Annotated in this window: 47 protein-coding genes, 1 pseudogene and 1 riboswitch (1 of these 49 running past the window's edge); of the genes and pseudogenes, 6 read left to right on the top strand and 42 right to left on the bottom strand. The window is 31.6% G+C overall.

The features are described 5' to 3' along the window. The 4 genes from CPJCM30710_RS09745 to CPJCM30710_RS09730 form a co-directional block, all read left to right on the top strand. A protein-coding gene (locus CPJCM30710_RS09745; RefSeq protein ID WP_212903989.1) for a hybrid sensor histidine kinase/response regulator crosses the window boundary here: on the top strand, positions 1-319 show its 3' portion. The gene continues 944 nt to the left of window position 1, outside the view; the window shows 319 of its 1,263 coding nt (coding positions 945-1,263); its start codon lies beyond the left edge, outside the window; the stop codon is at positions 317-319. A 102-nt stretch (positions 320-421) separates the two neighbouring features. Continuing rightward, a complete protein-coding gene (locus CPJCM30710_RS09740; RefSeq protein ID WP_212903988.1) occupies positions 422-1,393 on the top strand; it encodes a sugar ABC transporter substrate-binding protein in 972 nt (323 codons plus the stop codon). A 159-nt stretch (positions 1,394-1,552) separates the two neighbouring features. After that, entirely contained in the window at positions 1,553-4,756 is a 3,204-nt protein-coding gene (locus tag CPJCM30710_RS09735; protein ID WP_212903987.1) for a response regulator, read from the top strand. A 201-nt stretch (positions 4,757-4,957) separates the two neighbouring features. Next, positions 4,958-5,185 carry a hypothetical protein gene (locus CPJCM30710_RS09730; RefSeq protein ID WP_212903986.1) on the top strand — a complete coding sequence of 76 codons (228 nt, stop codon included), beginning with the start codon at positions 4,958-4,960 and terminating at the stop codon, positions 5,183-5,185. Between the two features lie 151 nt (positions 5,186-5,336). Here CPJCM30710_RS09730 and treP read toward each other — a convergent pair whose 3' ends face one another. From treP to CPJCM30710_RS09695, 7 genes and pseudogenes are all read right to left on the bottom strand, one after another. Beyond that, the gene (gene treP, locus CPJCM30710_RS09725; RefSeq protein ID WP_212903985.1) at positions 5,337-6,749 is read right to left on the bottom strand and encodes a PTS system trehalose-specific EIIBC component; all 1,413 of its coding nucleotides are present in this window, start codon (positions 6,747-6,749) and stop codon (positions 5,337-5,339) included. A 170-nt stretch (positions 6,750-6,919) separates the two neighbouring features. Continuing rightward, positions 6,920-7,630, bottom strand: a complete 711-nt coding sequence (treR, locus tag CPJCM30710_RS09720) for a trehalose operon repressor (RefSeq protein WP_212903984.1) — start codon at positions 7,628-7,630, stop codon at positions 6,920-6,922. A 144-nt stretch (positions 7,631-7,774) separates the two neighbouring features. Continuing rightward, a pseudogene (locus tag CPJCM30710_RS09715) lies at positions 7,775-8,482 on the bottom strand (IS6 family transposase). Between the two features lie 276 nt (positions 8,483-8,758). Beyond that, a complete protein-coding gene (locus CPJCM30710_RS09710; protein ID WP_212903983.1) occupies positions 8,759-9,298 on the bottom strand; it encodes a flavodoxin domain-containing protein in 540 nt (179 codons plus the stop codon). Between the two features lie 160 nt (positions 9,299-9,458). Continuing rightward, positions 9,459-10,235, bottom strand: coding sequence for a hypothetical protein (locus CPJCM30710_RS09705; RefSeq protein WP_212903982.1), 777 nt, complete (start codon positions 10,233-10,235; stop codon positions 9,459-9,461). Between the two features lie 1,099 nt (positions 10,236-11,334). Next, complete coding sequence (locus CPJCM30710_RS09700; RefSeq protein WP_212903981.1) at positions 11,335-12,510, bottom strand: phosphoribosylaminoimidazolecarboxamide formyltransferase; 1,176 nt, start codon at positions 12,508-12,510, stop codon at positions 11,335-11,337. Positions 12,511-12,559: 49 nt separating this feature from the next. Continuing rightward, positions 12,560-12,641: riboswitch (ZMP/ZTP riboswitch) on the bottom strand. Between the two features lie 201 nt (positions 12,642-12,842). After that, on the bottom strand, positions 12,843-13,463 hold the full coding sequence (locus CPJCM30710_RS09695) for a class I SAM-dependent methyltransferase (protein WP_212903980.1): 621 nt from the start codon (positions 13,461-13,463) through the stop codon (positions 12,843-12,845). Positions 13,464-14,279: 816 nt separating this feature from the next. Here CPJCM30710_RS09695 and CPJCM30710_RS09690 point away from each other — a divergent pair. After that, positions 14,280-16,211 carry an alpha-amylase family glycosyl hydrolase gene (locus CPJCM30710_RS09690; protein ID WP_246503509.1) on the top strand — a complete coding sequence of 644 codons (1,932 nt, stop codon included), beginning with the start codon at positions 14,280-14,282 and terminating at the stop codon, positions 16,209-16,211. Positions 16,212-16,570: 359 nt separating this feature from the next. Here the strand turns inward: CPJCM30710_RS09690 and CPJCM30710_RS09685 are convergent, their stop codons facing one another. The 16 genes from CPJCM30710_RS09685 to dpaL form a co-directional block, all read right to left on the bottom strand. After that, a complete protein-coding gene (locus CPJCM30710_RS09685; protein WP_212903978.1) occupies positions 16,571-17,701 on the bottom strand; it encodes a glycosyltransferase in 1,131 nt (376 codons plus the stop codon). Between the two features lie 397 nt (positions 17,702-18,098). After that, positions 18,099-18,647 carry a nitroreductase family protein gene (locus tag CPJCM30710_RS09680; protein WP_212903977.1) on the bottom strand — a complete coding sequence of 183 codons (549 nt, stop codon included), beginning with the start codon at positions 18,645-18,647 and terminating at the stop codon, positions 18,099-18,101. 41 nt (positions 18,648-18,688) lie between these two features. Beyond that, positions 18,689-19,366, bottom strand: a complete 678-nt coding sequence (locus CPJCM30710_RS09675) for a hypothetical protein (RefSeq protein WP_212903976.1) — start codon at positions 19,364-19,366, stop codon at positions 18,689-18,691. Positions 19,367-19,430: 64 nt separating this feature from the next. Further along, positions 19,431-20,273: an FAD binding domain-containing protein gene (locus tag CPJCM30710_RS09670; protein ID WP_212903975.1), complete on the bottom strand. Its 843-nt coding sequence runs from the start codon at positions 20,271-20,273 to the stop codon at positions 19,431-19,433. Further along, positions 20,267-20,737: a (2Fe-2S)-binding protein gene (locus CPJCM30710_RS09665; protein ID WP_212903974.1), complete on the bottom strand. Its 471-nt coding sequence runs from the start codon at positions 20,735-20,737 to the stop codon at positions 20,267-20,269. Before CPJCM30710_RS09665 ends, CPJCM30710_RS09670 begins: the two co-directional genes overlap by 7 nt. Further along, a complete protein-coding gene (locus CPJCM30710_RS09660) occupies positions 20,727-22,874 on the bottom strand; it encodes a xanthine dehydrogenase family protein molybdopterin-binding subunit (protein WP_281413975.1) in 2,148 nt (715 codons plus the stop codon). Before CPJCM30710_RS09660 ends, CPJCM30710_RS09665 begins: the two co-directional genes overlap by 11 nt. A 56-nt stretch (positions 22,875-22,930) precedes the next feature. Next, positions 22,931-23,524, bottom strand: coding sequence for a nucleotidyltransferase family protein (locus tag CPJCM30710_RS09655; protein ID WP_212903973.1), 594 nt, complete (start codon positions 23,522-23,524; stop codon positions 22,931-22,933). A 66-nt stretch (positions 23,525-23,590) separates the two neighbouring features. Beyond that, positions 23,591-25,930 carry a xanthine dehydrogenase family protein molybdopterin-binding subunit gene (locus tag CPJCM30710_RS09650; protein ID WP_212903972.1) on the bottom strand — a complete coding sequence of 780 codons (2,340 nt, stop codon included), beginning with the start codon at positions 25,928-25,930 and terminating at the stop codon, positions 23,591-23,593. Beyond that, positions 25,930-26,379 (bottom strand): (2Fe-2S)-binding protein, encoded by a 450-nt coding sequence (locus CPJCM30710_RS09645; protein WP_212903971.1) that lies wholly within the window; start codon positions 26,377-26,379, stop codon positions 25,930-25,932. The genes CPJCM30710_RS09650 and CPJCM30710_RS09645 overlap by 1 nt, the downstream gene beginning before the upstream one ends. Beyond that, entirely contained in the window at positions 26,370-27,161 is a 792-nt protein-coding gene (locus CPJCM30710_RS09640; RefSeq protein WP_212903970.1) for an FAD binding domain-containing protein, read from the bottom strand. Before CPJCM30710_RS09640 ends, CPJCM30710_RS09645 begins: the two co-directional genes overlap by 10 nt. A gap of 4 nt (positions 27,162-27,165) precedes the next feature. Continuing rightward, positions 27,166-28,254 carry a 4Fe-4S binding protein gene (locus tag CPJCM30710_RS09635; protein ID WP_212903969.1) on the bottom strand — a complete coding sequence of 363 codons (1,089 nt, stop codon included), beginning with the start codon at positions 28,252-28,254 and terminating at the stop codon, positions 27,166-27,168. Position 28,255: 1 nt separating this feature from the next. Beyond that, positions 28,256-29,551: an amidohydrolase family protein gene (locus CPJCM30710_RS09630; protein WP_212903968.1), complete on the bottom strand. Its 1,296-nt coding sequence runs from the start codon at positions 29,549-29,551 to the stop codon at positions 28,256-28,258. Further along, complete coding sequence (locus CPJCM30710_RS09625; protein ID WP_212903967.1) at positions 29,548-30,861, bottom strand: amidohydrolase family protein; 1,314 nt, start codon at positions 30,859-30,861, stop codon at positions 29,548-29,550. The genes CPJCM30710_RS09630 and CPJCM30710_RS09625 overlap by 4 nt, the downstream gene beginning before the upstream one ends. A 13-nt stretch (positions 30,862-30,874) precedes the next feature. Continuing rightward, positions 30,875-31,858, bottom strand: a complete 984-nt coding sequence (locus CPJCM30710_RS09620; RefSeq protein WP_212903966.1) for an ornithine carbamoyltransferase — start codon at positions 31,856-31,858, stop codon at positions 30,875-30,877. Positions 31,859-31,896: 38 nt separating this feature from the next. Further along, positions 31,897-33,105 (bottom strand): YgeY family selenium metabolism-linked hydrolase, encoded by a 1,209-nt coding sequence (locus CPJCM30710_RS09615; protein ID WP_407644986.1) that lies wholly within the window; start codon positions 33,103-33,105, stop codon positions 31,897-31,899. Between the two features lie 24 nt (positions 33,106-33,129). After that, complete coding sequence (gene dpaL / locus CPJCM30710_RS09610; RefSeq protein WP_212903964.1) at positions 33,130-34,362, bottom strand: diaminopropionate ammonia-lyase; 1,233 nt, start codon at positions 34,360-34,362, stop codon at positions 33,130-33,132. Positions 34,363-34,663: 301 nt separating this feature from the next. On the opposite strand from dpaL, the gene CPJCM30710_RS09605 reads away from it, so the two are divergent. Beyond that, on the top strand, positions 34,664-36,058 hold the full coding sequence (locus CPJCM30710_RS09605; protein WP_212903963.1) for a PLP-dependent cysteine synthase family protein: 1,395 nt from the start codon (positions 34,664-34,666) through the stop codon (positions 36,056-36,058). 368 nt (positions 36,059-36,426) lie between these two features. Here the strand turns inward: CPJCM30710_RS09605 and CPJCM30710_RS09600 are convergent, their stop codons facing one another. The 19 genes from CPJCM30710_RS09600 to CPJCM30710_RS09510 all read right to left on the bottom strand — a co-directional run bounded on the left by CPJCM30710_RS09600 (position 36,427) and on the right by CPJCM30710_RS09510 (position 57,421). Further along, positions 36,427-38,019, bottom strand: a complete 1,593-nt coding sequence (locus tag CPJCM30710_RS09600) for an FMN-binding glutamate synthase family protein (protein ID WP_212903962.1) — start codon at positions 38,017-38,019, stop codon at positions 36,427-36,429. A gap of 406 nt (positions 38,020-38,425) precedes the next feature. Next, positions 38,426-40,858: a heavy metal translocating P-type ATPase gene (locus CPJCM30710_RS09595; RefSeq protein WP_212903961.1), complete on the bottom strand. Its 2,433-nt coding sequence runs from the start codon at positions 40,856-40,858 to the stop codon at positions 38,426-38,428. A 30-nt stretch (positions 40,859-40,888) separates the two neighbouring features. Further along, positions 40,889-41,257 carry an ArsR/SmtB family transcription factor gene (locus CPJCM30710_RS09590; protein ID WP_212903960.1) on the bottom strand — a complete coding sequence of 123 codons (369 nt, stop codon included), beginning with the start codon at positions 41,255-41,257 and terminating at the stop codon, positions 40,889-40,891. Between the two features lie 258 nt (positions 41,258-41,515). Beyond that, positions 41,516-43,453, bottom strand: coding sequence for a Cache 3/Cache 2 fusion domain-containing protein (locus tag CPJCM30710_RS09585; protein ID WP_212903959.1), 1,938 nt, complete (start codon positions 43,451-43,453; stop codon positions 41,516-41,518). Positions 43,454-43,726: 273 nt separating this feature from the next. After that, a complete protein-coding gene (locus tag CPJCM30710_RS09580) occupies positions 43,727-45,976 on the bottom strand; it encodes a glycosyltransferase family 39 protein (RefSeq protein WP_212903958.1) in 2,250 nt (749 codons plus the stop codon). A 171-nt stretch (positions 45,977-46,147) separates the two neighbouring features. Next, entirely contained in the window at positions 46,148-46,567 is a 420-nt protein-coding gene (locus CPJCM30710_RS09575) for a GtrA family protein (protein ID WP_212903957.1), read from the bottom strand. Further along, entirely contained in the window at positions 46,551-47,519 is a 969-nt protein-coding gene (locus CPJCM30710_RS09570) for a glycosyltransferase family 2 protein (protein ID WP_212903956.1), read from the bottom strand. Before CPJCM30710_RS09570 ends, CPJCM30710_RS09575 begins: the two co-directional genes overlap by 17 nt. 260 nt (positions 47,520-47,779) lie before the next feature. Next, positions 47,780-48,148, bottom strand: a complete 369-nt coding sequence (locus CPJCM30710_RS09565) for a DUF1667 domain-containing protein (protein ID WP_212903955.1) — start codon at positions 48,146-48,148, stop codon at positions 47,780-47,782. A 50-nt stretch (positions 48,149-48,198) separates the two neighbouring features. Further along, entirely contained in the window at positions 48,199-49,182 is a 984-nt protein-coding gene (locus CPJCM30710_RS09560) for an NAD(P)/FAD-dependent oxidoreductase (protein WP_212903954.1), read from the bottom strand. A gap of 8 nt (positions 49,183-49,190) precedes the next feature. Further along, positions 49,191-50,633, bottom strand: coding sequence for an NAD(P)/FAD-dependent oxidoreductase (locus CPJCM30710_RS09555; RefSeq protein WP_212903953.1), 1,443 nt, complete (start codon positions 50,631-50,633; stop codon positions 49,191-49,193). A 159-nt stretch (positions 50,634-50,792) separates the two neighbouring features. After that, positions 50,793-51,005, bottom strand: coding sequence for a hypothetical protein (locus CPJCM30710_RS09550; protein ID WP_212903952.1), 213 nt, complete (start codon positions 51,003-51,005; stop codon positions 50,793-50,795). Next, positions 50,989-51,762, bottom strand: coding sequence for a hypothetical protein (locus tag CPJCM30710_RS09545; RefSeq protein WP_212903951.1), 774 nt, complete (start codon positions 51,760-51,762; stop codon positions 50,989-50,991). Before CPJCM30710_RS09545 ends, CPJCM30710_RS09550 begins: the two co-directional genes overlap by 17 nt. A gap of 193 nt (positions 51,763-51,955) precedes the next feature. Continuing rightward, positions 51,956-52,741: an energy-coupling factor transporter transmembrane component T family protein gene (locus CPJCM30710_RS09540; protein ID WP_212903950.1), complete on the bottom strand. Its 786-nt coding sequence runs from the start codon at positions 52,739-52,741 to the stop codon at positions 51,956-51,958. After that, positions 52,728-53,600, bottom strand: a complete 873-nt coding sequence (locus tag CPJCM30710_RS09535) for an ATP-binding cassette domain-containing protein (protein ID WP_212903949.1) — start codon at positions 53,598-53,600, stop codon at positions 52,728-52,730. The genes CPJCM30710_RS09540 and CPJCM30710_RS09535 overlap by 14 nt, the downstream gene beginning before the upstream one ends. Then, the gene (locus CPJCM30710_RS09530) at positions 53,582-54,427 is read right to left on the bottom strand and encodes an energy-coupling factor transporter ATPase (protein ID WP_212903948.1); all 846 of its coding nucleotides are present in this window, start codon (positions 54,425-54,427) and stop codon (positions 53,582-53,584) included. Before CPJCM30710_RS09530 ends, CPJCM30710_RS09535 begins: the two co-directional genes overlap by 19 nt. Positions 54,428-54,579: 152 nt before the next feature. After that, positions 54,580-55,149, bottom strand: a complete 570-nt coding sequence (locus tag CPJCM30710_RS09525; protein ID WP_246503512.1) for an ECF transporter S component — start codon at positions 55,147-55,149, stop codon at positions 54,580-54,582. Positions 55,150-55,176: 27 nt separating this feature from the next. Further along, complete coding sequence (locus tag CPJCM30710_RS09520) at positions 55,177-55,614, bottom strand: hypothetical protein (RefSeq protein ID WP_212903946.1); 438 nt, start codon at positions 55,612-55,614, stop codon at positions 55,177-55,179. Between the two features lie 18 nt (positions 55,615-55,632). Then, entirely contained in the window at positions 55,633-56,454 is an 822-nt protein-coding gene (locus CPJCM30710_RS09515) for an Ig-like domain-containing protein (RefSeq protein ID WP_212903945.1), read from the bottom strand. Between the two features lie 532 nt (positions 56,455-56,986). Then, entirely contained in the window at positions 56,987-57,421 is a 435-nt protein-coding gene (locus CPJCM30710_RS09510; RefSeq protein WP_212903944.1) for a hypothetical protein, read from the bottom strand. Positions 57,422-57,671 lie beyond the last annotated feature (250 nt).

Genomic DNA, 57,671 nt, shown 5'->3' with positions numbered 1-57,671 from the left:
AATCCTAGTGAAAGATACAGGTATTGGCATTTCTGAAGATAAACAACAGCTGATTTTTGAAAGATTTAAACAAGTAGACAACCTTCTTACAAGAAGTAGCGAAGGCAGTGGTATTGGACTCAGCCTTGTGCAGTCTTTAGTGGAAATGCATGGTGGAAGCGTTCAGGTTGAAAGTGAATATCTAAAAGGAAGCGAGTTTACTGTTCGACTTCCTATTAATGAAGCAAATGAAGAATACAATACAGAAAAATGTTCCATGAATAACAGCAGCAGCGTAATTCAAAAAATTGACATAGAATTTTCAGATATCTACTTTTAACTTAAGAGGATTTTATCATCAAGTAGTAACTAGATAAAACCAAAGATAAATCCATAAACACTGGCATTATTACTACTAAATTATACGAGGGGGATAAACCTAATGAAAAAATTTTTATCAATGACACTTATTACTGTTATGACAATGTGTTTATTTACTGGATGTGTACAGAAAACAAACAACACACTAAAAATTTCGAAAAAGATTAGGATTGGTGTTTGTATTGCTAATATAAATGATAAATTTCTGTCTTATATGCTTAATGAAATGAAGAATTACTCCAAATCTTTAAATGATGTTGAAGTGGTATTTGTTGACTCAAAAGGTGATTCTAATATACAGTTAGCACAGGTTGAAAACTTCATATCTGAGGGAGCAGATGCAATAATTGTTAATCCAGTTGATACAAATTCATCAAAGCCAATAACCGACAAAGCTAAGGCAGCTAAGGTTCCAATCATCAGCCTTAATGAGCCATTTCAAATCCAAAATGATGCAGCATCTTATATAGATTCAGACTCAAAACAGTCTGGTATATTGGAAATGGAATACCTTGCAAAGAAAATGAATTTTAAAGGTAACGTTGTAATTATTATGGGAAGGATGGATAACGAAGCACAGAGATTGAGAACTGAAGCTTACCATGAAGTAATAGCAAAATATCCTGACATGAAAATTGTTGCGATGCAACCAGCTGATTGGAATAGAGCTAGAGGTATGGCTCTAATGCAAAACTGGCTTGAATCTGGTAAACAGATTGATGTTGTAGTTGCCAACAACGATGAAATGGCAATAGGAGCATTAAAAGCTATAGAGGCAGCTGGAAAACTTGGCAAGATAACTGTAGGTGGTATAGATACTACTCCTGACGCTCTTGATTATTTAAAAAGTGGTAGATTAGCTGTTACAGTATTCCAAGATGGAGCAGGCCAGGCTAAATGTGCTATAGAAACTGCAGTTAAAGTAGCTAAGGGTGAAAGTGTAGAGAAAAGAGTAATTTGGCAAAATGAATTAGTTACTCCAGAAGATGCGGACAAATATATAGATAAATGGGGTAAATGGAAAGCTAATTAATATTAACCCCAATTAACTTTACAGAGAGGAAATATATTTGTAAGCATAATTACTTTAAGTCAAAGACTCAGGTGTAGGATTTTTCAAGACAAACAACAGTAACGTAATTGTGAAAATTGATATAGAAATTTTCTCATATCTACTTTTAAGGAGGATTTCATGAATATTTTTAAAAATTTTAGCATAAAGCAAAGATTTCTTATATTGTTTTTTGTTTGTATTACAACATTTATCGGCTTTGGTACCTTTGCTTTATTTAAGCTTAATAACTTGGCACAAGTAACTCACAATTTATATAATCAATCATCAAAGGTTTCCGCTGCTACAGTGAATGCAAAAGTAAATTTGGTTAAAATCAACAGTTCTATGAAGGATATAATTTTATCATCAAATAATGATGAGATTCAAAAAGAGATAAACAAAGTTACCCAATATGAAAGCGAGTTGCAAAAAAACTTAGATACTATAGGAGAAAATTCCTCTGATTCTAATATTAAAAGAAACTTGCAAGACGCTAATAATCTTCATTCAAAATGGTGGAAGCCAGAAAGGGATAAGATTATTAAATATATACTAGCAGGCAAAAAAGATGAAGCAATAGCTATTTCTAAAGGGATAAGTGCAGATTTTGTTGAGCAATTTGAACTTGATCTTAATAATATATATTTAAGTTCTTCAGATAATGAAATCAATTTAATAGAAGAATCAAATGCACTTCAAATTTCAGCAAGAACAACCTTAATTTTTACTTTATTAATTTTATTAGGTGTACTTTTAGTATTATTTATATTGATAATAATGAGCATTTTAACTCCTGTTAACAATTTAAAAAATCATATGATTAAAATTACAAGTTCAGGCGAGTTAGAAGAGTATAAAATCACTCAAAAAGGCGAACTTGCTGATATGGCAAGAAACTATAATATACTAATAAAAAAATTAAAAACTGAGTTGTGGATAAACACTAACAGAAATTACCTAAATAATGAGATGACTGGTAACATGTCTGTAAAAGAATTAACACAAAATACAATAAATACTTTATCTAAATTATTAGATGCTGAAAATGGAGCTTTTTATACATTTGATCATAAGGAAAATAAGCTTATTTTAAACTCCACCTTTGCCCGTACACAAGCACAGAGAGAATCTAATATATGCGAACTTGGCGATGGAATAAGTGGGCAAGCAGCTTTGGAAAGAAGGCCTATTCTTCTAGAAAATGTAAGAAAATCAGAAACTCCAAGTATGTATGTAACTCCACTTAATGTTTATGCTTTTCCATTAGTTTATCAGGAGAAGCTCTATGGAGTTATTGAGTTATCTTCCTCTGAATTTTTTAATGACTTAAAACAGCAATTTACAAAAGTGATATCCAGTACTATTTCTATAAACCTTTATTCTGCAATTCAAAATGAACAAATTAAGGAATTATTAGACACAAGTGAAAAAGCAACAAATAAGGCGCAGGAAATATCAAACCAATTAAAAAGTGCAAATGAAGTATTAGAAGAACAGCAAAGGCAACTTCAAGTTCAAACTGAAGAACTTCAACAGACTAATGCACAGCTTGAAGAGCAGCAGCAAATACTTGAGCAGCAAAGTGAAGAGATGCAGCAAACTAACTCTCAACTTGAGGAACACCAATTACAGTTGGAAGAACAAGCACGGTTATTGAGTGTTCAAAATGATGAATTAGAAGCATCTAGACAAGAGATCTTGAAACGAGCAGAAGCTTATGAGATGGCAAATAAATATAAGTCTCAGTTTTTAGCAAATATTTCTCATGAGCTTAGAACTCCACTTAATTCTATTATATTATTGTCTAATCTTTTAATTAGAAATAGTAAAGATAAAATTACGAAAAGTGTACAAGAAAAAATTAAAGTTATATACAACTCTGGAAATCATCTCCATCAATTGATAAATGACATTTTAGATTTATCAAAAATTGAGGCTGGAAAAATAGATTTAAACTATAGATATTTTAATTCAAGTAATCTTATAGAAGAACTTAGTGAAATGTTTAATGGAACTGCAAATGAAAAGAATATTCAGTTTGTATTGGAAGACCAGTTTAAAGATACTCTCTATGGTGATAAAGATAAAATTTCACAAATTCTTAGAAACTTTTTATCTAATGCATTTAAATTTACAGACGATGGTTCTGTAGAACTTAAGATAGCAAGGGATGAAGAATGTGAAAATAACATAGTGTTCTCAGTAAAAGATACAGGTATAGGTATATCTAAAGATAAATTAGATATAATTTTTGAAGAGTTTCACCAAGCAGATGGTTCTATCTCAAGAAAATACGGAGGAACAGGACTAGGATTATCTATAAGTAATAGGCTCTGTGATCTTATGAAGGGAAAAATCAAAGTAGAAAGTGAGCCTGACATAGGAAGTACCTTCTCTTTATCTTTACCTTTGACGGTTTTAGAACAAGATTTCTCTAATGAAGAAATAGCAGCTACTGCCAACAATAAACTGCAGAATATAGAAGCTGGACAGACTGAAGAGATAAAAAGTAAAAAACATAAAAACTTGCTAATAATTGAAGATGATAAAAACTTATCTGAATCTATAAAAGCTATCTCTGAGGGTATAGGTTTTGCTGTATTAACATCAAATAGTGGTGCAGAAGGACTTAAGCTTATAAATGAACATGAAATTGATGGAATTTTATTGGATTTAGGATTGCCAGACATTAAGGGAATAGATTTATTAAAAGAAATTAAGAGATCGTTAAAACTAAAGAATTTAAGTACTCCTGTTATTATTTATACAGGTATGGAAATAAGTGCAGAACAAGAGAAAGAATTAAAATTATATGCAGACAGCATAATTATTAAAACTACAAACTCTGATGAAAGGCTGTTAGATGAACTGACTTTAGTACTTCACAAAGTTAAAAATGCAGTTAAAAATGAGAAGGATTATAAAAGTATTATGACTTCTAGAATTAATAAGGACAGAGCACTAAATCTAGATGATAAAAAGATACTTATTGTAGATGATGATCCAAGAAACATATTTGTACTTGCTGCAGCCTTAGAAGACTATGGTGCAGAAATTATAGAAGCTGAAAATGGAAAAGAAGCATTAGAAAAACTTGAGAAGGAACCTGTAGACTTAGTTTTGATGGACATAATGATGCCTGTTATGAATGGGTATGAAGCAATCATAGAGATAAGAAATATAGATAAAATAAAGCATATTCCAATTATAGCTACTACAGCAAAATCCCTAAAAGATGATAAAGAAAAATGCATGGCTGCTGGTGCAAATGATTATATATCCAAGCCAATCGACTACGATATACTTATAACATTAATAAAAGCTTGGATAAATAAACCTTAATAAAAATGGAGGACAACTTTGGCTTTTAAAATTAATTACAACCATGAAGAAATTTATATAAATGTTATTGGAGAATTAGAAGATTCTAAGCAGGAAGTGTAACTAATAAATCTTTTAAGTATTTCCAAAAATAAGCATATTAAAATAACTTTTTTAGGAGCTAATGTACTTCCTAAAAACATCGTAGAGAAGCTTTCTATCTTGCAACACGAAGAAAAATGTACAATTTTTGTTTTGAAGAGATATTTATTTTCATATCTTCAATCTTTAGGTATAAAATGTAGATATGTAACAGAAAACTCTACCTTAGGAAATTCAAAAGAAAGTTTATCTGCTGAAAAAAGAACCTTAAACAAGGAAGATACTCAGCATAGCCTACTAAGTAGTGGAACGCTAAATGAATTTAATCTCATACTTTGTAGAATCTAATCAGTCATAAAGTCTATTAACTTTAATCAGATTTCATATTAGAGAATAACAATAAATTAAACATAAAGCAAATAGGATATTGATTAAACCTATTTGCTTTATGTTTTTTTCTTTCGCTAAAAAATAATACTATAAATATTGTGCTATATACTTAATTAAACTTTTTAGTTTTTGAAAGTATTATTGTTAATATGAATGGAATAACTATAGTTATTACCATGCTAATAAAGAACACTCCCCAATTTTTAGGGAAAATTGATAAGAAACCTAGTAATCCCCCAATACCTATAGATGTAGCTTTAACTTTATTTATTGCTATAAACATTGCAGCTATAGCTGAACCAGTAATTGCTGCAATGAATGGGAATTTAAATCTTATATTTACTCCAAATAAAGCTGGTTCTGTTATTCCTAAATAAGCTGAAATTGCTGATGTAACTGATAAACCTTTAACTTTTTCATCTTTAGATACAAACATCATTGCCAAGGATGCTGAACCCTGAGCAATATTTGATAGTGCTACCATTGGCCATATAAAGGTTCCACCTATATTTGTTATAAGTTGTAAGTCTACTGCTAAGAAAGTATGGTGCATACCTGTTATAACTAATGGTGCATATAATGCTCCAAATATTAATCCACCTAATAATGAAAACTTATTAAAAATAGTTACGAAACCTGAAGTAATTACATTTGCTATAGTAAAAGTAACTGGTCCTATGGCTATAAATGATAAGAAACCTGTAATTAGTAATGTTACTGGTGCAACAATTAATAATTTAAATGCATCTGGTACACGCTTATTTAAAGCTGCCTCAATATTAGATAATACATACGCTGAAGCTAGTACTGGTAAAACTTGTCCTTGATATCCAACTTTAGCAACTTTAAGTCCAAATAGATTCCAATAAGGAACTGTTCCCTTTGCAATGGCTTCACCATATCCCCAAGCATTTAATAAAGCTGGATGTACAAGCATTAAACCTAAAATAATTCCTAATAGTGGGCTTCCACCAAACTTCTTAACTGCTGACCATCCAATTAAGCCCGGTAAAAATGTAAATGAAGTATTAGCTATAAGATTTATAATATCTGCTACATCTTTCCACTGTTTATGAACTTCAACTACGGACAAATCTCCATAAAAAATACCTTTTCCAGTTAAAACATTATTAATACCCATTAGCAAACCTGCTGTAACAATCGCTGGTAATATTGGAATAAAAATATCTCCTAAGGTTTTAATAGCACGTTGAAGTGGATTAAGATTTTTTTCAGCAGCATTCTTTATATCCTCTTTTGATGCACTCTCAATTCCTGTAATTTTTACTAATTCATCATAAACTTTGTTTACTAACCCTTGACCAATAACAACTTGAAATTGACCATTTGTTGAGAAACAACCCTTTACTACGTCAACGTTTTCAAGCATCGTTTTGTTAACTTTATCTTCACTCTTCAATGCAAATCTTAATCGTGTAACACAATGAGTTGCTGCTGCTATATTGTCTTTACCACCAATAGCTTCAATGATTTGTTCTACAGTTTGTTCTTTTACTCCCATTCTTATCTCCCCTTTGTAATCGTTTGATAATAAAATCATAACTTGTTTAAACAAGTTTGTCAACACTTGTTTAAACAAGTTATGATAAATAAAACTGAATATATTCGAATACTGTATAATTTAAACTAAATTTTACTTTATGAAATAACTGAAAATAAAAAAAAATCGCCTTATCGGCGACGAACAAAATCTACAAATTCAAAACGATCTGGACGATGACGAGATTCAGTATATTCAAACTGAATTCCATCATTTAAATAACCATAATTTTTTACAACCACAACAGAATCGTAAGATTTCATGTCTAAACTTTTTTTATCTTTTGTTGTAGCTGATTCAACACGAATGACTCTCTTAGCAAAACCAACTTTTATATTTAATGTTTTTTCTATATACTCATAAATAGATTTCTCTGCAATTTCTTTTGTTAAATTTGTGACTATATCTTTTAGAAAATAGTTAATATCTAAAATAATTTTTTCATCCTCTGAGGTACGTACACGATATAATTTATAAACTAATTTTCCTATAGGTAATTTAGTTTTCTTATGCAAGGATTCATCAATAATAACTTCTTCAAATAAAGGAACTGAAGTAGCAAACCTTTCCCCACTACTTTCATTAGCTTCTTTAAAGCTAACTAGACCACTAAAAGAAAAAGTAATCGTATGGTTTTCTAAAACAAAAACTCCTTTCCCATGTAAGCTATTTACTAAACCTTCTTCAGCCAGCAAATCTATAGCTCTTCTAATAGTACCTCTACTTGTACCATAAATTTTACAAAAATCATTTTCAGAAGGTAATTTTTCTCCAGGTTTATATTTTCCTTGGACTATATCATTTTTTATACTTTCATATATATCTATATATTTCTTTACCATTGTATTCCTCCAATATTATCTATTTATTGATATATTCTCATATTTAATTTTGTATTGTTTAATATAATAATATATTTTTTTAGGTTCTGGTGCAAATATGACTTGTTAGAAACATAGAACCTCAATATCCTTTTCACCTGTGAATTATGATGCTACTCCAAATAAATTATGTATAAATTCAATCTCGCTTTGGACAGACTTCACCCCTTGTTGAAGTTGTCCTTTTTTCAGCATATGCATCACCTCTACTCCACATATAATCTGTTTGGCTGTTCGAAACGTTTTTAATCCTAGCATAGAACGGACTCGTTTCTTTATAAAGCGATGATCTTACTCCACTATGTTATTCAAGTACTTCTGTTGTCTAAGTTGCATACCATCAGGCATGCTTTTCTCTTTTTTCAACTGTTCAATTGCTATAGGGTACGCCGGATTCTTATCGACCGTCATGACACGAGGCTTAGAAACATGAAAAGACCGTAAAGCTTTCTTGAAGAAGCGCTTTGCAGCCTTATGGTCTCTTGTTTTACTGAGGTAAAAATCAATCGTATTTCCTTCGGAATCGACTGCACGATACAGATACATCCATTGCCCTTTTACTTTGATATACGTTTCATCGACTCTCCAAGAGTCGTTAGCTGACTTAAGATGACGTCGTACTCTTGCATCTAATTCAGGTCCATATTGATGAACCCAACGCATAATGGTTGTGTGAGCAATGGACAATCCTCTTTCCTCCATCATCTCCACTAAATTACGAAAGCTCAAGTTGTACCGTAGATACCACCTTACAGTTAGCAAAATAATTTCATGCTGATAACGTTTCCATTTGAATAAATTTTGGTTTTCCATACTGATCACGTCCCTTTTTTAGAGTAATAGTATCAGTATGTCCAATATTCAAAGATTAATTGCAATTATCTTGAAGTTTTTGCACCAGAACCTTTTTTTACTAGCAAAAACAAATATCAATTCTGCCCCTACATTTAAAACCTTTCCAAACTGTATCTGTAAAATATATATTAAATTAAATAAAGGGAAGGATTTCTACTCCTTCCACAAACCTTTCTTGATATAGTTTACATTATATAAAAATTAAATATGAATCAATATATCGTTGTATATTATCTATATTATACATTCTATAATAGGAATAATAGTTTTTTTATCCGTCCAATCTACTGGGTTATCATAGCATTCTAATAGACCCCTACTATCCTCATCAAGTTCCTCTTTCTTCATTCTTTTTAACTTTGACTTAAGTGCACTCATCATTATCTTATCAATAAAACCTAACTTTTTATAATTAAAAGCACCCCTTAAATAAAAGAAATTTACTCTTTCTTTCATATCATTTGTAAAATTATTATATAATACGTGATTTATTGCATCTTTTCTTCCAGGTGAACATCCTACAGCAAATACGATAATTTTTTTATTCATCAATTGTTTAAAGTTATCGGTAATTATCTTTACGCCCTTAATACCAGCAGCATGTAAAGATCCTCCAAAAATTATAGTATCATACTTTTGTAAATCATTAAGACTTATCGTTGAGATTTCAAATAAATCTGCATTAACATTACTAGCTATCCATTCTGCATAACGTTTTGTACTTCCATATTTAGATTTATAAATAACAACGATATTCTTAGTATGTTCTACCATTATCTAAATTCCTCCGCTCTTTTATTGTATAATATCTAATATATATTTTACCATATATATCCAAAACATACAAAGCGAGTCTTACTGAATCAGTTCTCACAACAAAAACTGCATAAAAAAACGCTAACTACGGTCAATCTAAAAGAAGGTGTGCCCCAAATTATACTTTGGGCACACCCCATTTTACCTTTAAAAACTCAAGCCACTCGTTGTAGATATCATGTTCAGATTTAGAAAAAATCTCAGTATATGTTTTCTTTCCATTAATCAACTCCAAGACCTTATTCCATCCATATGCGTTATTAAGGAATTCAATATAAGTGTATGAGTATTGATAACCTCCTATATCGCCAAATCTCTTTTGATTTTCACTTTTCATATCATCTATTGTAGGAATGGAATTATATTTTGTAAAACCTTGTGGTGGAGACTGTTTTGCGAGAAAATTTGCTACACCATTATCATTCCAATATGAAAGTTTTGGATTAATCTGATAGTTTATTGTATGAACAAGTTCATGAGTTGCAGCACTTAAAATACTGTCGTGGTTATGTCCTTTTATATTTACATATGGTGAAACTATCAAAACTTTATCACCCTTATTATCATCAACATACCATTCTGGAGCACCTAAAGTTGTAATAAGTCCATACTTTCTAATCCATAAGGATTTCTGATTTCCATACAAATAAACTTTAGTTGGTTTTATACTGTTAAACTCAAGTTTTTCTCGTATCTCTCCTACTGTGTTTTCTAAAACCTGATAAACCTCTTTAGCCCCTTTTTCATCTTTTGTTTGATAATAAATAATAACATTTTTCCCTTTTAACTCTTTTGCACCAATTGGTTTAAGTATAAAAGCGGGTATGGTTTGAATAACAGACAAAATCAAAATACAAGATATAGTCATAAGTAGAGCTTTAAACTTTTTATTCATTTTTCCTCCTCTCCTAAAAAACATTTTATGTTCAATGAAAACTAACTATGTAGTTCATGTTAATAAACGCTTGTTAAACTTTATAAAAATAGTATAACTATAAATATTTATCTCTTGTATTTTTAAGGTAAATTTAAATCCACTCCTCATTTACGATAAACTTATTTAAGATTACAACCTGCAGAACTGTACATACTAAACATCCTACTACTCTACTCCTTTATTTCAGATTTCCCAAAAAGCTCTTACAGTTGTGAATATGAATATTACTGAAATTAAGTTATAAAATCTCCCTTTTCTGTTGATTTACTATTTAGCATCATATATAATAACATTAATATAACATTACATCATGTTACTTGGTATAAATCTATGAAATATAACATGATATTACGTTTCACTACGGAAAACAATATAAATTATCTACCTTTCTCTCAATGACGAGGTTACAATCTCTTTCAAAATGAGTTGTAATCAAGTCATTTTTTTATTCTCAAAAAATTGTATATTCTCATTTAAAGATAAATTTATGATATATAAGAAGTTATTCACTTACCTTCTATATTTCTTTTTTATTATAATTTTACCGTCTTAATTATAATAAGATAAATATGTAGTAGATGACTAATTCACCTTATATAGATTTAGAAACCTTATTAAGAAAACAAATTGACTGCTTTAATAGAGCATTTATATAAGATTATAAAGAATGAAAGAAGGTATTTAAAATGATAAGAAAATTAGGAATTCTATTTACATGTTTTATCATGGGGTTACTAATCACAGTGGCGTGTACAAAAAAAAGCAGCACTAAATCTAGTGTTAAAAAATTAGAATATAACTATCCAAACAATGTTATGATTTTTAGGTAGATTAAAATACAGTTTAATAGTAATTAAATTAAACTATTCTATAAAAATGCCTAATATAAAGATCACCTCCAATTTGGGGTCATCAAATTGTTTGCAGCAAAAAAAGATAGATGATTTGGAATAAAAGGATTTAACTTTTAAATTCAGAGATAAAACGCTTCCCTCTCAAATTGATATAATTAGAAGAAAGCATCTTAGGAATTTATTAAGTGATTTATTATTTTACTTTAATGATGAAATAACCTTAAACTAGAGCAAGCCATAACCATATCATATTCATTACATGCTTCTAGTACAATATCATCTCTTAACGAACCACCTGGTTGAACAATATATTTCACTCCGCTTTGAGCTGCCCTGTCAATATTGTCTCTAAATGGGAAAAATGCATCTGAACCTAATGAAACTTCAGCTAAATTAGATAGCCAGGATACTTTTTCTTCTTTTGTTAATCTATTAGGAATTTTTTTTAATACCTTAGTCCATTCTTTCATTTCCATTGAAGTAATGTCATCCCTAAGATATTGATCAATTACATTATCTCTTTCAGCTCTTGGAATACCATCTTTGAATGGTAATTCAAGTACAGCTGGGTGTTGCCTTAAATACCATATATCCGCTTTTGAAGCTGCCAATCTTGTGCAGTGTACTCGAGACTGTTGACCTGCACCAACACCTATTACTTGACCATCCAAAACAAAACAAACAGAATTAGACTGAGTATATTTTAGTGTAACCATCGAAATAAGTAAGTCACGTCTTGCGTCATTTGTGATATTTTTATTATTTGTCACTATATTATTAAGCAATTCATCTTTTAATATTATGTCATTTCTTTTTTGTTCAAAGGTTATGCCGTATATCTCTCTTGTTTCAATTTCTTTAGGATTATAGTTCCAGTCCATTTCCATAATACAATAGTTTCCTTTTTTCTTTTTCCTTAAAAGCTGTAATGCTTCATCAGTATATCCAGGAGCAATTATTCCATCTGAAACGGACCTACTCAAAATTGTTGCTGTAGATAAATCGACAATATCACTTATAGCAGCCCAATCCCCGAAGGATGACATTCTATCCGCACCTCTGGCTCTTGCATAGGCAGTAGCCACAGGAGATAACTGTATATCCTCAACAAAATATGATTTTTTTAATGCATCGCTTAAATGAACTCCTACTGCAGCACCTGCCGGACTTACATGTTTAAAAGAAGCTGCTGCTGGCAATCCTGTTATTTGTTTTAATTCCTTTACCAACTGCCATGAGTTTAATGCATCCATAAAATTAATGTAGCCCGGAGTACCATTTAGAATTTTAAAGGGCATTGTATTATCTTTGATATAAATTCTCGCTGACTTTTGATGAGGATTACATCCATACTTAAGTATAATTTCTGAATTTTTCATATATATAACCTCCAAAAATAAATTAAACGAAAAAAACCTGGGTAAGTATTGAATTTACCCAGGCGGTCGATATTCTTATTTAATCATGCTCCCTATGGTAAACTCCATTTCCGCCAGTTGCATGATTATTTTTATTTGTTTTATATAATATTATAACATATATATAATATTATATAAAACAAAATTCTAAAGGTTTTAGAATAACATAAAAAAGGTTACAATTCACCATAATTGTAACCTTTTTACCGTAAGCAATTCAGTTATCAAGCTGTTATACATAACGGTTTTACCCTTTTTTGATAGATCTTTACACAATTAGTTTATTGGTCTTATTAATGCTTAGTGTTTAACCTTCTTATAGTCACCCATACGCCTGACTCATCCATATTAATTGCAAAACTCTTTATTTCAGCTTGATATAAAGCCTTTTCAATTATTGCTATTGGGTTATCATTAAGTTTCTTAATAATTCCGCCCTTTCCTTCTTTGTTTCTTTTTTTCATTTTTGACGGTACTTGATCTTTCAATTCTGATATACCCAAACGACCACCAATATATGCTGTACCTCCTGGAGTAAGAACTCTATAAATTTCCTTAAAAATCTTTTCGATATCCGCCCAAAAGGATTCTAAAGCTCTACTAATTACAAGATTAATTGATTCATCTTTTATAGGTATTTCATTAACATTTCCAAGTAAAGTTTTTACTTTATGTCCTAAACCATTACTTCTAATGTTTTCATAAGTATTTTTTAGCATTTTATCAGATAAACAAACAGATAAATCAGTAATTTTTGATAATTCCATTCCGAGATAACCACCTACAGCACCTATATCTAAACATAATCCTTTATTTATACCAGTTTTATCTTTTATTTGTTCTGCAATAACAGGATACACTGGTGAAAATACTTTATAAGCAATTCCATCAACTTCTTTTATATTTAATTCCATTTTAATTCCTCCCTTTTGTAAACTTGCTATACCCTTTTAGCTTTTAACTTTATCAATTTGGCTGGCCAAATTATATATGTAAAAAATAAGTATCTTTCAATAATTTATATTTTATAAAGTAAAATTAAAAAGCGCTATGATATTAATCACAGCGCCTTTGCATACTTAATAAGATATTATATATATATATATATTTATATTATGTTCTTACAAAGTTATTATTATTCAATAACCCACTGCCTATAGAGGCAAGAGCTTGTAACTCTACTACACATGATTGATGATACTAAATATCTTCCATTTCAAATGTAGGTCATAATAGGCTAATTGATATTAGCTAAAAATATAAAACTACTTTAACTATATTATATATAATTTAAGCTTAAAAATCAAGGTTTTTATCCTGTTCTCTGTAGCTTTACATTTTTCCAAAAACTTTACACCTCACTAATAACACCTATTTAAAAATTAAAAATATTAAATTCCATCTTATATATTTTATGAGTAAAAGCTAATTTTGTGACCCTTTTAAGAGAATTCACCCTAAAAAATCATTAATTTTATCAAAATTTATCAAATTTTCATTTACAACAACTGGTAATTGTAATAAAATTGAAATTGTAGTACAAAAAATATGGAAATTTGAGAAAAAATGTAACTTCATTGTAAAGCCAAAGAGTGAATGTAAAGATTCTAATTAAAAACTCTTTTGATGAATGAGAAAGGAGATTTCTAATGAAAAGTACTAATAATACGCTTAAAATACTTGAAATCGATCCATGGCTTAAGCCATTTGAAGGGGATCTAAATCTACGTATGGACAAGTATAACCACACTAAGGAGGCCCTAGTTGGTAAAAATGGTGATTTTAAATCATTTGCCAATGGACATTTATTTTATGGTTTTCATTTAGTAGAAGACGGATGGTATTATAGAGAATGGGCTCCTGAGGCGGACGCACTTTATCTAATTGGTGATTTTAATGATTGGAATCCTGAAACACATCCTCTAGAGAAAAAAGAAGGCTATTGGGAGATTTTCTTACCGGGTGTAGAAGCACTTAAGCATTTGTCACGTGTTAAAGTACGCGTAGAAGCCAACGGAATATCACGCGATAGAATACCTCTTTATATTCGCCGTACTGCACAAGACCCTGTAACACACGATTTTGCTGGTCAAATTTGGATGCCAGAGGCTTCTTTTAAATGGACTGACCAAACTTTTTCTGCCGATAACGCAAAACCACTACTTATTTATGAAGCACATATAGGTATGGCTCAAGAAAAAGAAGGAATAGGTAGTTTTAAGGAATTTACTGAAAACGTACTTCCAAGAATAAAAGCTAATGGGTACACTGCAGTACAATTAATGGCAGTAATGAACCACCCTTATTATGCTTCTTTTGGCTACCATGTATCTAACTTCTTCGCTGTTTCTTCCTGGTTTGGAACACCAGATGATTTAAAAGAATTAATTGATACTGCTCATTCTATGGGTATAGTTGTATTGATGGATATAGTACACTCCCACGCTGTAAAGAATATTGCAGAGGGCATTAATGAATTTGATGGTACTGATTACCAATTCTTCCACGGTGGTGGCAGAGGTAACCATTCTGCTTGGGATTCTAAACTCTTTAACTATGGAAAATACGAAGTTATTCATTTTCTATTATCAAATATAAAATTCTGGATGGATGAGTACCACTTTGATGGATTCCGCTTTGATGGTATAACCTCTATGATATACCATGACAATGGCCTAGGTACAGCCTTCGATAATTATGAAAAATATTTTAGTATGAATACTGATATAGATGCACTTAATTATTTACAGCTTGCAAATGAATTAATAAGAGAAATACGCCCAGATGCTATAACTATAGCTGAAGACATGAGTGGTATGCCGGGAATGTGCCTTCCAGTTAGAGATGGTGGTATAGGATTCGACTATAGATTGGCTATGGGAATACCGGACTTCTGGATAAATACACTGAGCAAGTGCTCTGATGAAAACTGGAGTATGTGGAAATTATGGCATGAATTAACTACCGGCCGTCCACAGGAAAAGAAAATCGGATATGCTGAATCACATGACCAAGCACTAGTTGGTGATAAAACTATCATTTTCTGGCTGGCAGATAAGGAAATGTACTGGAATATGTCTAAACATCAACAAAATTTACAGGTCAGCAGAGCAATTGATCTTCATAAGATGATTAGATTCAGTACTATTACCCTTTCTGGTGACGGTTATCTGAATTTCATGGGTAATGAATTCGGTCATCCAGAGTGGATTGACTTCCCGAGAGAAGGTAATAACTGGAGCTACAAATATGCACGTAGACAATGGAGCTTGGCAGAAAACAAAGATTTACGCTACGATTATCTATATCAATTTGATAAAGAGATGTTGGCTTTTGTAAAAGAGCATAATTTAGTTGGATCTAATAATTTACAAAGCCTTTGGATAGATGAACAAGATAAATTATTAGCATATAAGAAAAATGACCTAATATTTTTATTTAACTTTAATCCAACAAACTCTTTCCCAGAATTTGCTCTTCCTACAGGTGAATCTGGCGAATACAAAGTAATATTTAGTAGTGACGATGAAATATTTGGTGGACAATCTCGTATATCTCAAGATGTGGTTTACTCAACGAGAACACTACCTGAGCGTGGAAATAATACAGGTATACTAATTTATTCACCTAGTCGTACAGCACTAGTATTACAAAAAATATAGTGTAAAAAGCAACTTTAAGACAAATGTATTTATCAAATAGAAACTTCTAATTTATCCAGGTTCCTCTGAGAACATGGTGATTAACTTAAGAATTATTAATATGCTATAGAAGATATTATATTAATGTGCTATAAAGAATAAAATGGAAGCTCATTAGCGAAAAACAAATGAAGAAATATTTAATAAAATTTAATTTTCTATAACTTCTCTAATTTTAGGAAATATAACTTTATTACTCTATATTACAAATAAAAATTTAATACTACCATCCCCCTCTTCCATTATCATTTCTTCGAGTAAACTGTTTTAGAAAAATATATTAATTCTTTTCACAACTCATGAAATTGTTTACTGAGAGATCATTGACGAAAGTTTTCCCATGTCAAACTATTAGAACTAGTTTTAGATTTAAAAACCCAATCTCTTTGAATTCTAAAGCTAGTTAAAAATAATAATGAGTCTACAACCATTTTAATAACTACCTCATATTGATGAATTTGATTATAGATAAATGAAACTCCCAAAGCTGATACAAACATTTGAATTATGCATAACAAATAATACTTCATCATTGTATTCTTCTTATTATCTTTAAAGTAAAACACAGCTTTACGATTGACAGTATAGTTAAATGCAGATGAAAGAACTCTAGAACCTATTGTTGATAATAAGATAAAATAGTCAGGCACTAATATTACAAATACCTTTATAAATATAATAAATGAAAGTATATCAACAAAAAAGGATGCAAAAGAGGAAAATATAAACTTTAAAAATACTACATAAATTCTCACTGAATCTGTGATCGGATTAAAATGAGAAGATTTATTTTCATCTATATATATTGTTTCAATTCCAATTTCCTTAATATCAGTTCTTTTCTGAATACACTCCATCAGCATATTCATCTCAAATTCATATTTTTCACCGCTTATTTTTATCATTGACAACACATTATGATATGGAATTCCCCTAAGACCAGTTTGTGTGTCAGAAATATTCATACCAGCAAAATAATTAAATAATTTAGCAGTCATTAAATTGCCAAATCGACTTCTAAATGGTATGTTTTTATCTTTAAAATTACGGGTTCCTAAAATCAAGCTGTTCTGATTGTCACCTAATGCCTGTGCAACTTTAACAATATCTCCACATTTATGTTGACCATCAGCATCCACTGTAATTACTCCTGTAAATCCTTTATAATGATTTAAAAAATGGTTAAATCCTGTTTTAAGTGCTCTTCCTTTTCCTAAATTTACAGCATGTTGTAGAACATCACATTGATTAAAGCTTCTGATGATCTCAAAAATATTTTTACATTCATTCTTTGAACCATCATCAACAACAATAATATTTTCTACTCCAAGCTCGGTAAGTTCATTGATAAGTATAACTAACTTATTATCTGGATTAAAAGCTGGAATTAATACTACAATATCTTTTAATGGATGTGTTTTGGAATGAAAATAATTCTTTTCATTTTCCATATAAGTCCCCCCAAATTAGTTATATAAAAAAAGAATTTAAGTTTTATAAAAGGTTGAAACAACCTTGCTAGCGTAGATAAACTTACGCTGTTAGAAGTATTTACTATGAATACATCATTCATAGTCTATTTCTACAAGTTTCCATGCTTAAAAGCATTATTAATATATATATATTTAAATAATGTACCTTTAATGTTTATATAAAACTTTCTAGTTTCTTTATCCAAACACTAATTTTCATTTCTAATTTGTTGCACGTAAAAATTGAAATTAGGTTTCTTAAAAGGATAATCTTATGCATCTGATGATTTACAGTTAAGATAATAGAACCAAGTGATTCTAGTCTTTTCCTTAAAAAAAGAGCACCCTTATTTCTAAGATGCTCTTAAAGAACCTATTATTTTAATTCTTTTAAATTATATTGATTCTTGTAACTATTTAAGAATACTTTATCATATTTCAAGTCCTCTTCTTCATATGGAGTCTTCATTTCATCTGAATATCCTACAGCAACAATAGATTCTACTCTAATATTTTCTGGAATATTCAAAATCTGACGAACATAATCCTCCGATTTGATATTGTTGTTATGGTTTCTTTCCCTAATCTGAATCCAACAAGAACCTAATCCTATAGATTCTGCCAACAATTGAATAAGTGTCGTAGCTATTGATGTATCTTCTATCCACACATCACTAACATCTGGATTCCCAAGTATAACAATTCCTAAAGGCGCATTCTTTAAAAAAGTTGATCCAGCCTGTTTAGAAAAAGATAATTTATCTAGAATGTTCTTATCTGTTATAACAATAAATTCCCAAGGCTTTTTCCCTCTAGAAGACGGTGATAAGAGAGCACCTTGTATCAACTGCGTAATTTTTTCTTTTTCAATTTCTTTATCCTTAAATTTTCTAATACTTCTTCTTTTTTTAAGTAACTCTAACAATTTAATTCCTCCGTTTTATAAGCTTTAAATTATTTTTAAAATTAATGTGATTCGTTAATTCCTGGAGTTTTGAAACTTTCATTTAATCTTTTTACAGCTTCATCATATTTACTAGCATCTACTTTTGAATATGTGAAGATAAATGTATTTGCTGATCCTTTTCCTACTACAGTTTTCTGATAAACTATATTATCGCCTTCTATCCAAGAAATAATAAACCAATTATCTTTGATAACTTTGTATTTTATTTTTTCTTTGATTTGGCTAGTATCAAAATCATAATATGATTTCACACCATAATTAAGCACATTATTGTTTCCAAAAACAATAAGTTTTGCTTTGTCAGATGATATAATTGCTCCATCTCTATTTTGTGAAGTTTCTTCAATCTTATAATTATTAGGATAATCTATAGAAAATCCATATCTTGAATTTGTATACTTATTATAAACTATTTCTTCATTTTCTCTTTTATCCACCTGATTATCTTCTACCTTTTGTACTTGAGTTGATGAATTAGCAGCTTCACTAGTTGTCTTCTTTGTTTCTACGCTTGAATTACTTTCTGTTGAACACCCTTCTGTAAAACTAAGTAATGCTAAAGAAATTGCTATTAAAACTAACCTCCGAATAAATTCTTCAGATAACGTTTTAATCCCCCCTTCATTTAACACATTTTGTAATCCATGTATCTCCTTTATAAAGATAAACAACTTCAATATGAACTTGTATGCCCTGGATTATAAATTCAGTTATGAAGCTATCTAGCTATAACCTAACATTCTATATTATATTTAATAGGAAGTCCTCCAATAAATTCAATGCAATATTTCTTCTATACTCCGCTGTTGACCTTTGGTCATCAATAGGATTTAGAAGCTTTGAGTATTCTTCTTTTATACTTTTAACTATATTTTGTATTTCATCTATAGGAATACCCTTTAATGAGTTCTCTATATCTTTTGATATTACTACTGTAGGTCCTACCGCTCCAAATGCCAGTTTAATATCTTCTATTTTTTTACTTTCAACATTTGCAAATCCAAAAAAAGACAGTTTAGAAAGAGCAATACTTTTTCTTGTGCCTATTTTTTTATAGTAGAACTTTGAACATTTTATTGTGGGTATGATTATTTCCTTTAATAGTTCCCCTTTTTTTATATTTATCTTTCTAGGTCCTAATATAAAATCCTCAATTGGAACATTTCTTTTTCCATCTGTACTTTCTAAAACAACCTCTGCTCTTACAGCATATAAAGGTGGTAAAATATCTGCTGCTGGTGAAGCATTGCATATATTTCCACCGATAGTTGCAATATTTCTTATTGCTGGAGATGCTATATTTAAAGAAACCTCTTTAAGATATTGTGATGTTTTATCACTATCAACAATATCCTTAAAGGTACATCCAGCACCTATCTTTAATATATTTTTCTCTAATTTAATTTCCTTTAATTCATTAAGGTATTTAATAAAAATAATAGGTTTATCAAAATACGGAGCTACACCTGACCATCCTTTCTTTTTAACCATAAGATCAGTACCTCCAGCTACTACATAAACCTCTGTTTTTTCCATAAATTGTAATGCCTCGTCTATATCTTTAGGAATAATTGCTTTCACCATAGGCCATCACCTTTTTTAGCCGCAATCCCTATAGCCTCGACAATCATACTGTAGCCCGTACATCTGCATAGATTTCCCGATATTCCTTCTCTTATATCCCTCTCAGTTGGGTTCTTATTTTTACTTAAAAGAGCCTCCGCTGCCATTATCATACCTGGTATGCAAAAACCACATTGAACTGCGCCTGCTTCTTCAAAGGCTTCCTTTAATATTAAATATCTTTTAGTTTCCCTATATCCCTCAATTGTAGTTATTTCTGCACCCTCTAGGGTTCCTGCTGGAACAAGACATGAATTAACTATATTACCATTAATGATAACTGAACATGCTCCACATTCCCCTTCCCCACAGCCTTCTTTAACTCCAGTAAGCTTAAAGACCTCTCTTAAAATATCCAACAGTCTTATCATTGGATCACATTCAACAGAAGTACTTCTATTATTAAGAATAAAGTTAATTCTCATTTTTTATTACCTCCATCAAGTATTCTGGAGTAATAGGAATCTTATTAAGTGGCCTTCCTATAGCATCCTGCACTGCCATAGCATATGCTGCTGGTGCTCCAATAAGAGTGAGTTCTCCTGCACTTTTTGCACCAAAGGGTCCTTCTTTATATGGATTTTCTACTAATGCACTCTCTATTCTTGGAAAATCCATTGATGTAGGTATAATATAATCCGTATTAGTTCTTTGTTGAATCCTTCCATTATTGCTAAGCATAACTTCCATACCAGCATATCCAAGTCCCTGCAGCATTCCACCTTCTATTTGGCCTTGAATAATTTTTTCATCAATTGCTGTTCCTATATCAAAAACTGCCCATACACCCTTAACCTCAACCTCATAGGTTAATTTATTCACCTCAACTTCAACTATATTTGCACCCCATGAATAAACATTATATGCATCTCCAACAAACCTTCCATCATCCCATTTAAAGCCATCAGGATGTTTATATTGATTTATTACATCAAATTCTTCTTCGCTCCATCTTTTCTTCATATCCTTTGCTGCCATTTCAAGAAGTCTTCCAATAATCATTGTTGTTCTTGAGGCTACTGTTGGTCCTGAATCAGGAACTCTGTCTGTATCAGGGTTTTGATAAATAACATTCTCAATTGAAATGCCCAAGGTTGCTGCCACAATCTTTCTTAATGAAGTCTGCGTTCCTTGTCCCATTTCAACATTTGATATTAAAATTTCAACAACTCCATATTTGTTCTTTTTTAATTTTACCTTAGCCTTTATAATATCCCGCTCTCCACTTCCAGTAAATCCTCCACCATGGAAGAATACTGCGTAGCCTATTCCACGAAGCTTACTTTCATCACTTTTATCACTTTCATTACTTTTATTTCTTATTCTATTTTTATAATCAGACATCTGTTCTATTTTTTCCATTATCTCAGGGAGAGGAATATAATCTCTAAAAATTCCACTAGTTGAAGATAAATCTCCCTTCTTCAATATATTTTTCCTTCTAAACTCTACATTATCTATTCCTAACTGATTAGCGATGTAATCCATATGCATTTCAAGTGCAAAAAATGATTGAGGAGCCCCAAAGCCTCTAAAGGCACCAGAGATTACATTATTAGTTGCAACAACCTTTCCTTTAACCACTACATTTTCTACATTATAGACTCCAATTGCTGCAAACATACTTCTTTGAAGGACTATACTTGACATTCCTGAGTATGCTCCTCCATCAAGTTTTATATCAACGTCCATCCCTAAAATTTTATTATTCTTATCAATATAGGTTTTATATTTTATCACTGATGGATGTCTTTTTGTGGAACATTCTATATCCTCACTTCTATCAAAAATTAGTTTTATTGTTTTTTGGCTCTTTAGTGCTGCAGCAGCCACCTGCCCTGCAATTAATGAAGGATACTCCTCTTTTCCACCAAATCCCCCTCCTGTTGTGGTTTGTATAACCTGTACCTTATCCGTATCACATCCTAAGGCTTCTACAACTGCATTTTTAACAAAATATGGACACTGCATTGAACCCCATATTTTTATTTTTCCATTTTCATATGATGCTGTCATACCTTGAGTTTCAAGATATATATGCTCCTGATAACCTGTTTTGTATTCTCTTATAAAAGTCTTTATACTATCCTTTTTTGCCTTTTCCAAGTTTCCCTTAGAGTATTCATACTTGGCAAAACAATTGTCCAATTCAAAGATAGGTTTTTTACTGTTTTTTTCTGCTTCATCTATACTTAAAATTGGCTCCATATCCTCATAATCTATTTTTATTTTTGATATGATGTCTAAAATTACATTCTTTTCTCGCCCGACAACCAGTAGTATAGGTTCTCCAATATAATTTACTATGTCCTCTGCAAAAAAAGGTTGGTCATAAAAAATTATCTTTACTCTGTTTCTTCCTGGAATGTCTGTCTTATCTACAATGAAATACCCTTTTGGTAGTTTAGGAATTTCAATGTTTATAATTTTTGCCCTTGCTTTAGTTGAACGAAGTGTTTTAGCATAAAACATATCATCAAATTCCATATCAGCAATATATTTAGCACTACCTGATATTTTTTCTTCAGCATCAAATCTTTTTATTGGTTTACTTATATCCACTTTAACCCCCCTTTAGGAAGTTTTAAGAAATATGCTTCAAAAACACGGATGAAGTATTATCCGTGTTTTTGAATTCTATAATTTTGCCTAAATATATTTTTAGCTTTCAAATAATCTTCCATTGTATCAATATCGATTAAAATCCCCTCTTCATCTACATCAACCTTCACAAAACCCTTTGAATTTATAAAATCCTTAAGGGTAGAAAATCTTGTACTTTGGAGAAGTTCTTGCACAATGCATTTTTTCATTAGTACAGGGTGACCCTTTTTTCCATTGTAAGAAGGGATAATTATATCTCCACTTGCCTTAAGCAATGTATCGTAAACATCTTTACTGATAAGTGGATAATCTCCTGGGGTGAAAAATATCTTTTCTTCTTTAATATATTTAAAACCCTCTATAGCAGACGTAAACATTCCCTGTTCATAGGCATTATTGTACACAACTTCTACCTTTGAGTATTTATCTAAAATTTCTTTAATAACCTCTTTTCTATATCCTCCAACAACTATAATCCTTGAGCAGACATCGTACATACTTTTAACACATCTTTCAATAACTGTTTCTCCATTTATCTCTAAAGTCATTTTATAAGTACCTGCTCTTGAAGAAAATCCAGCTGCTAGGATAACTCCTTCTACTTCCATGATTTAAATAGTAACACTGAAGATAATATTATTGGATTTAATGCCACCTTAAATTCACTCTTTTCCTTATTGCGGGTTTTCATTTTCCTTTTCCACCTTCTCTTTACTTTTTAAAGCTATCAATACCTTTTCAGGTGTTATTGGCAGGCTTGTAAGTCTTACTCCTACTGCATTATATATAGCATTTGCAATAGCCGCTGGTGGTGTATCTATTCCTATTTCTCCAACAGATTTTGCTCCATATGGTCCTGATGGTTCAAAGCTGTCAGCAAACTCAACTCTTATATTGTTAATCTCCTTTCTTGTAGGAATCTTATAATTTATAAAATTATTAGTTATTAACTTACCATTAGAATGATACTTAACATCTTCATATAAAGTCATCCCTATGCCCTGTACAATTGCTCCTTCCACTTGAATCCTTGCAAGGTTTGGATTAATAGTTGTGCCACAATCTACAACTGCAGAATAATCTAATACTTCAACCTTCCCAGTTTCCCTATCAACCTCAACCTCTACTGCTCCTGCCATAAATGGTGGTGGTGATTTTTTACCCACATAAGAGCTTGAAGCTATAAGTTGCTTCTGGTCATGATTGTAATATAACTGATTTGATAAGTCCTTAAGAGATACTCTTTGAGTTCCATCCTTTGTAACAACATCCGTTCCATTAAATTGAACCATTTCATTAGAAACTTTAAATCGTCTTGCTCCCTCTTCTTCAATTAGCTTTTTCATTTTTTCTGCAGTTTTTCTTACTGCATGACCTGATATATATGTTGTGCTTGAAGCATATGCGCCAGTATCGAAAGGTGTAGTATCTGTGTCTGATGAATACACAATGATTTTATCTACTGTAACGCCTAACGCTTCTGCTGCAATTTGAGCAAGTATAGTATCACTTCCAGTTCCAAGATCCGTAGCACCTATAAGCAGATTAAAGAAACCTCCATCATTTAACTTTAAAACTGCAGCTGCCATATCTATATACGGTATTCCTGAACCCTGCATTGCTATAGCCATTCCAACTCCTCTTACTTTTCCATCTGCCATATTCTTATTTGGATATTTTTTATCCCATTTAATAAGATCAAGAACTCTATCTAAACAATAATCAAGCTTGCAGCTATCAACATTCATTTCTATTCCTTCAGTTCCCTCTCCCATTATCTTAAAGATTGGAGATGTTTGCCCTTCTCTTATCATATTTTGTCTTCTTATTTCAACTCCACTCATATTTAACTTTTCCGCAAGCATATCTATTGTAGATTCAAGAGCAAAATTTCCCTGTATTGCTCCATACCCTCTAAATGCTCCTGCTGGAGTATGATTAGTATATACAGTCTTTCCTCCAAACCTTACTGCTTCTACCTTGTTATACATTGGCAAAGTTTTAGATCCTGCAACCATAAATACAGTTAATGCATGTTCTCCATATGCACCTGTATCTGAAAGAAGTTCTACATCAATAGCTTTTATATTTCCCTTTTTATCTGCTCCAATGATTATATCAAACCTCATCAGATGCCTTGAGTACGTAGACTCAAACACTTCATTTCTTGTATATATAAGTTTTGAGGGTTTATTTGTTTTTAATGTTACTGCAGCTGCTATAAGTTCTCCATGAATAGCCTGTTTACCTCCATATCCTCCACCTATCCTTGGTTTTATGACGTGAACTTTGCTTATAGGTATGGATAATGCCTCTGATATGATTCTTCTCACATGAAATGGTGTTTGAGTTGATGATATAATATTTAGTCTCCCTTGATAATCAATGAAAGCCGTAGATGAATGTGCTTCCAAAGCACAATGTGCCTGAGCCTGAGTATAATATCTTTGCTTAACGACTACATCACTATTATTAAGAATATCTTCTACCTTTCCAACCTCCATATTATACTGGGCTGCTAAGTTTTTTGAAGGATTATAACCTATTTCAAACATCTGATGTGCTTCACTTTCTGGATGTATTATTGAAGAGTGGTTCTCTGCCTTTTCAAAGTCCAATACAGGTTCTAAAACATTATATTCTACTTCAATAAGTTCTATAGCCTCCTGTGCAATTTTTTCATTCACTGCTGCTACAACAGCTACCTCATCACCTATATAGCGAACATATTTATCTAAAACAAACTTATCATGGGGTGATGGCTCAGGATACCCTTGACCTGCTCTTGTTACTGCATTCCTTGGAACATCCTTATACGTTAAGACACATTCTACTCCTGAAATATTTTTAGCTTTATCTGTATTAATACTTTTAATTTCTGCAAAGGAATAAGGACTTCTAAGAACCTTTATTATAAGAGCATTATAGGGGGCAACATCATCTGTATACGCTGGTTTTCCAAGTATTAATCCCATTCCATCTATCTTTGGAATACACTTGTTAACCTCACTCATTACTCCACCCCCAGATATTTTTTAATTGCACGCAGATGTCCAACATACCCTGAACATCTGCATAAGTTTCCTACTAAATAATCCTTTATTTCTTCCTCTGAAGGTTTTGTTAATTCTCTTTTCATAGCAATTATAGTTAAAACAAATCCCGGACTGCAATATCCACATTGTTCAGCACCCTCAGATGTTAAGAACCTTCCTATTTCCTCTGCCTCCTCTATAACTCCCTCAACTGTTGTTATATTATGGCCTTCTGCCTTTGCTGCAAATAGAGAACATGATGAAACTGGCTTCCCATCAATCAGCACTGTACATATTCCGCATGCACCTTCATTACATCCCATTTTAACGCTTATAAAACCATTTTTTCTTAAAACATCCGTAAGCATAGCATCTGGCTCTATTTCAAAGCTTCTTTGTACGTTGTTAATGTTAAGCTTTATCTGCATCCAACCACCTCCATAACGCCCCGTTTCACAAGCACCTTACATATTTCTCTTCTATATTCAGATGTTGCTCTTATATCACTTCCAAATTGGAGGTCTTTAACCATAACTAGTGAAGTTTCTTCTGCTATATCAACCGTATCTTTAAATGAATTTATAAAACCTTGGTCAAATACCTTTAATACTGCTGCTCCCGGTCTTGCACCAACTGATATTCTTAATGTATTTTCATTCATAACAACTGCAGTGTTCAATATAGCAAAATCTGTACTTGTATTTCTAAAGTCCTTAAAAGCAGCTTTAATCTTAAACTTTTTTAGTACAATTTTTTCAATTATGTCCTTATCCTTATTCTTTAAAAAGTCCGTAAGAGACAATAACCCACCTTTATATAAAACAACATTACAATCAAGCGGAAGAAGAGCTGTAATAAAGTCAGAGAAGCCGTATTTACCATAAACTGACCCTCCAACTGTAGCAATATTTCTCACTTGTACTCCCATAATTTTTTTAACTGCAGTATGAACTAAGCCATCAAAATTATTCTTAATTATTTCACTTTGCTCAACCTCTCTAAGGGTTACCATTGCACCTATTTCTATTTCCTTATCATTTTCCTTTATATAATTTAATCCTATATTTGAAAGGTCTATTCCAAGTCTAATGTGTCTATTGGAAAGTCTTAAAAAAGCTCCTCCACCAATAACTGCTGATTTCTTGCATGAATTTAAAAGATTATATGCTTCTTCAAGGGTTTTAGGTTTTAAATATTCATCTATCTTCAAATTTTCACCCCTTTAAGATTCCAGAAATAGCTTTTACAGGACATCTTGATTCACATAAACCACATCCAAAACATTTTTCTTCATTGGTTTTTGCAGTATCCTTTACTTTCATTGCAAAATAGGGACATATTTTTTCACATAGACTGCATCCTGTACATTTATTACTATCAACTATTGGGTATTTAATATCATATTTTTCACTACCCTTTTTAAGCCTTGTTTTTATTACCTCATCAATACTTGTAAATCCGTATCGTTCAAGGGCTTGCGGTAATTCCTTTATCAATTTTTCATATAAATCCTTTCCCCAAATCATGGCTGAAGATAGCATTTGTACTGCATCAGCACCAGCAAGTAAAAATTCTATAATATCGTCTGCCGTAGCTATACCACCTGTTCCTATAATTGTAAAGTCCTCTACTGCTTCTCTAATAGTATTTACAATTGCAAGGGCAGTTGGTTTTATTACAGGGCCTGATGACCAAAGCTGACCATTTTTATTACCCATCAAAACTTCTCTTTTACTTATATCTATCATCATAGTTGGTCCTAAGGAATTAATTGCAACTATCCCATTTCCTCCATTTTCCTTTACAACCTTTGCAAAGCCGACAGGATCTGGAATGTGTGGGCTAATTTTCATAAAAATAGGCTTATCTGTATTTTTTCTGATTGTCTTTACTATTTTCCCTATTACCTTAACATCCCTTCCAACATAATGGGTCGAAATCTCAAAAGCATCAGCATATCTATCGAGCTTTGGAATAAGCAGTTTCATATCTTCCATTGTATAGCCAGCACTTATGATTATGGGAATGTTAAGCTGTCCTTTCAGTTTAGGTAGTATATCATCTATCCACTTTTCTGGAGGAAATTCTGACCATAACTCCGCATTCATTATTCTATTTTTATCTCCATATATACATGGCCTTGGTACATTTGCAGCTGAAGTTGAGATTGTCTTTGTTACCACTGCTCCAACTCTAAAACTTGTTATAGCCATTATTTTTTCATAATCCCCAACAAGAGGACCTGCGGCGGGCATTAACGGGTTTTCTAGATTTATTCCTGCTATCTTTGTACTTAAATCCATTCTACTCCCCCTTACCAATTCTTTCCCACACTTTAATGGATTCCTTTTTTATTTCATTGTATATGTCTCCAATATTCTTAGTCATCTCATAGTTTTTAAGAAGTATCTCTCCGTCACACCACACGTCCTTCGGATGAAAGTTATCAAAAATTCCAAATATCAAGTGAGACATTTTATTATCATTACTGATAGCTGTTGGGCTTTTATATAAGACACTTATCATATCTGCCCTATACCCTGTTTTTATCCTTCCAATCTTTATATTAAGTAGCTTACCAGCATATTTATAGCCATTATCAATAACTTCCTTTAAATCATCAAAGGAAAATGCTATAGGACTTTTAAACCTGTACTTCATTCCAAAAAACAAATTTAAATAATCCCTTGAAATGTTTGTTCCTAATCCATCATTTCCGAGGATACACCTAACATTATGCTCCTTCAAAAGCCTATAATCAAAAAGCCCCACTGCATTGTTCATATTTGATGTTGGGTTTATAGCTGCATATGCATTTCTTTTGCCTATTATTTCAGCTTCTTCTTTATCCAGGTATATACAGTGGGCAAGTATTGAGTTTTCTTTTATTAAGTTAAAATCATCAAGCCTTTTAACCACTGATTTTCCATATTTTATCTTAGAATCTTCTTCATCTTCAAAACTTTCAGCAGCATGTATATGAATTGGTAAATCATCTATACTATCTGATATTTTTTTTAATGTATTATCAGAAAGACTCATAGAAGCATGCATTCCAAAAATCCCTGAATAGTTATTACTCTTTGAGCCTTTAGCAAAATCTAAATTTTCTTTGATACATTCATCAACATTAAATCTATCACTTGTTTCAAAACAAAATATCCCTCTAAGACTCATATAATCACATATACTTTTTTTAAGTTCATTTAACGTTCCACTTATTTCAAGTCCACTTGCATGATGATCTATTATTGTTGTTACGCCGCTTTTGATACAGTCATGAGCATATGCAATACCACTGTAGTAAACAGCCCTTCTATCAAGCTTAGAATCCATCTTCCACCAAAGCTGTTCTAGAATATCCTTAAAGTTCTTGGGATTAAAAGGGATATTTAATCCCCTTGCAAAGGTAGAATAGACATGTGTATGTCCATTTAAAAGACTAGGCATTATAATAGAACCACTGCAGTCATAAACTTCATCTGCTCCCTTAAATTCGCTCATATTACCTACTTCTTTTATTTCTTCTTCAAATAGTACATACTGTCCCTCTTTGTAAATCTCAAAATCAAATATATTTGCATTAATCAATGCCTTCAAAGTACTTTCACCTCTCTACGGACAAACTCACCCTTTCCACCTATTAACACTCCCTCCTTAACTACAAACTTACCCTTTGAAATTGTTGAACATATCTTACCTTTGATTTTTATTCCTTCATAAATTGAATAATCGGCATTTGAATGATGACCCGAGACTATATACTCATACTTTGGATTAAATATTGCTATATCTGCATCCGCTCCAGGATATAAACTTCCCTTCTTAGGATATAACCCATGTATAACTGCAGGATTTTTAGTGTATTTGTCAATTATTTTGTTGCCAAACAAGGAATACATAATAGAAAAAGAATACTCTATCCCCCCAACCCCCATTGGTATATCACATAAAAACTCTTTGTTTTTCTCTACTTTATAAAATGGACAATGATCTGTTCCAATTACAAATACATTGTCTATATTTACAATAAGTCTTTCTACCTCATCACTACTTCTAAGTGCTGGAGTCATAGTATATAAATAACCATCTTCTTTGTAATATTGATCCTTAGATAAAATAAAATAATGTGGGCAGCTTTCTATAATAAAATCTTTATTTAGAATGGTACTATACCCTTTTTTAAGACTTTCTACAGTTGTTCCACAGCTATTATGAACAATATACATTCTTCCATCTCTATACCTTGTCATTTCTGCAAGCTTTAAAATCTCACTTATTTCTGCTATGGCAGGTCTTAAATCCTCATGTGCAGATACGGGCAGCTTTTGCCCTTCAAGTACAATACCATCATTTTCTGCATGTACAAGTACAAGTATTTCTTTTTCCTTTGACAAGTTCAACAAATTATCTATCGTTCTATCTGTTGTACGTCTATTTGAAGTCGAGTATGTTGTAAATAGTTTAATAGTTGGAATCCCAAGACTCTTCATTTTTTCTATAAATTTTAATGAGTTGTCCTTTAGATTAGCTATTGTTGCATGAAATGAGTAATCTATTATACTTTTTTCCGCTTTCTTCATTCTATTTGAAATTGCATTATCTAATTCATCACTTTTTGAAACAGGATCTATAAAATCTATAAATGTTGTTATTCCTCCAAAGGCTGCAGACACTGAACCGTTGTAAAAGTCATCAGCTGATGTATGTTTTCCAACGGTTAGTGCAAAGTGCACATGAGGATCAACAAACCCCGGTAGAACATAATTTCCATCAGCATTATATTCCTCCTTTGTTTCAAGAAAGCACCTAGATATAGCTGCAATTTTTTTATCTTTTATATATATATTTCCTTCAAACCAGCTTCCCTCTAAATATATTTTTCCATTTATAATCCCGAGATCAAACAATATATCACCCCAGTTACTTTCCTCCCATTGTAAGTGCCATTACTGCTTTAGCAGTATGAAGCCTATTTTCAGCTTCATCATAAACAATGGAATGAGAACCATCTATAACTGAATCCTCTACTTCATTTCCTCTGTCTGCTGGAAGAGCATGCATATATAAAACATCTTTATTGGCTATACTCATCATTTTTTCAGTACACTTCCAATCCTTATATGACTCAAGTAGACTATCAACAACCTCTGTGCTCTGATTATTAACCCAACTTCCCCAATTTTTAGGTATAACAATGTCCGCGTCTCTATAGGCTTCTTCCATGTTATGAGTGATCTTCAATGTTCCGCCATACTTTAACGCATTTTTCTTAGCATCATTTATAACCCATTCCGGTAAATCATATCCTTTAGGATATGCTAAGGTTACATCCATGCCGTATCTTGGGAATAGTAAAACTTGAGTTACAGGAACTGATATTGGTTTTTTATGACTCTTTGCATATGCCCAAATAATTGATATTTTCGTCCTTTTTAAATCTCCAACCTTTTCTTTAATTGTCATTAAATCCGCAAGGCCCTGCATTGGATGGTATAAATCACACTGCAAGCTCATAATAGGTACTGTTGACCACTTTGCCATCTCTCTTAAATATTTATTTCCAACTTCCCAGAAGCAGTTTCTACATGCTATTCCATGTCCAAATCTTGAAAGAATAATTGCTGTATCCTTCGGTGTTTCTCCATGAGATATCTGCATTGTACTTGTATCAAGGTAATTTGCGTGTCCCCCTAACTGTGCAATTCCTGCCTCCATTGAATTTCTTGTTCTTGTTGATTGTTCAAAAAACATAAGAAAAATTGTTTGATATGAAAGATAAGGAGTTGCAACTCCCAGCTTAAATTTTTTCTTAAAATAATTGGAAACATCAAGAAGTATATCTATCTCTTCCTTTGTCCATTCCTCCAAGTCAATAAAATGCCTACCCCTAAATATACCTTGCATAAACCTTCTCCTTTCTTTGTTGGTAAAGATAAATAACTTCAATCCTTACAATATTCTTTTACATATATTATCGGAATCAATGCATACATAGCTGCTGCATCTACAAGTTCTCTTTTCCATGTCATTTCATTTGGTGCATGGGCTTGGTCTTCATGTCCAGGTCCGAAGCCTATGCATGGTATTTTAAACCTTCCCATAATGGAAACAGCATTTGTTGAAAATGTCCACTTATCCACTAATGGTTCCTTTACAAATAAAGCTTTGTAAGCTTTTATTAGTGTTTGACAGGCTGGATGGTTTTCTTCTAAAACCCATGTTGGAAAATACGCTTGTGTTTTGTATACAAGATCCGTATATGAGGGTGATGAATATTCATACATGGAAACATCTGCTCCCACATTCCTTACAGATGGTAAGTTTCTTATTTGTTCAAGGGCATATTCCCATGTTTCTCCTTGTGTAAGTCTTCTATCTACAGAAATAGTACACCCATCTGCAACTGCACATCTTGAAGGTGATGAAAAGAATACTTCTGAAACAGTTAGTGTACCCTTTCCTAAAAAACTATCATCTTTTAGCCTTTCATTTAGCTCCTTCAGCTCCATTAAAATAGGTGCCATTTTATAAATTGCATTATCACCTCTTTCAGGTGCTGAACCATGACAGCTTATTCCTTTCGTTTGTATCTTAATTTCCATTCTCCCTCTTTGACCTCTGTATATATTGCAGGAAGTCGGCTCTGTTATTACTACAAACTCAGGAGTTATATTATCTTCATTAATAATGTATTGCCAACATAATCCATCACAGTCCTCCTCTTGAACAGTACCTGTAACTATTAATGTGTAGTCATCTTCAAGTTTTAAATCCTTTATTATTTTTCCGGCGTAAACCATTGAAGCCATTCCGCCTTTTTGGTCACTTGCTCCCCTTCCAATGATGATTTCTTCATCCTCATATCCAATGTATGGATCATATTTCCACTGACTTTTATCGCCTGTACCAACGGTATCAATATGGGCATCCATTGCAATTATATGTTTTCCATGTCCTATAAAACCCAATATATTTCCCATCCCATCTATTTCAACTCTATCAAAGCCTGCCTTTTCCATTTCAGACTTTATTCTTTTTACCACAAGCTCTTCTTTACAACTTTCACTAGGAATAGCTATAATGTCTTTTAAGAAATCTGATATATCCTTTTTATACTCTTCTGCTTTAGCAAGTACTTGATTAAAATCTATATTCACTTTAAACCTCCTAAAAAATTAATATGGTATGTTGTATTTTCCATCCCATACAACACTCCTGTAATTTACAGGGTCTGTTGCACCTTCCGTACTAAATAAAATAACAGTTGAATTTTGGTTTAAAGCTAATTTTTCCTTAATCTCTGTAAGCTCCTTTCTCTGCATTATGAGAGAAATAAATCCTGTACCTACTGCCCCTGATTCTCCTGAGATAACTTTTTCATCGTTTTCTAAAGGATTTGCTAAAATTCTCATTCCCCTCGCTGTTACATAATCAGGACACATAGAAAATGCATCTGAAAAGTCCCTTAGTATTTCCCAACCATATAATATTGGTTCTCCACAGGCAAGTCCTGCCATAATCGTTTCAAGTCCCCCTATTACTCCATGTGGTTTTCCATCATTGATTTCTGCTGACCTGAACATGCATGCAGCATTAACAGGTTCTATTACTGTAGTTATAGGATGTTTTCCATTAAAATAATTAACACAAAATCCAAGCACAGCTCCTGCCATGGCTCCAACCCCAGCTTGTATAAACATATGTGTAGGCTTTTTAATACCCATTTCTTCAATTTGCTCTAATGCCTCATAGGCCATTGCTGCATATCCCTGCATTATCCATATTGGAATTTCTGTATAGCCCTCCCATGCAGTATCCTGGACTATTTCCCAATTATTTTCTTGCGCTATTTTTACTGCATATCTAACTGTGTCATCATAGTTTAAATCTGTTACAATTGCCTTTGCACCAAGTTCTATAATTGCTTCAACCCTTCTTCTTGCAGTTCCCTTTGGAAGATAGACCACTGCCTTTTGTCCTATCTCCCTTGCAGTCCATGCAACTCCCCTTCCATGATTACCATCAGAACAGGTAACAAAAGTTATCTCTCCTGTTTTATTTTTTACTTCCTCTGATTTTAAGTAATTAAAGTTTACATCTTTTAATCTTAAATTTAATCTCTTACATATCAGTTTTGCTATAGCATAAGAGCTTCCAAGCACCTTAAAAGAATTAAGGCCTCCCCTTTTTGATTCATCTTTAACCAAAATAGACCTTAATCCTAATTCTTTTGCAAGGCTATTAAGATTCACAAGTGGAGTTTTCTTATAGTTATTCATAGTTTTATGAAAGCTTTTTACCTCTTCAAGCTTATCTATAGTTAAAAATGATGGAAATTTACTCCTTTTCACTTCTTCTCTATTACTTCTATAAATCATTTTTATACCAGATAATTTATTTTTACACATACACTGCCACCATACCTAAAAACTTATGATTCAATACATTTATAATCAAAGTCGCCTTTCATTATGCATATAATAATTTATATGTATAATTTACTGTAACCAATTAACCTCTTCCACGTTTTTTGGTATATAGATACACAACTCTATAATTAAATTTATTAAGAACCAAAATTATTTATCTTTAATTGTAAGCTAATAACAGTTAAGTAATGTATATAAAAATTTATAATGAAGGAGAGGTGAAGTCCGTTACAGAAATCTAATGTAAGGTTTTTTATAGATTTTAGGTAACGGGTTATAAATGAGAAAGAAAAAACTTGTTTGGGGACCTACCTTTGAAGAAATGCTTCATCCTGAAAGGATAAAAGAAGATATAAGAAAAAAAGCCCTTAAAGCTGCAAAGGACTCACCTTTAAATCCAATTAATCTTTATAATATCAACTGGACTGACAATAAAGATAACTTATGTTATGTAGTTATACCAAAAGAATTAACTGGAGTAGATGCAAACATAATCGTGTTATACAGCAAAAACTTTCCTACAGGCAGCCATAAGGTAGGTGCTACCTATTCAGTAGTACTTGAGAATCAATTAAGTGGCGAAATTATTCCTGGTCAAGATACGCTTATCTTCCCTTCAACAGGAAATTATGGTATTGGCGGTTCATGGACAGGAACTCGTATGGGATATTCTACAAAGGTAATTCTTCCTGAAATGATGAGCAAGGAGCGTTTTGAAAAGATAACTTTTTATGGTGGTGAATATATTAAAACTCCCGGATGTGAAAGTAGTGTAAGAGACATATACGATAAGTGCTGGGAATTAAAAAGAGAAAGTCCTAGAAATAAAATATTAAATCAATTTGAAAGCTTTGGTAACTACATGTTCCATTACTATGTTACTGGAAATACCATTTCAGAAATAACTAAAGTATTATATGAGCAGGGTATTGGAAATGGTAGAGTATCTGCTCTTGTTTCATCCATGGGTTCAGCAGGAACAATTGCTTCTGGTGATCGCTTAAAACAGCTATATTCAGAAACAAAAATAATAGGCTTAGAACCTATTCAGTGCCCAACTATATATAATAACGGCTATGGAACTCATGATATTCAAGGTATTGGTGATAACCATGTAACCTGGATTCATAATATTATGAATATGGATTCTATTATGTGTATTGATGATATAGAATGTAAAAAAGGCTTGCAGCTTTTAACAGATGAAATAGGTAAAGAATATCTTTCAAGTGAGCTTAAAATATCAAATGAAACAATAAATACACTTTCTGAGATATTCGGTATATCTGGAGTATGTAATTTAATCGGAGCAATAAAAACTGCAAAATACTATGAAATGACTTATAAGGATAATATTTTCACTATATGTACTGATACTATTGATCGCTATTATTCTATTATGGAAGATCTTAATCAAAACTTTGGTACAATGACAAAAACAGAAGCGGCTGTAAGATATCATTCTATATTCCATAACATAAAACTTGATTATATAGAAGAAGGAACCTTTAAGGCACGTAAAAGATGGCACGATCTTAAATATTACACCTGGGTTGAGCAGCAGAAAAAAAGTGTTCATGAATTAGATGCTCAAAAAACACAGGATTATTGGATTGAAAAGCAAAATGAAATACAAGGTATAGATAAAAAATTAAAAGAAGTAAGAGGATTTTAAGAATGGCTAAATAAAGCTGAGCAGGCATCGAGCCTATTAAAGATACACAACTTCAATCCTTAAACAATTGATGAAAATAGCCTCTACATGCAATGCTTTTTCTAGGATATATAAGTTCAATCATTAACGAATTTTAGGAAATAGTCTCGGCATTCAGTACTTTTCCTAAAATTCTTAATTCAATATGAACTTGTATATCATGAACTATAAATTCAGTTATGAAGTTGTGTATCTATGGATTTAATCAGATTTCACTTTGGAAATGGTACCAAACAAATAAAAATTTATCCCCCAACCTTTGTAGCTGGGGGACTTTTTATTATAGAAAAAATATTAATTTAAAACTACTTTTTACATGCAATGTTAAACTACTTGTTTAATATCTCTAAAGCTTCTTCACGATAAGCATCCATAAGATAAGGAATCTTGGTTACCTTTACACATTCCTCTGTTAAGGACATTAGCTCAGATCTTGATATAGACGAGATATTAAAACAACGTGCACCAGCCATTAATTGTTGCAATCCAGTTTTAAGCTTATCAGCATAGCTATATATACCAATTGCTCCTAGAGGTATTTCCTTAATTTCAGATGAACCAACCATATCTCTAACCTTTTCATAACAAACAAATATTTCCTCTGGTGTTGAACCAAATTCACTAACAGTCTTAGGAAGATCATTACTCTTCATCCACTGCTCTATATTCTTTCCAACCATTCCTGGTATCATAAGTGCACGGCCCATACAAACTGCCTTTACGTATGGAGCACCCAGTGCAAGAGCTTTGAATATACCATCTTCTGAACTAAAACCTCCTGCAAATGCAAGATCTGGAACCCTTTCACCTTTACTTTCAAGTATTTTTGCAAATTCATATGCTGCTGAATGAAGGTAAAGAGAAGGCATTCCCCATTCTTCCATCATTCTCCATGGGCTCATTCCTGTTCCACCAGAAGCACCATCAATCGTAAGAAGGTCAATTTTTGCCTTAGAAGACCATTTAATAGCCATTGCAAGTTCTCTTAATCCATATGCACCAGTTTTTAATGTAATTCTTTTAAAGCCAAGTTTTCTTAGTCTTTCAACTTCAGCTAAAAATCCATCTTCACTAATAAATCCAAGACGACTATGGCGCTCAAATTCTTTTATTGAACCTTGTTTAAATGCTGCTTGAATAACTGGATCAGATGGGTCTGGTGTTACTATATATCCTCTCTTTTGGAGCTCCAATGCTCTTTCCAAGGAGTTAACCTTGATTTCTCCACCAATACACTTTGCCCCCTGTCCCCATTTTAACTCAATGGTTTCAATTCCGTGTTTATTAATTATATATTCAGCAACTCCAAGACGAGTATCTTCAACATTCATTTGAATAAGTAATTCACCCAGGCCTTTGTGATAGCGTCTATACGCCTCTATCCTTCTATCCATATCAGGAGCTTCTTTTACCTTATTGTTACTATCTAATACTAACTCTGGATCAATTCCACAAACGTTTTCACCACATACAATAGTAACTCCAGAAATTGCAGCACCAACAGCAAAATGTTCCCAGTTTTTCCTAGCAATTTCTGTTGATCCAAGTGCTCCTGTAAAAATAGGCACACTCATTTTTACCTTTTTGCTCCAACCATACTCTGTTTCTGTATTTACTGCTGGAAAACGTGCTGTATCAGAATTTGCCTGTACACCATCTGGAAGTCCCTTCCCTCCAAATGCATACCCACAAATGTTTAAGTGTGAATAATCTACTGGATAATCCTTGTCTCCACCAGCAGTAATATCACCAAAAGGACCTGGATATAGTAGTTCTCTCCCTCTAAATGTAGCCTTAAAAACCTCACAATTTCCTTTGCAACCATCAACACACCTTGAACATAAGCCACTTGAAGGCACTACATTCTTAGAACGATTAACAGTTCTTGTTGAATCATTTCCATTTGGTCTTTGTAAATTCATAAATTTTCCCCCTTTAGTGCTAAAGTTGTAAACATATTACAAAGCTATTATACTAAACTGTAAAATATGAACTATATGGAAAATTATTTTAAAAACAATTTTCCACATATTTCCATTATAATATCATTTTAATATAATTGTAAATATTAATTGCCATTATAAAACCTCCTTGTGTTAGCTTCTAGATAAAACCATAAAAACACAAGGAGGTTATTATTATATTCATTTTGTGGAATTTAAACAGATTATTTACAACTGTTAGTCGATACTTAGGAGTTTCGTACGCATCTACTCAAAGCCTCAAAACTTCTGTATTTTTCGATAAATATTCTACTTGTTTTATTTTTTTTTCTTTTATCAATTCCGTTAAGTTCTTTCCAGTAAGCTTTTTAATTAAACTGCTATTTTAATCTATTCTCATAGCCCTCATTGCATTAAGCACTGCTATTATTGCTACTCCGACATCCCCGAAGACAGCTTCCCACATCGTTGCTACTCCAAAGGCTCCAAGGATCATTATGATAAGCTTCACACCAAATGCAAATACAATATTCTGAATCACTATGCTCTTTGTCTTTTTAGCTACTTTTATAGCAGTTACAATCTTTGATGGCTCGTCTGTCATAATTACTACATCTGCCGCTTCAATAGCAGCATCTGAACCAACGCCCCCCATAGCTATACCAACATCGGCTCTCGCCAAGACCGGTGCATCATTTATTCCATCTCCTACAAACACTAGCTTACCTCTTGAAGATTTTTGAGCATTAATCTCTTCTATCTTTTCTACCTTTTCATGAGGCAATAATTCAGCAAATATCTTATCGATCCCTAACTCTTTACCAACCTTTTCTCCAACAAAGGCACTATCTCCTGTAAGCATTACTGTTTTCTTAACTCCTATTTCCTTTAACTCTTTTATAGCTTTAGCTGAATCTTCTTTTATTTCATCGGATATTATTATATAGCCGGCATATTTGCCATCAAGAGCAACATGCACTACAGTTCCTGCTGTTTCAGGACTAGTGAAGGATATTCTTTCACTGCTCATTAGCTTTTCATTCCCTACCAGAACCTTCACACCATTAATTTTAACTTTAATCCCATGACCTGATACTTCATTATAGTTTTCTATGGAGTTCCTATTGATATCTTTACCGTATTCTCTTATTATTGAAGTTGCGATAGGATGACTTGAGTGGCTTTCCGCACTAGCTGCATACTCCAATAACTCATCTTTCGATACTCCATAGACAGGTTTTACATCAGTAACCTTGAATATTCCTTTTGTCAAAGTTCCTGTTTTATCAAAAACAACTACTTCTACGTTGTTTAAAGCTTCCAAGTAATTTCCACCCTTTACAAGTACTCCATTTTTTGAAGCTCCACCTATACCACCAAAGAATCCTAAAGGTATTGATACCACTAAAGCACACGGACAAGAGACAACTAAAAAGACAAGTGCTCTATATATCCATTGTGAGAATGTGGCTCCTGGAATAAGAAGTGGTGGTAAGAGTGCCAGTGCTAATGCTGAGAATACAACAACTGGTGTATAATACCTAGCAAACTTTGTTATAAAGTTCTCTGTTGGAGCCTTTTTACTACTTGCATTTTGAACCAAATCCAGTATCTTAGCTACAGTAGATTCTCCAAAGTCTTTGGTAACCTTAATAGTCAGAACACCATTTTTATTTATGGTACCACTTAAAACTTCATCACCTGTTGCTACTTCTCTTGGAATAGATTCACCTGTTAATGCTGAGGTATCAAGCACTGAGTTTCCTTCAATCACCATTCCATCAAGAGGTACTTTCTCACCAGGTTTAACTAAAATTACATCTCCGATATTCACATCTTCAGGCCAAACTTTTTGTTCTACACCATTAACTAATAAGTTTGCATAATCAGGACGTATATCCATCAACGCAGCTATAGATTTTCTTGAACGATTAACTGCAATATCCTGAAATAACTCTCCTACTTGATAGAATAACATAACTGCAACACCTTCAGGAAACTCGCCAATAGCAAAGGCTCCTATTGTAGCAATTCCCATGAGAAAATTCTCATCGAAAACCTGCCCTCGGGCAATATTTTTTAATGCTCTTAACACAACTTCTCCACCAACAAGAACATAACTTATAAGATATAGTAAAAGTTCTAAATCAAAGCTAAAGTTAAAAATAGTGGCTACTGCGAAAATAGCTCCACCAATTCCAAGTTTGATTAACTCTTTTTTATTATCATCTTTCTCATCTTCTTTATTGTTAACAGAGCTGTTTCTATTACTACTCTCAACTATTACATTTACATGTGGTTCTATTCTCTTTACAATTTTTTTTACATCTTCAGTGACAGAAACTTTATTTTTAGCATCCTGAAGCTCTATAATAAGCCTCTTTGACACAAAGTCCACAATAGCACTCATAACTTCAGGAAGACTTTGAGTTTCTCTTTCTATTTTTGCTGCACAATTTGCACAGCAAAGTCCATCAAGTAGAAGCACGAATTTGTTCGATTTAGCCACTTCTTTTTCCTTTACGGTAACATCCGGTTCAATGTTGGTCACAATTTGTTTTGTAGCAGCAATTAACTCACTTACCTTATCCTCTTCTTCAATCTCCATAGTTAGTGTCTTTGAAACAAAGTTAACTGATGCACTAGCAACACCGTTGAGTTTGCTAACTTTGTCCTCTATTTTAGCTGCGCAATTAGCACAACATAAACCATCAAGTAATAATCGTTTTTTTACTTTGAAAGATATATTTTTGGTATCCTTAGCTATGGATTTTATATCTTTACTACGAATCTTGCCCCTTTTAATTTTTCCATTCATACCAATCACCCCATAAATATATTAAAATTATTATTTTTCTCGGATATGTATCAATCCCTGATCAAAAATATGTTTTACATGATCATCGTCTAAGGAATAGTACACAACCTTCCCTTCTTTTCTAAACTTAACAAGTCTTGCTGACTTTAATACCCTAAGCTGATGTGAAACAGCAGATTGAGTCAATCCTAGTAAAGCTGCAATATCACAAACACACATCTCAGATTGAAACAAAGAACATAATATTTTAATCCTAGTAGTGTCTCCAAAAACTTTAAAGAGTTCTGCCAAATCATATAATGTTTCATCTTCTGGAATACATGCCCTTACCTTTTTTATGATATCCTCATGTATTATCGTACAATTACAACTTTCTATATAACTCTTTCTGTCAGTCATAGTAAAACCCCCTTCACCTGAATACGTGAATACTTGTTCATATATTCATTGTATGCTTATCTGAAAAATATGTCAATAAAACTTATAAATTTTAAATTAAATATGCAAATATACAGTAACTTAATATTAAAACCTTGTACTACTTTAGTGGTACAAGGTTTTAATACAATTCTGATCTTTTAAATAAAATTCAGTTATGAAGTTGTGCGTCTATACTCATTTCATGAAATTTAACGAGATTATTCTAATTTATATAACTTAATTATATATATCAGAAAATTCAATTTGTATTTTTTCAACATTTGTTTCATTTGTTAAATCTCTTTTTACAATTTCACTATCATTATTAGAAACAAGATTAACGGGTAGTGTTATTATAAATTCAGTACCTTGCTGATATATGCTTTTTACATCAATTTTACCGCCATGCATTTCAACTAAAGATTTAACTAGGGATAATCCTATACCACTACCTTCATGCCTTCTACTCAGTGAAGAATCTACTTGTTTAAATCTTTCGAATATTTGAGATAGTTTGTCTTCTGGAATCCCCACACCACTATCCTTTACAGAAATTATAACGTGATCACCTTTATCTTGTAGTACTACCTCAATAGTATCTTCTTCTCTAGTAAATTTAGTAGCATTTGAAATTAAATTAAGTAAAATTCTCTCCAATTTTTCTTCATCAAAAGCCATACTTTTTTCTTCTGTATTTGTATCAAAAATAATGGTTCTTGATATACCTTCTACATACGCTGCAGTTGACAGAACTATTTCTTCAGCAACTTCTACTATATTTTGATTTTTTAAATTTAACTCTACAAACCCTGAGTCAATTTTAGTAATATCAATTAAATTATTTACTAGTCTCAATAATCTATAACAATTTTGCTTTATAGTATTGGTATATTTGGTTAATTTTTCAATATTCTGTAAACCTTCGTCTTTATTTATATATAAAGAAAATAATTGTGCTGTAGAAAAAATAATATTTAAAGGGGTTCTTAATTCATGAGACATATTAGCAATAAATTCAGTTTTTAATTTATCATATTGTACTACTTCTTCTAATAACCGCTTATTTTCGGCTATAATATTATTAAAACTATTAGATAGCACTCCTATTTCATCTTTACTATTTATATCTGAACGTACTGTTAAATCACCCTTACCTGCTATTTCCATATATGATTTCAATTTATTAATAGGTTTTACTAAAGTATTAGTCATAAATAAAACTATAATTCCACCTAATAAAATTATTAATAATCCACTAAATAGTGTTATATATAAAATTGAGGTAGATGAAGATTTTAAATCATCATAATTAGCAGTTGTAACGATATACCAATCCCAAGGTTCAAAATATCTATAATAAGCTATCTTACGAACTTCTTTATATGTATATTCAATTCTTCCATTTTTAGTTGAGATTATCTTTTTAACAAAATCATATTCACTTGCATTTTGCCCTTTATCGCTAGAATGAACAAGTATTTTTCCAGTTGAATCTATTATATATACATAACCTGTTTTTCCAATTTTAATATCATGTAGTGTTTCTTCCAAATAATTGTTAAGTACGTTATTTACTATAGCTATTGCGCCTATAACCTTCTTATCCTTATCTAATAACGGTTTATATCTTACTAAATAACTCTCCCCTTCAAATGTAATTCTAGTACAAATCTCTTCATTATTAATTATTTTATTATAGATATTTGAATCACTAGAAATATATGTTCCAACAGCCCTTTGATTATCCTTAGTAAGATTTGTAGATATTCTTATTAACTTATCATCATGTAGTAAAAATATACTAGCTATTGTGCCTGTAGATTCTTTTATATCATCAACAAACGTAGTATCTAATGATAACCTTTGTTTTCCAGCATATAAAATTGGCAAATCATAATCTCCAACCTTTATGCGTTGAGTATTATCTACATTTAAATCACCTAAACTATTTAATAATTTCTCTGCAAAATTTAAATCACCGTAAGACTTTTCTTCAAGTAAATCATTTCTTACGCTTATTGTAGTATTAATTAATTCTGTTATACGTTCACTTTTTTCTGTCACTTCGTTAAAAACTGCATCTTTTGATTCTTTCCCTATTAAGAATCCTAATACACTTACTGTAAATATAATTAGTATTAAATAACTACTAACTAACTTAAATTTAATACTCATACACTTAATCCTTTCCCGTTAACAATTAAAAACATACTTTTATATTACATTATAATTTTATTTAATTCTACATTTTTCCTCAAATTATTCTGTTTTTTTAAATATAATTTTTAGTAAAAATTTATAGCAGAAGTGCAGATAATAATTATATAAAATTATAAAGCTGAATAGGCATAAAACCTACTCAGCTTTAGTGAGAATTTGCTTAATTTTTCTTATTTATTAAGTATATTTAAAATCAATACTAAAACTATAAAATAATATAGTTAACTATTAATTTTCTACTGAAATACTAGCATTAGGTTTAAGATCATATAGCTGAACAGAGTTTCCTCTATCGAATCTGCCACCTTTTTGATTTTCAATTTGTGAAGAGTTTTTGTCATTATTACTTGAATTGTCATTTTCACTATTTAACTTAGTTGAATCAGCCCATTCACTTTCTGAAACAGCTCTTCCATTTTCTTGAATCCAATTAGTTATTTCATTATTTCCACCAGGACCTCCGCCATTTATTATTGCATATCTAACAACACCGTCACTGACTAATTGCTTAAATTGAGCTAAAGTAAGTATATTATCTGATCCGCTAAATCCTCCTAGTGTCATTACAGATTCCCCAGTTTTAATTATTATATCAGAAGCATAGCCCGTTGCGGATGGAACTGCAACCAGATATTTTTCATTTGTCGTATTAGCTTTTAAAAATTCAACAAGCTTCGTAGTAGTATCAGTATTAGAATTACCCATCCCTATATTAAAATTATTCATACCTTTATTTGATATAAGCCCTAATCCAGCTGATGGGAAGGTTCCGGACATTCCATAGAACATTGTAGTAGAAGACCAAACTAGAGGGGCTACTAAAAGCCCTACCAAAGCTGTACTTAATAACATTTTCTTTAGCTTTATATTTGCACCTTCTGAACTAAGTTCTTTATTCTTTATTAAATTAATAAAAATAAGTATCGCTGAAGATAGGAAGCATAAAACTGCCAACACTATCATTATGATCTTAGCTATATTTGATGTACTGTAATAGTAAGACAGTATCAATGTTTGAACTAACCCATCTGCAATAAGTGCTGCTGGCAAAATCCAAGATTTCCATCCACCTTCTTTATGAAGCTGCCACATTGATACAATTCCAATCCCTGTCAAAGCTGCAATTGGTGCTGCAAGCATAGTTAAATAGTACGGATGAAATAATCCTTTTGTATAACTAAAGTATATAAATTCAGGTAACAACCACATAGACCACAATATTAATGATAACTTTCTTTTATTATTGAAAGGAAGATTAAATTTTTCTTTTATTGCCGCTGCTGCAAATCCAAATATAGCTAGTGGTAATAACCAAATTATTTGATCTGATAAACTATTATTAGAAAATAATCTTGTTATACCAGCTTCTTCATCACCTCCGAAGGTACCTCCTCTGCCACCTCCGTTAGGTTTCCCCATATTATTACCTCCTGGTCCAGGTCCCATTGTACCTTGTCCACGTTCTTGATTATCGCCATTTGGATGATCTCCAAGCATCCCTTGCCCATCACCATCATAAGTACCTTCATGCATTCCCTGACCTTGACTATTATCACTTGGTGGCTCTCCAGGAGTTCCTTGTGCTAATTGGCCCTTAGTTGTACCAGAACTAGCATCAGTCCCCTCTCTAAATTGCCCTGGACCTTCACCATCTTTTCCTTGATTTCTACCACCAGGGGTTGATGTACTACCTATACCAAGTCTCTCTAATCCATTATGACCAAATATAAGTTCCTTAACTGTATTATTTGTACTACTTCCTACAAAAGGTCTGTTCTCTGCAGGCACTAAATCTACAATAAAAGCCCAAGAAAATGAAACTAACAGAAGAACAACGGTACCTAAAGCAAGATGTGTTATTCTCTTTTTAATAGAAACTGCGTTGGAAAGAAGATATGTTATATATAAAGCTGGAGCTATCATGTATGCTTGAAGCATCTTTATATTAAAACCAATACCCACAATAGCTAAACTTATTATAAGATATTTTAATTTTCCTTTTTCAGCAGCTATAGAAAGAGCCCAACAAGCTAAAAGTAGAGTTAAAACGAGTAAATTATCACAAGTATTATTTCTGCTTACTGCAACAAAAACCGGTGTTACTGCAAGACATAGTGCTGAAATAAGACCTGCTATACTTCCAAAAGTTCTTTTAACAATAAAATATATTATTCCAACAGAGATTACTCCTGCAAGAGCTTGTGGAAGAATTATACTCCATCCACTAAAACCAAATATTTTAGCAGATATAGCTTGAATCCAAAAACCTAGCGGTGGTTTATCTATAGTTACAAAACCAGCAGGATCAAAAGATACGAAGAAGAAATTTTTAAGACTCATGGTCATACTTTTTACACCAGCAGCATAATACTGGTTTGCATATCCGTCTATACTTAAATTTGTAAAGTTTAATATTACAGACAATATTAAAATTAGTGACAATATTAAAGTTTCTTTCGTAAGTTTTATTTTTTTCATTTATTATTCCTCCTTATAATGTAGCACACAACACAAGTCGTATAGATAAACAACTTCACAACTAAATTGACTAAGTATTGAAGTTGTTTATCTTTATTACACACTAAATTACGTTCCTTTAATTCTTTATATTTCAGTTCACACAACCTTTTTAAAATTTAATATCTATACCTAGCTAAATACCCAAAACTTATATGCAAGAAAATTTGTTATTTGAGATATAATTGTTGCAATTACTTTAGATACATACACATTTAAATTTAAACCTTTTACTAAAAAGTTTATAGATATTATTGTTATACTAAGTGAAATTAAGTTAACAACAATAAATTGCACAAGTTCGTGAAATGTCTTTTTATTAGAATTTTTATCCTCGAATGTCCATTTTCTATTAAGTATAAAACTGTTTGCAATCCCAAAACTATATCCTATAACTTGACTAGTAATATAACTTAATCCAACTAATCCATGAAATATTGTAAACATTAGAAAATCTACAAAAGTATTTGCCATCCCTACCACTGAAAACCGGCTTATATGCTTAAGTTTTCCATATAAAAAATAATTAACTGCATTAGCTATTGATTTCATATTTTTCATCAACTCGCTTATAATTTATTTTACTCTCAATTATATATAGAGGTCTGCATTTACTTTCATCAAAGATTCTTCCGATATACTGTCCCATCATTCCAATTCCGCAAAATATTAGCCCAAACATTATAAGATTGACTGCTAAAAGCAAACCAAAATTTAATATATTCACGTTGTTAACTAAACCTTCTATAATAACAGTAATAAGTGAAAGTACGCCTATTATAAATGTTAAACTTCCAAAATAACCAGCAATCACAAGTGGTTTATATGAAAAGGATGTTATTCCATCGAAAGCTAACTTCATCATTTTTTTTAAAGAATATTTAGTCTCTCCCGCTAATCGCTCCTGTCTTACAAACTCTACAAAGGTCTGCTTATATCCAACCCAACTAACAAGCCCTCTTACATATCTATTTTTTTCTGGAAGTGATACTAAAGCGTCACGTACTTTTCTATCTATAAGTCTAAAATCGCCCGTATCTACTGGAATATCAATAGTTGTCATACTCTTTAACAATCTATAAAACATCGTTGCAGTAAATTTTTTAAAAAAGGTTTCTCCCTCTCTTTTAACTCTTTTCCCATATACTACGTCATATCCTTCTTTCCACTTTTTAATCATTTTTAACATTACTTCTGGAGGATCTTGAAGATCTGCATCAATTACAATAACAGCATCTCCTAATGCTGTATCCATTCCTGCTGTTATAGCAGCCTGATGTCCAAAATTTCGTGAAAAATTCACAAGCTTTATTTTTTCATCTTTTTTACATATCTTTTCTACCTTATCTCTTGTACGGTCTGCACTTCCGTCATTTATAAATATAATTTCATAGTTTTCTTTAGTTGTATCCATAACCCCTTTTAGCCTTTTATAACTCTCGTCAATAACAAGTTCCTCATTGTACAAAGGTACTACAACAGAATAAACTATTCCATTTATCATTTTTATCACTCCATTCAATTATGAGTTATTCATGTTTCTTTATTTAGAATTATAACTTGCAATTGTTGCACTAATATCAAAATATTATGTGAAGTTTATGTGATTAAAAAAATAAAATTGAATAGGCTAGAGCCTATTCAATTTTATTCAGATTTTATTTTGTTGAATGGTAACAAATAAAAATAAATTGCCTAAATTAAAACTTGTTGTTTTTATTAAAAGTATTAATTATTATTTCTTATTTATCATTAATATATATGCTAATAAAATATTTTAGGTACACTCTTTGAAGCGATAATATTAATTCCTGTACCTAAAATATTTTCAATAATAATATCACCTACACTTACAGGAGCTTCTATTTCTACTTTTTTCAATATTTCTATTATCTTTAATATTGTATTTTTAGGAATTGATTCTTTACTTCTTACTGGTAATCTTTTTATAAATCCATTATTAATTTTTATTGTTGCGGTTAAAATTCTAGCAGGATTTGTTATTTCTTGTTCTGCATATTTTTTGCCTTTCTCACATCTATATCCTATAATATCATAATTCCCTGCGCTTAATTCATGAATGTTCATCTTACATCCATTAGGGCAAACAGTACAAATAACTTTGAAAACCAATTACTCTCCCTCCTCAATTTAACTTAATATAGCGCTATTTCTATACCTTATTAAATGTTACATAAATTTTTTATATAGATAGCTGCATTTTTTCCAGCTGTAATAGCTTCTTCTGTAACATAATCTACCAAATTATGTACTCTTACTACATTTCCACAAGCAAATATGCCACTTATAGTTGTCTCCATTAAGTCATTTACAACTAGCCCTCCGGTTTCATTTTCAATTGCTACCCCTGCATTCTTTGCCAATTCATTTTCAGGTATCAATCCTACAGATAACAAAACGGTATCACAATCATACCTTTTTTCTGTTTTAAGTATAGGTTTCTCATTTTCATCCACTTGAGCAACCACAACTCCTTCTACTCGATGCTGCCCTAAGATTTCTATTATAGTATGTCTTAATAATAAAGGTATTTGAAAATCATTAAGACATTGAACTATATTTCTATACAATCCTCCTGGAGCAGACATTTTTTCTATAACCGCTAGTACTTCTGCTCCTTCCAAAGTCATTCTTCTAGCCATAATTAGCCCTATATCTCCTGATCCTAAAATAACAATTTTTTTACCAACCATAGATCCTTCAATATTAATGTATTTCTGAGCAGTTCCAGCAGTAAATATACCAGCTGGTCTTTTACCCGGAATTCCTATTGCCTCCCTTGTTCTCTCTCTACATCCCATTGCTAAAATAATAGCTTTTGCTTTAATTTTTAAGAAGCCATCTTTTGAATTTACAATATTGAGATATTTATCATCTGTTATATCTAAAACCATTGTATCTAATTTATATTTAATTCCCAGCATATTTAATTCGTTAATTAATCTTTGTGCATACTCAGGTCCTGTTAATTCCTGCTTAAAAATATGTATTCCAAACCCACTGTGTATACATTGATTTAGTATGCCACCTAATTCTAATTCTCTTTCGATAATCAATATATTATCTATTCCATTTTTCTTTGCTTCAATTGCTGCAGACAAACCTGCTGGTCCTCCACCTACTACTACAATATCATAATCCAACAAAATAACATCTACTCCCTTTCTGTTAGTATATAAGAGTTATCACCATCATATAAAATTTCGTGCATTTCTTTTCCCAACTCTCTAGATAAAATTTCTACAATCTTAGGTCCACAAAATCCACCTTGGCATCTTCCCATAGAAGTTCCTATCCGTTTTTTTATTCCTTTAACTGTAGCTGCACCGGCATTTCTATGTATTGCATCTACAATTTCTCCTTCCGTAACAGTTTGACATCGACAAACAACCCGACCGTATCTCGAATCTTTCTTTATCAACTCAACCTTTTCATCATCCTTTAATTCTTTAAATCGAATGACTTTTCTTCTTCTTGGGTTAAAATCTTCCTTTTCTATAAAATCTTCTTCACTCCCTTCAAATATACTCCTTACAATTTCAACAACATACTCTGCAATTGCAGGTGCACAGGTCAATCCTGGTGTACTAGTACCTGCCACATTAATGAATCCTTTTACTTCTTCTAATTCCTCTACAATAAAATCCCCTGTATCTACTTTTGCTTTTAATCCCGAAAATGATCGTATTACTTGATTAAAAGGTATACTATTACAGGTCTTCATTGCCTTTTTCCGTATATTATTCAGCATATGTGATGTTGTTTCTATAGCTTCCTTATCATCAATTACCTCTAGACCAGGACCTATCATTAAATTATTATGAATCGTTGGTATGAGTAAAACCCCTTTTTCATTGTCTATTTTGCATTGAAGTATGACACTATTTACTAAATTACTAGTCCCTTTATCTAATACAAAGTACTGTCCTCTCTTAGGAGTAATTTTAAAACTAGTGGAGGTTGCTATCATATCATTAATCTTATCTGCATAGATTCCAGCACAATTAATTACATACTTTGCTTCTATTTGCTTTTGTTTCATAATGATTTTAAACTTTTTATCGATCTTTTTTATATGAGTTACTTCACTATTTAGTAGTAACTTTACACCATTATCAATGGCATTTTCAGCTAGTGCAACGGTCATTTCAAATGGAGAGATAATACCACATGTAGGAGAATATAAGGCAAACTTAATGTCAGGATTTAAGTTTGGTTCCATAGTTAATACTTCCTGTTTATTAATTATTTTAAGACCGGGTACTTTATTTTCTACTCCCTTTTTATATAGTTTTTTAATTTTCTCTTCATCCTCTTCATTAAATCCAATTACCAATGAACCTATCCTCTTAAAAGGCACGTCCAATTCTTCACAAACTTTATCATATAATTCATTTCCTCTAGGAATTAATTTTCCTTTCATTCTATCTAATTTAGAATGATATCCATCATATATAATTCCGCTATTTGCCATAGTTGCTCCATTTGCCACATCATTCTCTTTTTCAATGATGATTATATTTATTTTATATTTAGATAATTCTCTTGCAATAAAAGTACCCATAATTCCAGCTCCAATAATAGCTATATCGTACATAACTTTCCCTCCTATATTTTTAGTTTCATACTTCTTAAGTAAGAATAACTAAACAGGCATAGAGCCTGTCCAGTTTTATTTAAATTTTATTTTGTAAAATGGTAGTAGACGAAAGATAAAAAATACTCTCCACATTAGAATCAAATGTTAATACTAGACTTACTGCATTTTTACTGATTGACAGCAAACAAAAGATTTCTCTGTCCAACGTCTAAACCGACAATTATAACAAGATATTAGTTCATCATCAACAATTTCTTCCTCATTATCAATTTTAAAAAACAAACAGTTTTTAGCTTCTTTTACAGCTCCTGACCAATCGTTTTTGCCACCAAAAAATTCTCTTTCATTTCTTTCATTTATGAACCACATTAAATTTCATCTCCTCATACTTCCTTAATTGCTGTTTGGAGCAGGTTTTCCACTTAACTCCACAACTTTCTTCATTTACTTCATCAACTAAAAGAACAAACTCTCCCTCCACCAAAACAGTTTTTACTAAATTACCCAAAGCTATCATTTCATCATCTTCTAAATATCTTCCTTCTACGCTTCTCACTTTATCAATGTTATTATAAGAACAAAGTTCTGAAACCTTAATAATATTATCTGAAGTTTTAATTTTGTGAGAGCCTTTAAACCAACCGTCATTGCCACTCAATCTAAGACCTGCCCCAGCAAGAGCCCCTATAATTCCTTGTCCTGTACCTCCATGTTCGGAAAGATGTATCTTTAGTTCTTTTGCCAAGTCATAAGCATTTTCCTTAGTTAATACTACCCTTTTAGCTTTATAACCGAAATCTATAAGCTTTTTATTATCTTTCAAATAATCGACCACCACTACACACAACCCAGGATCCGATTCTGGTTCGCTTTCACGTTGCAAGAAATCAACAGTATAGTCTATTATGTTTTGTAAATATTTCGCTTCTATTTCTGCTCCGAAACACATGGAACTATTATGAGAAGTATACGGTATATCTTTATGAAGCAATAATTGGTGTCTTGTTACTGCATACCGTTTACCCCAACCAGAGCTTTCTATGGTATTAGCTATAATTTCTGCCAGTGTTCCAGTTCCTCTACTATCTATGCTGTCTGTATCATCAATACATAAAAGAATATACATAATTTTAACCTCCTAAAATTAAAAATAGATTATAAATATTTGAAATTAAAAAAGAAGCCTCTTTATCACTAACTTTCAGTAAGCACTGATATAATAAGACTCCTTTGTCACTTAAATTACTTTTTATATACTTTCTTATTTATCCTAAGCAAAAGCTTTTTAGATCAACAATACTGGTTTAGATTAGCAATCTTTACGTTATTAAACACACAATTAAGTTAAGCAATACTACTCCAATAACAATTATATCTATCCTTTTATAATGTAACCCAGTATCAATTTTTGAACTTGACTTACCATGATAGCATCGGCTCTCCATTGCAATAGCCAAATCATTTGCTCTTTGCAATGATGCTGCTAAAACTGGAATTACAACTGCCAACATACTTTTTAATTTAACAAAAAAGCTGCCTGATTCAAATTGTGCACCTCTTGATTTTTGAGCACATTTTATATTTTCAGTTTCCTCAATAATTGTTGGAATAAATCTTAATGATATGCTAATCATCATAGACAACTGATTAACGGGAATGTGTAGCTTAACCAAAGGGGAAAAGAGCGACTCCAACCCAGACGCTAATTTCATTGGAGATGTTGTCATGGTTAATATAGTAGAACATAAATAAATTGCCATAAACCGAAATGCTGTTATTATTCCTAAGTAAACGCCTTGTTTTGTAAAATTTATTGTTCCTATATGGAACAATATTTCACCATCAGTAAGAATAGACTGAAAAATGAAAGTCATCACAAAAAGTAGTATGAGAGATTTTAAACGCAAGAAGAACTTATAAATGTTTATCCAAGATAGCAACATCGCTAAAATTAAGGTACAAATGTTAAGCAAAATAATTAACCCATTTGAATTTATTAAAGTTGAAGAAGCAATAAACATACAATAAATTAGTTTAGTTCTTGGATCTAAATTATGAACAATTGAATTTTCCTTAATATATTGTCCTGGCTTAAGCATGTCCATTTTTAACTCCTCGTAATAACAACTTATCTAATTCAATTTCAATATCTTCTAAATTAATACTCCTAGTATTAACATTTTCATACCGTTCTGATAGTCTATGCATCAGTTGGATATAATCAGGAAACATTTTATAGTACATGTTTATAATAGTTTTTTGACTCAGTACATCACTTGTTACTCCAAAAGAAACTAGCTTCCCATCCTTAAGAACAGCTATATGACTACATACTGAAATCAATTCACTTAGATTATGAGATACAATAATTATAGTGGTATTTCTATCCTCTTTTATTTTTTTTATAATATCTATAATCTTTTCACGACCTAACAAATCCAATCCGGCTGTAGATTCATCTAGTATAAGCACTTCAGGTTGCATTGCAAGTACACTAGCAATAGCTACACGCCTACGTCCCCCTCCACTTAGACTTAATGGAGGTAACTTTTCTATATACTCATTGTCTAATCCAACTTTATCTAATGCTTCCTTAACCCTAATCACAATTTCTTCTTTACTAAGCCCCAAATTTTTAAGTCCATAAGCTATCTCATTAAAAACTGTATCTTCAAATATCTGCTGCTCAGGGAATTGAAATACCATACCAACTTTTTTCCATAACTCATTTCTATCCTGTCTATTGGATATCTCTTTTCCTAAAACTTTTATACTTCCATCTGTAGGCTGCAATGTTCCATTAAAATGTTTCAGAAGTGTTGATTTACCAGAGCCATTCTCTCCAATAATTCCAAGAACAGCTCCCTTTTCCACCGAAAATGTTATATTATCAAGTAATTTACGTTCATGTGGAGTATCAGCATAATATGTGTAAGTCAAGTTTTTCACTTCAATAATTTGCATATAAATCCCTCAATTTGATTTAATGTTATAATATTATTATCAATTTCATGTCCTCGCTCTCTTAGTCTGTTAAGTAAGCATACAATTTTAGGTGGACTTATCCCTGCTTCTTTAAGTTTTTCAGGATAAACAAATAACTTACAAGGAACATCATCAAGATATATTTCACCTTTATTTAGTATAATCAATCTATTGGCTTCAATCACATCTTCCATAAAATGTGAAATTAAGACAATCGTCATCCTGAACTCTCTATTTAAAAATTTTAATGTATCCATAAGTTCACTCCTGCTTATATTATCAAGCATCGAAGTTGGTTCATCTAATATTAAATAATCAGGTTTCATTGCCAAAACAGAAGCAATAGCAACCTTTTGTTTTTGACCTCCTGAAAGTAAATGAGGCGATTGATATCTAAGTTCTTCCAAACCTAGAACGCTTAAAGCCCAATCCGTCCTTTCTTTAACTTCATGATACGAGAGACCAAGATTTATTAGTCCAAAAGCAATATCTTCTTCAACAACAGGATTGACAATCTGATTATCAGGATTCTGGAACAGCATGCCAACCAAACTTCTAATCTTCTTAATGTTCTTTCTATTTGATGTATTCATTCCATTAATCTTTACTTCCCCTGAGGAGGGAAGAATTAATCCGTTTATCATACGAGCTAGTGTGGATTTTCCAGAACCATTCATACCTGATATTCCTACGAAATCTCCTCGTTCAATAGTCAGTGTAACATTACTCAATGCCATCTTCTCCATGGAGCTATTAGCATTAAATATTTTTGATACATTTACAAAACTAATACTTTCATGCTCCATTTATTTTCACCTACTTATAATATAAGATTTTTTAACTAAATAAAATTCCTCAATCCCCTCCCTTTTTCAACGCAACTTTTCTCTTCATCGTTAGCTTTTATCCACTAAATATTGATAGAAATTAACTGCTATAAAAGCTCCATTTACTATGATTAGTCCCAATTGCTCAACCTTGGTTTTAACCGTTTAATAATAACAGCTGCCAAAACTCCACCTATTGAACCATACAATACATGAGATAGGGCCACATAACCCAGCCCTAACGTGAGGAACAACACTGGTATATTTACAATAATCCCTATAACAGTACTAACAGCCAATTTTGACAAACTTGCTAAAGCACCGCATATAGCTCCAATAATTGGTGATTCAAGTCTGTAGCTATATAATGGTGCAAGAAAATCAAGCAGTAAACCTGGTATAAAATATTTTAAGAAAACAAATATTCCTTCCTTTCCAAGCCCTAGAATAACAGCAAGAATACCTGATACTATACCCATTATTATTCCTGAACCAAATTTTCTAATCAGTCCCTTTCCTACTAAAAGAATACCCATCCACCAAATGCTTGTATGTCCTGGCATATGTAAAGGCATGTGTAGTATATCGTTTATTACCGCATCAAGGGTTCCAAACATTGTTGCCCTAAGCATATCGCCCAGCCTTAGGTTAAACATATATTCTCCCTTAGGAAAAGAATTTCTTTCAACTATTTGTGTCATATCCTTCAATGTCATCATCCTCCTAATTTAGTTTCTAATACTTATTTCAGTAACCTCTTTAACTAAAAACTTTGAATCATTATTTTTCTTATATAAATTAACAGTCCCATTAGATTCTAAAACTAGTAGTAAGTCGTCGTTAATATCCTCTTTATGCAAAACAAAAGTTTCTTTCCTATATTTCCCAGTCACTTCAATCTGTTCAAATTCACTAACACCGACTGCATTAATTGTTAATAGAAGTGAAGGTCCCATGGATACATCATCCTCCTGTGAATTCTGTTTCATTAATTGTGTGAGTATATCAGCACTCAAAAAAGCAATTACTTTCCTTTTTTCAGTGATCTTTATAATTTCACCTGATTTTAGTCCCTGTTGCTTAATTATATTTTCAAATAAGTACGAACCGACTGTAAGCAGGAAAATTAATAATATACTAATGACTATCCATTTTTTCTCATTCATAATATTCTTGTCCTAAACCTACAGTTTATTTCTCCTTTCTTTTCTGTTCTTCTTTTCATAAAAAATCTCAGTTGCTATCCAGCAAATAAACAATGAACCTGCTATTACTGCCAACCAATTATTTAAAATCATATTTCCCAATAAATATATTTGTTGATTAACAGATTTGTCCCCATCGTTATGTATCACTGATTCTTCATTTGCTTTGACAGTTGAGTCACCATCTTTACTATTTTCATTTTTCTGTTCATCTAAATTCCTTACTTCACTACCTTTTTCAGCCATATTCTGCTCAGTAACTACTGCATTATTTTCATTCTCTTTGTCTTTCGTTATCTCTTGTTTTTTTGTCTTGAACGAAATAGTTAAGTCTTTTCCACCTGTAGCACTACCAATTGTAGACTGTCCATTTTTAGAGATTAGTTGAGGTCCTACTTTAATATAGTAGGTTTTTCCAAATTCAAGAGCATTTACAGGTTTGATAAAAACATCCTGCCTATGATCAAAATCAACAGTATCATCTATTTTACTAACGACAATAGGAATATTAACATTACCTCCTGTAGAAAGACTAAAACATTTTCTGTTATTTTCCCAAACAAGCATGTTAACAATATTCTTATCAAACTTTAGAATGAATTTTGGTTCTACAGTTATTCCATCTTCAGCATCTATTTTGCTTCCATCTTCAAGTGTACAAGAAACAAAACTTAGAGGTTTAACACCACTTGAACCAGGCATACCTTCCCCTTGTCCATAAGCACAAACCGTAGTACTAAATAAATAAATGATTATGAACAAAAAATTCTTTAAAATATATTTTCGTATAAAATTTTTCATTTAGCTATCACCTTCCTTTTAATGAATATTATTAGAAAACTTTTGTGATCAACACACCCTCCTTATCATTAACAAGTAACAAAAGATAATACTAATAAACAAAAAGGAATCTTTTTATGCATAGCTTACAATAAGCAATGCTCAAAAGACTCCTTCGTCAGCTTAATTACTTTATTATCATTTCACAAATCACTAAACATAACAAAAGTATATAATAAACTACACTTTCCGTACCATTTTTAATAAATATAAATTATATTGTTATGTTTTGTAATTTTATATCAATTAACGTTAATTTTTATTAGATTATACAATATAAAAAATAACAATTCAACACTTTATTAACATTTTGTATATTTTTTATTAATTTAAGAAACTTTATGTAATTGGCATTCGATTTAATCATTAGATTGTCAGCATACTAGATGCATAAAAAAAGAGCAACGATTTTCTTTATCCTCGCCCTTTAATTTCTAATACACGAAAAGACTTGCCTCAGTATAACTGACAAAACAAGTCTTCTAATTTTTAGTCAGGCTTTTTCAACTTCTTCCACAATTTTTATCTGTTCGGTTGTTTCTGTATTTTCTATATAAACAACATTTTGTTCCAAAATGCTTTCTTCAATAGTACTATTGCAAACCTCAACTTTAGTTAATAATGTTAAGCATTTTGAAACTTTTTTATTAACTATACCTACACCTAATAAAACAAATGCAATGCCTCCATATACAGCAATTGGTTCAAATATTCCTGGGAGTAATTGCGTTGGTATTAATTCATTAATAACAGTAGCTTCGGGATACCCCTGAGTTACATATTGATTAACAGTATCTCTAAACAACAAAATATTATTAACTAATAATGCAATTCCAACGAGCCCTACAACTGCAGCAACAACATACAGAACAATTGAAATAGGAGATTTTCTTGATTTTTTAGACATATTTTTATCCTTAAGCTTCATAATAATTTGTCTCCATTTCCGCCGTTAAAGGCTATACTATAAATTTAAATCTAATACTTATCTAGTATAACATCTTCTTCTATTAATTTATTCATTACTTATCTTAAAAATTATATTATAAATATTCAACAACATTCTTAAACCTGCTAATAAAAGTCAATACTTTTTTTTAGCAGGTTTTCACGTTTTATCTTTCATATTTTATTGCACACCAACTAAGCCAGTTTAGCTTGTCTCACCCTGGCTTCAA

The organism is Clostridium polyendosporum, from assembly GCF_018332455.1.
GTDB classification, from domain to species: domain Bacteria; phylum Bacillota; class Clostridia; order Clostridiales; family Clostridiaceae; genus Clostridium_AY; species Clostridium_AY polyendosporum.
The sequence above is the reverse complement of the archived record's forward strand: the minus strand, read 5'-3'. Positions and strand labels throughout refer to the sequence as shown.

What these genes read in the sequence shown, in the direction of transcription:
- CPJCM30710_RS09740 (WP_212903988.1), top strand. Translation starts at nt 422, where the DNA reads ATGAAAAAATTTTTATCAATGACACTTATTACTGTTATGACAATGTGT.
- CPJCM30710_RS09735 (WP_212903987.1), top strand. Translation starts at nt 1,553, where the DNA reads ATGAATATTTTTAAAAATTTTAGCATAAAGCAAAGATTTCTTATATTG.
- treP (WP_212903985.1), bottom strand. Translation starts at nt 6,749, where the DNA reads ATGGGAGTAAAAGAACAAACTGTAGAACAAATCATTGAAGCTATTGGT.
- treR (WP_212903984.1), bottom strand. Translation starts at nt 7,630, where the DNA reads ATGGTAAAGAAATATATAGATATATATGAAAGTATAAAAAATGATATA.
- CPJCM30710_RS09710 (WP_212903983.1), bottom strand. Translation starts at nt 9,298, where the DNA reads ATGGTAGAACATACTAAGAATATCGTTGTTATTTATAAATCTAAATAT.
- CPJCM30710_RS09705 (WP_212903982.1), bottom strand. Translation starts at nt 10,235, where the DNA reads ATGAATAAAAAGTTTAAAGCTCTACTTATGACTATATCTTGTATTTTG.
- CPJCM30710_RS09700 (WP_212903981.1), bottom strand. Translation starts at nt 12,510, where the DNA reads ATGAAAAATTCAGAAATTATACTTAAGTATGGATGTAATCCTCATCAA.
- CPJCM30710_RS09695 (WP_212903980.1), bottom strand. Translation starts at nt 13,463, where the DNA reads ATGGAATTAAATATAAAAGAAGTTGATGGAATTGCTTATAAAGTATTT.
- CPJCM30710_RS09690 (WP_246503509.1), top strand. Translation starts at nt 14,280, where the DNA reads ATGGACAAGTATAACCACACTAAGGAGGCCCTAGTTGGTAAAAATGGT.
- CPJCM30710_RS09685 (WP_212903978.1), bottom strand. Translation starts at nt 17,701, where the DNA reads ATGGAAAATGAAAAGAATTATTTTCATTCCAAAACACATCCATTAAAA.
- CPJCM30710_RS09670 (WP_212903975.1), bottom strand. Translation starts at nt 20,273, where the DNA reads ATGGTGAAAGCAATTATTCCTAAAGATATAGACGAGGCATTACAATTT.
- CPJCM30710_RS09665 (WP_212903974.1), bottom strand. Translation starts at nt 20,737, where the DNA reads ATGAGAATTAACTTTATTCTTAATAATAGAAGTACTTCTGTTGAATGT.
- CPJCM30710_RS09655 (WP_212903973.1), bottom strand. Translation starts at nt 23,524, where the DNA reads ATGGAAGTAGAAGGAGTTATCCTAGCAGCTGGATTTTCTTCAAGAGCA.
- CPJCM30710_RS09650 (WP_212903972.1), bottom strand. Translation starts at nt 25,930, where the DNA reads ATGAGTGAGGTTAACAAGTGTATTCCAAAGATAGATGGAATGGGATTA.
- CPJCM30710_RS09645 (WP_212903971.1), bottom strand. Translation starts at nt 26,379, where the DNA reads ATGCAGATAAAGCTTAACATTAACAACGTACAAAGAAGCTTTGAAATA.
- CPJCM30710_RS09635 (WP_212903969.1), bottom strand. Translation starts at nt 28,254, where the DNA reads ATGGATTTAAGTACAAAGATAGCAGGAATAAATCTAGAAAACCCGTTA.
- CPJCM30710_RS09620 (WP_212903966.1), bottom strand. Translation starts at nt 31,858, where the DNA reads ATGCAAGGTATATTTAGGGGTAGGCATTTTATTGACTTGGAGGAATGG.
- dpaL (WP_212903964.1), bottom strand. Translation starts at nt 34,362, where the DNA reads ATGTGTAAAAATAAATTATCTGGTATAAAAATGATTTATAGAAGTAAT.
- CPJCM30710_RS09605 (WP_212903963.1), top strand. Translation starts at nt 34,664, where the DNA reads ATGAGAAAGAAAAAACTTGTTTGGGGACCTACCTTTGAAGAAATGCTT.
- CPJCM30710_RS09600 (WP_212903962.1), bottom strand. Translation starts at nt 38,019, where the DNA reads ATGAATTTACAAAGACCAAATGGAAATGATTCAACAAGAACTGTTAAT.
- CPJCM30710_RS09595 (WP_212903961.1), bottom strand. Translation starts at nt 40,858, where the DNA reads ATGAATGGAAAAATTAAAAGGGGCAAGATTCGTAGTAAAGATATAAAA.
- CPJCM30710_RS09590 (WP_212903960.1), bottom strand. Translation starts at nt 41,257, where the DNA reads ATGACTGACAGAAAGAGTTATATAGAAAGTTGTAATTGTACGATAATA.
- CPJCM30710_RS09585 (WP_212903959.1), bottom strand. Translation starts at nt 43,453, where the DNA reads ATGAGTATTAAATTTAAGTTAGTTAGTAGTTATTTAATACTAATTATA.
- CPJCM30710_RS09580 (WP_212903958.1), bottom strand. Translation starts at nt 45,976, where the DNA reads ATGAAAAAAATAAAACTTACGAAAGAAACTTTAATATTGTCACTAATT.
- CPJCM30710_RS09575 (WP_212903957.1), bottom strand. Translation starts at nt 46,567, where the DNA reads ATGAAATCAATAGCTAATGCAGTTAATTATTTTTTATATGGAAAACTT.
- CPJCM30710_RS09570 (WP_212903956.1), bottom strand. Translation starts at nt 47,519, where the DNA reads ATGATAAATGGAATAGTTTATTCTGTTGTAGTACCTTTGTACAATGAG.
- CPJCM30710_RS09555 (WP_212903953.1), bottom strand. Translation starts at nt 50,633, where the DNA reads ATGTACGATATAGCTATTATTGGAGCTGGAATTATGGGTACTTTTATT.
- CPJCM30710_RS09550 (WP_212903952.1), bottom strand. Translation starts at nt 51,005, where the DNA reads ATGTGGTTCATAAATGAAAGAAATGAAAGAGAATTTTTTGGTGGCAAA.
- CPJCM30710_RS09545 (WP_212903951.1), bottom strand. Translation starts at nt 51,762, where the DNA reads ATGTATATTCTTTTATGTATTGATGATACAGACAGCATAGATAGTAGA.
- CPJCM30710_RS09540 (WP_212903950.1), bottom strand. Translation starts at nt 52,741, where the DNA reads ATGGACATGCTTAAGCCAGGACAATATATTAAGGAAAATTCAATTGTT.
- CPJCM30710_RS09535 (WP_212903949.1), bottom strand. Translation starts at nt 53,600, where the DNA reads ATGCAAATTATTGAAGTGAAAAACTTGACTTACACATATTATGCTGAT.
- CPJCM30710_RS09530 (WP_212903948.1), bottom strand. Translation starts at nt 54,427, where the DNA reads ATGGAGCATGAAAGTATTAGTTTTGTAAATGTATCAAAAATATTTAAT.
- CPJCM30710_RS09525 (WP_246503512.1), bottom strand. Translation starts at nt 55,149, where the DNA reads ATGACACAAATAGTTGAAAGAAATTCTTTTCCTAAGGGAGAATATATG.
- CPJCM30710_RS09520 (WP_212903946.1), bottom strand. Translation starts at nt 55,614, where the DNA reads ATGAATGAGAAAAAATGGATAGTCATTAGTATATTATTAATTTTCCTG.
- CPJCM30710_RS09515 (WP_212903945.1), bottom strand. Translation starts at nt 56,454, where the DNA reads ATGAAAAATTTTATACGAAAATATATTTTAAAGAATTTTTTGTTCATA.
- CPJCM30710_RS09510 (WP_212903944.1), bottom strand. Translation starts at nt 57,421, where the DNA reads ATGAAGCTTAAGGATAAAAATATGTCTAAAAAATCAAGAAAATCTCCT.